Genomic DNA, 57,671 nt, shown 5'->3' on the forward strand with positions numbered 1-57,671 from the left:
CTGCATGAAGATTTTTCTTAATCTCAGAAGAAACATATCCTTGAAATAATTTTCTATCACTAAAAGCAGATAATGCAGCATTCAGTACATCTACTCCTACTGTAAAATTAGGTTTATATTGATATTTGGTTTTTACTGAATCTTTCTCTTGAGAAAAACCCAAACAAAAACTAAAAAACAAGATAAAGGTGAGTTTTGTTTTCATTGATAATTTGATTTTGATTGAGTTCTACTTTAGTCACTGGATTTGCTGTTTCAAGAGTTCCAGAAAGGTTTTGGTAAAGCCTTTTGAAACCACAAGCTGGCGAAACATACTCAGAAGTGGTATTGTAATTCAGTTTTATTTTAGAAACGCTGCCTTTTTTAGTTTTTCTCACGTATAATTCTGTAAAACCTGCATCATCTACTCGAATTGGAATCAATGCAGAATCTACTTTAGCAGCTCTTACAACTGTTAAAATATTATTATTACCATAATCTACATCTAAATAAAGCGAGTCTAAAGTCAATACTTTATTATCTGCACTTTTAAATTTAATTTTTAGTCGAGGTGTAGCTTCTCCGCTTACGCAAACATCGTCATCGTTTTCGCAAGAAGTGAGCAAAAACCCTAAAATCAAAAAGGGAAAGATTAATTTTTTCATTTTTTTACGAGGAAATAATATTCTGAAAACTTCCTATTAATATGAAAGTCGGTTTCAGATATTTAACTTACTATTTTGACTTTTCTTATTTCAAATTTCTAGAAAAATCTCTTTTATAAAACAAAGTTCACCATTTTCTGGAAATGATGAACTTTATTTTTCAATTATTTTACTTCTAAAGCTTTATCTATCCTATAAACCAAATCTTCTAAATGATATTTGGTCACCGCATCTTGTGCATTTTGTGCATTTTTAGAAGCATCTGCTTTTATTTCTCTTAAAACTCCTCTGGTTAATGATTTCACATCAGAATTATCAGAAACATTTTCAGCATTTCTACCAGTGCTAGGTTTACTTGCTTGAGTTCTCGCTATTAAAGTTTCTACAAAATTTTTCTGTAAATTTCTTCTGTAAATATCAATTTTAGAAGAAGATTTCAACTCAGAAAACACACTGTTTTTAATATCTTGAAGATAATCATACACAGCGTAAGCATTAGCATCTAAAGATTCTCCTTCATATAATTTATTCAAAACACCTTCGCTTAAAACTCTATTGAACACTGTTTTTTGAAGATTTTCTACCACTTCTACAGGCGATTTATCTATTTTGTTTAAAACAGAAGTTTTCAACAACCAATTTGGAGTGGTAAATACATTTTCTGATAAAAATTTCAAAGCTTCTTTTTGCTCTGATTTAGAAACCAATTCGTAAATAGCTCCTTTTTGCTCTACCATTTTCGGTGTTTCTTTTACGCCACCGATGTATTTAGAAACGTGACCTAAATATCTAGCAAACTGACCAGAAACTTGAGTAAATCTATTATTAAGACTGCTGTAATCTTCATTTGGTTTTGTACTCCACGTTTCTATGTTTTCCATGATTCTCTGAAGGTTTTTCACTCCGTATTTTCCAGCAATCATAGGATTATCTCCTACTTGTTCGCTTTGTGAACGCGGATCATAAGGATTGGTTTCAGTACCAAACCAAAGTCTAGGATTTTGTAATTTTTCCATCACCCATTTATTAAGATGAGCTTTTTCTTTTTCAGGAGAATTATAGTTATAAAATCTTCTGTAACCCCATTCTATTGCCCAGTCATCATAATCACCAATTCTTGGCATTAATCCAGCTTCGCCTACATTATCTTCTGGTTGCGCTACATAGTTAAATCTCGCATAATCCATAATTGAAGGAGTGTGTCCATTGGCTTTTAACCAAGCTTTATTTCTAAGATTTTCTACAGGAACCGTAGAACTAGACCCAAAATTATGTCTCAAACCAAGGGTATGTCCCACTTCGTGTGAAGAAACAAATCTGATTAATTGTCCCATTAATTCATCATCAAAATCTACTTTTCTAGCTCTTGGATCATTCGGTGAAGCTTGCACGAAATACCAATCGTTCAACAATTTCATCACATTGTGATACCAATTGATGTGACTTTCCAAAATTTCGCCAGTTCTTGGGTCTGCAATTGAAGGACCAGAAGCATTAGGAACATCTGAAGGTTTATAAACGATAGCCGAGAATCTTGCATCTTCTAAACTCCATTCTGGATCTTCTTTAGCATTCGGAACTTTTGCATAAATCGCATTTTTGAAACCTGCTTTTTCAAAAGCTTTTTGCCAATCATTTACTCCTTGAATTAAATATGGAATCCATTTTTTCGGAGTTAATGGGTCTATGTAAAAAACTATTGGTTTTTCTGGCTCTACCAATTCGCCTCTTTTATATTTTTCTAAATCTTTCGCTTTGGGTTCAAGTCTCCATCTTTTTACTAGAGAAACTCTTTCTACGCCTTGAGGATTTTCATCAAAATCTGTATAACCTACTGTAAAATAACCTACCCTAGGATCAAAATACCTTGCCTGCATTTTATTTTCTGGCAAAAGAATAATAGAAGAATTCACTTCTACAGTATAATTTCCGCTCACTTCAGGTTTTGGAGCACCTGGAATTGGCAAAGCTTCTCCTGCACTTCTGTTGTAGGTTTTAGTCGTGTTAATTTCAATATTGGTAGGGAAAGATTTCACGAAATTGACAAAAGATTTATCTTTTTGAAAAGCGCCCACTCTAAATCCTTTCTTGAAACGAGTATCAAAAGAAACCACATCATTATCTGCATTGATAAAATCTGTAACATCTATCACCGTAGAGTTTTTTTCTTTACCGAAAGCTTTAATGTCAAAAGCTTGTTCTATAGAATTTACGTTGTTTCTCATCACTGTTTTATACATTGCAGAGGTAGAATCTTTAGCATAATCTAAATAAGAAATAGAGCGTAAAAACACCTTATCATTTGGTCCTTTCTCGAAACTGATAACGTTTTGACTGATTTGGTCTCCTGCATAACCTACTGTTCCCATTCTCATTTCGGCACCGGCTTTGGTCAATCTGGTGACTACCAAAAATTCTTTTTTCAGTGTTTTATCAGGAATTTCGAAATAGTATTTGTCTTCTACCTTGTGAACGGTAATAATTCCTTCATCGCTAACTGCTTTGTTGGTAATTACTTTCTCGAAAGGTTGAATTTTTTCTGGTTTTTTGTCTTTTGGTTTTGCAGTGTTTACGGTGTCTTTTTTAGCTTTTACATCTACTTTTACACTGTCTTTCTGTTGAGAAAATGCGCTCGCTGACATCATTAATGACAATGCGCAAAACAAATTCAGTACATTTTTCATTCGATATTTTAATTTTTTATTTGGTTAAAATACCTCAACTATAAGATAAAAAAATTGAGGATTCTGTTTCGAACCCCCAATTTAGTTATTTTTTTATTAATAGCGCTATATTTTCTACGTGATGTGTCTGCGGAAACATATCTACTGGCAGAATCTTCACCACATCATAATGTTCCTTCATCAGTGCTAAATCTCTAGCTTGAGTAGCAGAATTACAGCTAACATAGACAATTTTTGGCGGTGCTAATTTCAGAATTTGTTCTACCACTTTTTGGTGCATTCCGTCTCTAGGTGGATCGGTAATCAAAACATTTGGTTTTGGATGATTGGCTAAAAACTCTTCTGTGAAAACGTCTTTCATATCGCCACAATAAAACTCGCAATTCTCTAAACCATTGAGTTTAGCATGTTCTTTTGCAGCATCAATCGCTTCTTGCACCGATTCTATTCCGATTACGTATTTTGCTTTTTTGGCAATATATTGCGCAATCGTTCCTGTTCCTGTATATAAATCATAAACCACATCATTTTCAGAAATTTCTGCAAATTCTAGTGTTTTTCTATACAAATTCAGCGCTTGTTTATAATTGGTTTGGAAGAAAGATTTCGGTCCGATTTTAAATTTCAGCCCATCCATTTCTTCATAAATAAAACCTTCGCCGAAATACGTCTGTACATCTAAATCATAAATAGAATCATTCTGTTTCGGATTGATGGCATAAACCAATGTTTTGATTTGCGGAAATTTCTCTAAAATATAATCGAATAATTGTTCTCTGTTCTCCTTCTCTTCTCTGTACAATTGGAATAAAACCATCCATTCTCCTTGAGAGTTTTGACGAAGCATTAAAGTTCTCAAAAAGCCTTCTTGATTTCTTACATCAAAAAAATCTAACCCTTTATTGATGGCATAATTTCTTACGGCTAATCTTAAATCATTAGATGGCGCTTCTTGAAGGAAGCATTCTTGTAAATCTAAAATTTTGCTCCACATTCCTGGAATATGGAATCCTAAAGCATCTTTATTCCCGAAATTTTCTTCGGAACTGATTTCGTATTGAGTAAGCCAACGAGCGTTAGAAAAAGAAAACTCCATTTTATTTCTGTAGAAATATTCTTGCTCTGAACCGAGAATAGGTAAGGTTTCAAAATTTTCGATTCCACCGATTCGTTTGATATTGTTATAAACTTCTTCTTGCTTGAAATCGAGTTGTTTTTGGTAAGAAAGGTTCTGCCATTTGCAACCACCGCAAACTCCGAAATGAATACATTTCGGCTCTACTCTGTAAGGTGATTTTTCTAAAATTTCTACTGCTTCTGCTTCGAAGTATTTAGATTTAGATTTTTTCACTCTGGCATTAACTACATCACCCGGAACCGCACCAGAAACTAAAACTGTTTTCCCTTCCTCAGTTTTTCCTACGGCTACACCTTTTGCACCAGCAGTAATTAATTTAATATTTTCTAAAATAATGTTTTTCTTTTTCTTACTCATAACGATGCAAAATTAATGTTTTAAAACTAATTTTTAGAGTGATTGTTGATTTGATGTCTATTGAAAAATAAAAAGCGGACTAAAGTCCGCTTTTTGATATGATATTTTATCTTTTTTAGTGACCGTGACCATCATTTGCAGAATGCTCAGTTGGTGGAGCCATCATTTCTGGAGTTTGAGGAATTCCAGTTGGAGCTTGTAAACCAGAAGCTTTGTTCAATCCATCTACTAGAGCTGGGTCTGCGATATTTAAGTAAGTTTTACTAGAAATTTTACCGTCTTTATCAATGATGATGAAACTTGGCATTTTAAATCCATACACTGCAAATTTCTTAGCAACTTCAGATTTCATACCACCCGTTGCATAATAATTATTCCCTTGAATTCCTGTAAACATCGCTTTAGAAGTTTTCACAAATTGGTCTTGAGTATCATCTAAATTAATGAAAGCAAAATTCATTTTTGAACCATAGAATTTCACCATTTCTTTAAGAACAGGCAATGTACTTTCTGTAATATAAGGATTCCAAGAAGCGTAGAACACTAATGCTGTAGGTTTTCCTTTAAGGTCTGCTAAAGTTGTTTTATTGCCATCTTGTTTTACTAAATTTAAACCAGAAACATCAGTTCCTTGCTCAATTCCGTAAATAGCTTCTTCTAAATTTTTCAACTCAGATTTGATTGCAGAATTTTTGATTTTAGTATCTAAAAATTTAAAAACTTCTTGTAATTTAGGATTAGCAGGCTCTCTTAAATCATATTGAGCAGCTACCGCAGCAAGAAGATATTCTTTAGTTTTATCTGAAACATCTTTTTGGGTGTCTAAGAATTTAGAGAACATTTGCACATTAGAAGTCGGAGCAGCATTCTTTTGTCCTTCGAAGAATTTTTGGAAACCTGCACTTAATTTACTGATAACGTAGTTTCTGTAATTAGGCATATCTTCTACATAGCTTTCGTTTTCTAGACTTTTTTGGAAATCTAACAATTTAGCTCCTGCTTTATATTTAGGATCATTGGTAGCTGGACCATGCATACTTTCGTACTGAGAAGAAATCATCAATAAAGTTACATCTAGTTCTCTTTTATTGAATTTTTCTACATCGCTGTCTGGTTTTTTTACCTTAGCGATTTCGTCCATTTTTTTGGTAATATCACCTTTATATTTTTCTAATTCTTTTAGGAAATCTTCTTCTTTTTTAGAAATAACAGATTGGTCTAATTTAGACATATATTGGTTAATGAATTGCTGAGATTCCATTAAATATTCTGTATTTCCTTTAGCATCACCAGTAATTTTCATTCCCTGAGGGAAAAGCATCGCTTCAAAATCAAGATTTACCTTATCACCACCTTTTAGATAAAGAAAACCTGTGTTTCCTGCGTAAGTAATTACATAAACTCCATCTCTAGGAATTTCTATGGTTTCTGAGAAATTTCCTTTGGCATCTACACCAAAATTAGCAAGCGGTAAAGTTGCAATTCCTGAAGCATCAATGATTTCTAATCTTTCTAATGGTGAGCCATTAGTCACTTTACCATTTATGGTTACTTTGCCACCTTTAGAACATGATAGCATTAAAATGGAGAATAAGAATAATAAAAAATATTTTTTCATTTCTTTAAAAAAGTTGTTTTTGTTTTTAATCACGCAAAAATATACTTTTAGTTTTATTTGCAGAAAAAAACTTTGTGTTTTGGGAAAGTTTTAACGAAAAATCACCTCAAAGAAAGAGGTGATTTTCAAATTATTTCATTGATAAGGTTAATCTACTGTAGTAAATTGAGCCGCAAGAAATTCTCTGTTCATTCTAGCGATGTTTTCTAGAGAAATTCCTTTAGGACATTCTACTTCGCAAGCACCTGTGTTAGAACAGTTACCGAAGCCTTCTTCGTCCATTTGTTTTACCATGTTTAGTACTCTTCTCTTCGCTTCTACTCTACCTTGTGGTAAAAGGGCAAACTGAGAAACTTTAGCACCTACAAATAGCATAGCAGAACCATTTTTACAAGTTGCTACACAAGCTCCACAACCAATACAAGCTGCAGCATCCATTGCTTTATCTGCATCTTCTTTAGGAACTGGGATAGCGTTTGCATCAAGTGTATTTCCTGAAGTATTTACAGAAACAAAACCACCTGCAGCCATAATTCTGTCAAATGCGCTTCTGTCTACTACCAAGTCTTTGATAACTGGGAAAGCAGCACTTCTCCAAGGTTCAATAGTGATGGTTTCTCCATCTTTGAACATTCTCATGTGCAATTGGCAAGTTGTAATTCCTGTATCTGGACCGTGAGCTCTACCATTAATGTACAATGAACACATTCCGCAGATTCCTTCTCTACAATCGTGGTCGAATGCTACTGGTTCGCTTCCGTTATTTACCAATTGTTCGTTTAGCATATCTAGCATTTCAAGGAAAGAAGAATCCGTAGAAACATCTGATATTTTATAGGTCTCGAACTGACCTTTTGATTTATTATTTTTCTGTCTCCAAATTTTTAGAGTCAGGTTTAATCCTTTTTTTGCACTCATTTTTTAAATTATTTTATGGAGATTATTTATAACTTCTCGTTTTCACTTCAATATTCTCGTACACCAATTCTTCTTTGTGCAATACTTCGGCGTTGATATCATCACCTTTGTATTCCCAAGCTGCTACATACTTGTAGTTCTCGTCATCTCTTTCTGCTTCACCTTCTGGAGTAGCGTGATCCCAACGGAAGTGTCCTCCACAAGATTCTTTTCTTTCAAGAGCATCTTTCGCCATTAATTGACCTAATTCTAAGAAATCTGCTACTCTGAATGCTTTTTCAAGCTCTGTATTCATTCCATCTGCTTCGCCAGGAACTTTTACATTTTTCCAGAAATCGTTTCTGATTTCTTCTATTTCTTTAATTGCTTCTGCTAAACCTTCTGGAGTTCTTCCCATACCTACTTTGTTCCACATTACATTTCCTAGTTTTTTGTGGAAGTAATCTACAGAGTGAGTTCCTTTATTGGTTAAGAAGAAGTTTACTTTGTCTTTAATTTCTTTTTCAGCAGCTTCAAATTCTGAAGAATTGGTAGGAATTTGTCCTGTTCTGATGTCTGCAGAAAGATAATCTGCAATCGTGTAAGGCAATACGAAATATCCGTCTGCTAAACCTTGCATTAAAGCAGATGCACCTAATCTGTTTGCGCCGTGGTCTGAGAAATTAGCCTCACCAATTACGAAACAACCAGGAATAGTACTCATTAAGTTATAATCTACCCAAACTCCTCCATGGTATAGTGAACTGCAGGATAAATTTTCATAGGAGTTACGTATGGATCGTCTGCTGTAATTTTCTCATACATTTGGAATAGGTTTCCGTATTTTTCTTCCACCCATTTTTTACCCAAATCGTAGATTTGTTTTTCAGAAGGATTGTGAATGTTTTTCTCAGTCGCAGCTTCTCTACCTTTTTTCATAATTTCTGTAGAGAAATCTAAGAATACTCCTTCTTTAGTATCATTATTTTCGATTCCGAAACCAGCATCACATCTTTCTTTAGCTGCTCTAGAAGCTACGTCTCTAGGTACTAAGTTACCGAATGCAGGATATCTTCTTTCTAAATAGTAATCTCTATCTTCTTCTTTTATGCTTTCTGGTCTAAGTTTTCCTTCTCTGATGGCTTGAGCATCTTCTAATTTTTTAGGAACCCAAATTCTTCCAGAGTTTCTAAGAGATTCAGACATCAAAGTCAGTTTAGACTGTTGTGTTCCGTGAACTGGAATACAAGTTGGGTGAATCTGTACGAAACAAGGATTTGCGAAATACGCTCCTTTTTTGTGAATTTTCCAAGCTGCAGAAACGTTAGAACCCATCGCATTAGTAGAAAGGAAATATACGTTTCCGTAACCACCAGAAGCAATCACTACAGCGTGAGCAGAATGTCTTTCGATTTCTCCTGTCACTAAGTTTCTTGCAATAATACCTCTAGCTTTGCCATCTACCATTACTAAGTCCATCATTTCATGACGGTTGTACATCTTAATTCTACCTTTACCGATTTGACGGCTCATTGCAGAATATGCACCTAATAATAATTGCTGACCTGTTTGACCTTTTGCATAGAAAGTTCTCTTCACCTGAGTTCCACCGAAAGAACGGTTATCTAACTGACCGCCGTATTCTCTACCGAAAGGAACACCTTGCGCTACACATTGGTCAATGATATTTGCTGAAACTTCTGCTAATCTGTGTACGTTAGCTTCTCTTGCTCTATAATCTCCACCTTTGATGGTATCATAGAATAATCTGTAAACTGAGTCACCATCATTTTGATAATTTTTAGCTGCATTAATACCACCTTGAGCTGCAATAGAGTGCGCTCTTCTTGGTGAATCTTGGTAGCAAAAAGCTTTTACATTATATCCTTGCTCTGCAAGAGTTGCCGCAGCAGAACCACCAGCTAAACCAGTTCCTACTACAATAATATCTATTTTATCACGGTTATTTGGTGCAACCAAATTCATGTGTGCTTTATGATTTTTCCATTTGTCTGCTAAAGGACCTGCTGGAATTTTTGAATCTAATTTGCTCATAATATTATGTAAATTATTGAGTTACGAAATGAAATACAGCTACTACGATAAATCCTAGCGGAATTAAAATAGAATACCAAGTTCCTAAAGTGTTTACACATTTTAAATATTTGGGATGTCTAGCTCCAATCGATTGGAATGATGATTGGAAACCGTGTGATAAGTGCAATCCTAATAAAACAAAAGAAACTGCGTAAAAAATCACTCTCCATAAATCTGCAAACTTAGCATGTAACTCTTCCCAATATCTTGTTTCATTGATTGATAGAGCTTCTACATACTTATAATTCATTTCATGCATCCAGAAATCATACATATGCAGTCCTAAGAAAGCTAAAATTACTGCTCCAGAAATAATCATATTTCTAGAAGACCAACTAGAATTTCCGCTGTTATTTGCTACAGCATATTTTACTGGTCTTGCGTTTTTGTTTTTCATTTCTAAAACGAAGCCCATTACAAAGTGAAAGATTACACCCGCTACTAAAACCGGCTGCATCACAAATTGTATTAAAGGATTGTATCCCATAAAATGAGACGCTGTGTTAAATGCATCTTCACTAAATATCGATAGTAAATTTACCGACAAGTGAATCAACAAAAAGACAAGCAAAAACATTGCTGAAAGCGCCATTAAAAACTTTCTACCAATTGTAGATTGAGTTAATCCTGCCATTGTTTATTTATTTTTTTTAATTTTCACAAAATTAAGAATTTGTTAACGTTTGAAATCATGACAAATGTCATATTTGTCAGTTTATAACTATTCTAAATAAATTATTCAACACTATATTTTTTTTCATTAATAACTAAAAATTTTACGTTTTGAGGAACAAAGATAATTTTAAAATCATTCACTCTTCTAGCAACCAAATAAGGCTCTATGATGTACTTTTTCTGCTTTTCTATATTTTTAGAATTTTTCACAAAAAAGACTACTTTATCTTTTTCTTTAACAGAAATTATTTTTTCTTTAAAAAATTCGTGCACTAAGATTTCGGATTTAGAATTTTCAGAGTAGTTAAATCCTATTCTAAGCATTAAAAATAAAATGACCAAAAATCCTACTTTGATGAGTGATTTTAAATGATGACGTGTTAAAAATCTCCTCAAAAAATAAATCATACTAAAAAGAACGATGACTTCTGACCAATGCATTGGTATGTTTTTAAAGAAGAAAACATCAAGGCTTGCGAAAAAATGAATCACTTTCAAAACCAGTTGAACTCCAGAATCGTAAAGAGCATTTAACCAAGAAATATCGAGGCCAAAACCCAACAAAATGGTCATCAATAAAGCAAAAATGATAATTACTTCAGAAAAAGGAATCACCACCAGATTCGCAATAACCGAAATCAGAGAATATTGATGAAAATAATAAATAACCAATGGTAAAGTCGCCACTTGCGCAGCAATACTAATCGAAATTACATTCACAAAAAAATTCTGAATATTATTTTTAGGCTTTGGCAAATATTTTAAAATCGGTTCATTGAGCCAAAAAATTCCGAAAACAGCAATAAAACTCAATTGAAATCCTACATCAAAAAGTTGATTTGTGTCAAAAATCAAAATCGCTAAACCAGAAATCGCAATTGCATGTAACAAATCTGGTTTTCGTTGCAATAAAACATAGAAATAATATGCTGTAATCATAATACACGAACGAATCACAGAACTTCCAAAATCTATAAAAATTGCAAATAACCAAATGAACATCATAGAAATGACAATCGGAACATTTCTTAATCTTGCAGGAAAAATTGGTTTCAAAAGCAGTAAAATCAACCAAAAAATAATTGCCATGTGCGAACCCGAAATCGCCAAAATATGCACCAATCCAGATTTACTAAAATCCTCTACCGTTTCTCGGTCCATTTCTGTGCGGTCTGCCAGAATAATTCCTTTGGTAAATTCTTTAGATTTTTCAGAAAGTTTTGCTTGGTCGATATTTTGCAAAATTTCTAAGCGTTTTTGTTTAATTTTTTCGGACAAAGTAAGGTTTTCTTTCTCCGCAACTTGAAAAGAATTAGGAGCATATCCTTGAAAATAAATCTGCTTTCTGGCCAAATATTTTTGATAATCAAATCCAAAATCCTGCGCATTCGCTTTTACTTTGTTGAGATAAATTTCGGCTTTATAAAAATGTTTGAAATCCAGTTCATTTTCTTCTTTTGGAACCGACAAAACCAAACCTAAATCAACCGATTTCTCATTAACTTTCAAAATTTTGACTTCGTAGCGTTTATTTTTCTCGTTGGAATTCAGCTTTTTATCCAAAGTAAAAACCACTTCCGAAGAATTAGGAAAATTGGGGAAAATTTGTTTTTTATTATGGAGTTCATGTGCGAAAACACCTAATCCCAAAAAGAAAATTGCCAATACATACTCTTTGATTTTGAAGAAAAAATGAATTTTTAAAAAGCTAAAAACTAAAAACAAGAAGCTAAAGCTCAGAAATACATGGACTAAAACCGTTGACAAGCTCAATTTTTCGGAAATAAGAATCCCGAAAATAAAACAAATCCACAAAATCAAAAGTGGTTGCTTGTTCATGCAATTTGGTTATTAGTTTAACCAAATATAAAAATTTATTGAACTCACGAGTTCTTTTTCTCCATTTTTAAACAAAAAAATTCCTTAAACGTTACATTTAAGGAATTTTATACTCTTATCCAGTGTTTTTCAAGCCACTTGAAATGGCATTGATTAAACTTAATAATTTATTGAGAATTTTATCTTTTTCTAGTTTATTTTCGTCATCTAAATTTCTCCATCGTTGTAGATAATGAAGGTGTAAATGGTGTAAAACATCTAATTTTTGGTTTCTCCATTTCAAGTTATCATATTGTCCGCTTCTTCTTTCCAGAGCAGCTTCACCGAACAATTCTTCTATCAGCTGAACTCCATTTTGATGGTCGGCAAGAAATTTATCCATCAATAGGTTTCTCTCTTCTTCATTTTGGTCTAATTCTGCATATTTTTTCATAATTTCTAGATTAGACAAAATAAGATTGGTCTCGGTCTGAATCATTAAAAATTTGAAGAAATTCCAATTTTGAGCTGCTTCTTTTAACTGCTGATATTCTTGTGGTTTTTCTGATTTCAAAATTTTGAGCGCTTCACCTAAACCGTACCAACCTGTGAGAGCAATACGAGAAAGATTCCAGCTGAAAACCCAAGGAATCGCACGTAAATCCTGCAATGTTCTGGTTCCTGTTCTTCTGGCTGGTCTAGAACCTATTTTACTTTTTTCTAAAACATCTATGCACGTTGCTTTTCCATAAAAATTGATAAATCCTGGAGTTTCTATTAAATTTCTATAATGTTCAAAGGATTTTTGAGCCAGAAATTCCATAGAATCAAATGGATATTGTGGTTTTTCGGTTTTGTATTTATTTTGAATAATATGTCTTGCAGTTCCAGACGAAAGTGCATTGAGATTATATTTCGCTGTCATAGGATTTCCGAAAAGTTGCGCTACAGATTCGCCTTGAACTGTAATTTTCACCGTTCCAAAAACGGTTTGTTCTGGCATACTTTCTAGGAAACGATGATATTTACCACCACCTCTACTGATGGTTCCTCCAGTTCCGTGGAAGAAATAAATTTCGGTATTATGTTTCTTGCCGATTTCTGATAAGGCAATTTCTGCTTTATGAAGATTCCACTTACTTGCAATGGTTCCGCCATCTTTATTGCTGTCACTATAACCCAACATCACTTCTTGTTTTCCATCTAAATTTTTAGCTCTGCTAATTGTAATAGGATGTTGCAAGAATTTTTCTAAAATTTCTGAACCATTTTGTAAATCTTCGATAGTTTCTAAAAGTGGAACTACTCTTATTTTGGTATTAAGGAGTTGAGTTTCTCTCATCAAAAGATAAACCACCAATAAATCACTTAAATTTCTGGTCATACTTACAATAAAAGAACCTATTCCTTCTGCTCCGTACTGACTGATATGCTGACGAATGACTCTATAACAATCTAAAACATTATCTGCTTCTGGACCGTAAGAAATGGTAACATCTGTAATAAAAGCATTGTTGCTCAAGACTTGGTTCAGGTAATTTACTCTTTTTTCTTCTTCCCAATTTTCGAAATCATAATCTGTTTCACCGCTGGCTTTAAGAATCTGCGAAATAGCTTTATCATGGAAAGCGCTATTTTGTCTAATATCTAATTTAGCCAAATGAAAACCGAAACATTGAACCGTTCTTTCTACCGAGAATAATAAATCCTCGGCAATGCTTTGGAAACCATTTTGTACCAAAACTTCTCTCAATTTTTTTAAATCTTCTTGAAGCGCTTTGCTAGATTTATAATAAGTTTTAGAATCTTCAAAATTTTCTGTTATGGTATTTTCTAATTGACAAATTATAAGATTTACGAATTGTCTCCACGGTTCATAATGATTTCTTTCTACTGCTTTTTTGCCCATTTCACCTAATGCAGAAACTTTCTCCTGAATCATTTCAGAAAGCTGAAAAGGAACAGGATTAGACACCGCCGAAATAGAAATTTTCTTAGCCAAATGAATTAAATCTTCTTTAATCAATGTTAATGCGGCTTTTCGATGAAGCAAAAGCGTTTCCTTAGTCACTGCAGGTGTTACAAAAGGATGACCATCTCTGTCACCACCAACCCAACTTCCAAAATTAATTTTCGGAAAATAATCTGGATTTTTAATTTTCTGAGGATTAAGCCCTAACTCAATCCAAGAATTGATGATTTCTTGGTCACTTTTCACCAAAACATTCGGGAAAATCTTGGTAAGATAATATAAAACATTTGCTCTTTCGTCTTTAATGTCTGGCTTTTCCAGGTAAATTTCGCCTGTTCTCCACCATCTTTCTAGAAGCTGAATAATTTTTTCTTTAATTTCATTTTGCTCTAATTTACTGAGAGAAGTATTCTCCTTTTTCACCAAAAGCAAGTACAATTCTCTATGCAATTCTATAACCGTAACTCTTTTTGCTTCAGTAGGATGCGCAGTAAGCACAGGAATAACATGAGTAGCAGAAACCGCATTCAGCATATCTTCTTCTGTCACATTAGAATTTTTCCAAAAATGGAATGCTTCTCCCCACGAACCACGAATTGCGGTGATTTTTTCTTGGTCTTCTAATCTTCTTCTATATTGTGTAGCTCCGTTTTCTTCTACCAATGTCATCAATTGAAAATAGATACTTAATGATTGTATAATTTTCTCACTAGACAATTCATTTTCTTCGAACTTTTTCCCTTCTTCTGTATTGTTGATTAAATCTACTAGTTCCTTTTCATTAATTCTAGATAACATTTCTGTATAGCAATCAATAATGAATGTACGGTCCGTAGAAATTTTCTGATAATCCTTTTCGTTAAAAGCCATAATTCTTAATTTTCAACAAATTTAAGCAATGAAATTGATTAAAACATGAAGAAACTACTCTAACTTATCCTTTCAAAATAAAAAAAGAGCAACCTCTTGTTACTCTTTTATTTGTCATTTTTTCTTCATTAAAATTCTCTAATGAGATTTAGCCAATATGTCTCTTGCAATTTTAAGATGATGCTGAGTATGAATTTTTAAAAATTTTAAAGTTTGTTTTACATCTAAATGTCCGAAATAAGGATGTTCTATATAAGATTGAGAAGGAAGATTCTTAATCATTTGTAAATTTTCTCTAACGGAATTTAGATAATTATCTATATTTTCTAGAAAGTTTTCATTTGTAGGAATAGTGAATTTCGGAGCTTTTCCTTTTTTTCTAGGTATATATCCCGAAGTCATGACCATAAATTTAGCCCAAGAAAATTTAGGTTGATATTTTTCTGGATGAGAAAGTGGCAAACCTTCCAAAATTCTAGAAATCACCAAAAGCGAGTGTTCTAAATGCCAACCAATACTCGCTTCTGAAATCTCAGGTGCTTTTTTATGGGAAAATGGTTTTAAATTCTCTATTTCTGCGAGTTGTGCAAATATTTTTTTCATCATAGATTAACAATAATTTCTGCGGCGTGATTACTTGCTCCTTTTCCACCTAATTTTTCTCTGAGAAGTTCATAATCCTGAAGCATTTTGTCACGTTTTGGCCCTTCCAGAATTTTTTGAAGTTCACCAACTAAATTTTCTGTATTGAGTTGACTTTGAATCAATTCCTTTACCACTTCTTGATCCATAATCAAATTCACAAGAGATATAAATTTGATATTTTTCACCATACGTTTACCAATTTCGTAAGAAATTTTACTGGTTCGGTAACACACAATTTCTGGAACATTCAGCAACGCCGTTTCTAGAGTTGCCGTTCCCGAAGTCACCAAAGCTGCTCTAGAACATCTCAATAAATCATAGGTTTTATTGGAAACAAAATGCACATCTTCATCTACAAATTTCTGATAAAATTCTTTGGGTAAACTTGGTGCTCCTGCAATTACAAACTGATAATTTTTAAAAGAATCTCTAACCGAAAGCATCAAAGCGAGCATTTTTTCTACTTCCTGTTCGCGAGAACCAGGTAAAAGGGCAATAATTTTTTTTTCATTTAAACCATTTTCCTTTTTGAAATTTTCAACAGAAATTTCTGGCAAATCAGAAATCGCATCGAGTAAAGGATGACCTACGAAATGAGCATCTACTTGATGTTTTTTATAAAAATCTTTCTCGAAAGGAAGAATCACCAGCATTTCATCTACATATTTTTTGATGGTTTCTACTCTGCCTTCTTTCCAAGCCCATAATTGTGGAGAAATATAATAAACTACCTTTATTCCAAGATTTTTGGCAAACTCTGCAATCCTTAAATTAAAACCTGGATAATCTACCAAAACCAAAACATCTGGTAGATAATTTTTAACATCTTCCTTGCAAAGTTTTATATTTTTCAAAATCGTTCTAAGGTTCATCGCCACTTCCAAGAAACCCATAAAAGCCAATTCTTTATAGTGTTTTACAGGTTTTTCACCTGCAACTTTCGCCATTAAATCTCCTCCCCAAAATCTGAATTCTGCATTTTGGTCTTTCTGTAAAATGGCTTTCATTAAATTAGAAGCGTGTAAGTCTCCTGATGCTTCTCCTGCGATGATATAGTATTTCAAGATTTTAGATTTTTTAGATTTTAGATTTTAGATTTTCAGATGGACTAAAAATTTTTATTCTAAAAATTTGACTTAATTTTGCTCAAAGATAATAATAAAAAATGTCAGAAGATTTCGAAATAAAAAATAAAGTAGCAGAAAGCGGTTTGGTGAATTTTGATTTATCAGAACTTTCTCCTAAAGGCAAAAGAATTGGGATAGATTTGAAGGATTTTCTCTTCATGGAAATGATTTTGAAAGAAAAAGATTTCCGCGAAAAAGTTGCAGAAATAGACTCTGAAATCTATCGTGACGCTTATGTTTACGTTTATTGTTCAGTAGACGCTATTGTTCCGATTTGGGCTTATTTCCTCATCACTTCCAAGCTCACAGGAGTTGCTAAAAAAATAGTTTACGGAACCAAAAAAGATTTAGAAGTGGTTTTAATGCACGAAGCCATTTCTCATTATAATTTCGCCGATTTAGAAGCAAAACGCGTTCTCGTAAAAGGTTGCAGCGAAGAAGACATTCCCGAAAATGCTTACATAGAATTGGTAGAAAAACTGAAACCAATTGTAAAATCGCTCATGTTCGGCGAAGCTTGTTCTAATATCCCAATTTTTAAAAATTAATCTTGATTAACAGTGATTTAGATCTATTTTTCAAATTTTAAATTCTTTATAACGTATTAGGTATAAAATTTGCTAACTTTATACATCTTTATAAAAAATTTTAAACATTAAACACCAAAACTATGAGTTTATTAGACCTTATCACAGGAAACGTAGGAAATCAAGTTGCTACAGAAGCCGAAAACAAATTCGGGATTTCTAAATCTCAAATGATTGCTCTTGCTGCAGTAGCTGCTCCTCTTATTATTTCGTATCTTAGAAATAAATCTCAAGATGCCAACGAAGCAGAAGCACTTAATAACGCTTTAGACAGAGACCATGATGGTTCTATCCTAGACAATCCGTCATCTGCTCTAGAAAGAGAACAAGAAGGCGGTTCTATTTTAGACCACATTTTCGGCGGACAAAAAGCTACCGTAGAAAACCAACTTTCTCAAAATACAGGAATTTCTATGGATAAAATCGGGCCAATTCTTGCCATGTTAGCTCCTATTATTATGGGTTACATCGGTAAAGAAAAACAAGCAAACGGTGTAAATGCAGGTGGATTGGGTGATTTATTAGGCGGAATTTTGGGTGGAGCTCAACAACAAGCTCAAGCCGAACCCGCAAATCCTCTTAATGACATTTTAGGAAGTGTTTTAGGCGGTCAACAATCTGGTGGTGGACTAGGAGATATCCTAGGAAGCGTTCTTGGTGGCGGAAACCAAAAACAAAGCGGCGGATTAGGAGATCTTCTTGGAGGAATTCTTGGAGGAAAATAATTTTTAAAAAAATTTCACATAAAAAAAACCGAAGATTATTCTTCGGTTTTTTTCTTTCTAGCAGTTTTTGGCTTTTCTTCAGCCGTTTCTTCTTTAGGTTTTGCTGCTTTTTTAGGTTTTTCAACTTTTGCTTCCACTTTTGGAGCCGCTACTTTAGATGTTCCGGATTTTCTCGGTCTTGTTTTTCCGTAGCTTCCTGCGGTTACTTTTCCTCTTCTCGTTTTTTTATCGCCTTTTCCCATAAATATTAGTTTTAAATGATTGGTTCTTACAAAGTTAATAAAATTAAAATAGTACACAAATGCATTTTATCATCTTAAAAATGTATATTTTTTGGGCGTGCCTTTTTGTTTTTAGCCACTTCATTCCTTTCCAAAAAAAACAAAAAGTCGGTCTTCACCTACAATTCCTCGTGCCAAAGCTTTAGCCTGCGCCTACTGCGGGATTTTCGGTTACGCCCTCACGCAAAATGCAACGCAGAAAAATAAATTTTATCAAAATTTAAAATATTTTATTGTTTTACAATAATTATTTATACATTTGCGATATAACTTTAAAACAAAAATCATGAAACTAATCGGCAAAAACTCTGTCTCTAAGTATTTCAGTTACTTTTTTTTAGTCCTTTTCTTATTTATTGCTTTTCATTTTATTTATGAAATCATTGGTTTTTCTATCCTTTATTATAAGTATAAAACAGGAAGCAATATTTTATCAGAATTCTTTCTTCTAGGAAATGATGTAGGTTGGGCAAAAAATGAATATACCAATCCAATAAAAGATGTTCTGAAATTTAAAATTTATTATCCATTTACAGAACAAAATCTATTAACTGGAATTCACAATAAAAGCTTCATTATCAACAGCTTAATAAGTTCTAGCTATTTTACAGTTTTCAGTTTTGTATGCTATAAAATTACCGAGGCTTTAAGTAAAGATTATATTTTTAATTTAAAAACAATAGATTGGTTCAAAAAATTGGCTTGGTTGAGCATTCTATTTGTTCCTATTCAAATTATTAATTGGTTTTTTAATCTTAATTTAAAAATGAGTGCTAGTCTGCTTTATATTAGCTTTATATTTTTGTCATTAGGAATCATTTTATTCTTTATTATTGCTTTCTTCAAAAAAGGTTATGAATTACAATCCGAAAACGATTTAACAATTTAGAAATATGCCAATCATCATCAATCTAGACGTAATGCTTGCCAAACGCAAAATGCAATCGCAAGAACTCGCAGAAAAAATTGGCATTACACAAGCCAATCTTTCCATACTAAAAACAGGTAAAGCCAAAGCAATAAAACTTTCGACCTTAGAAGCTATTTGTAAAGCTTTGGATTGTCAACCGGCAGATTTATTAGAATATATTCCAGAAAAATAGTTTTTACCATCAAAAAAACTTCTATAATCTCACTTCCATCTTCCATCCTAAAATCTTATCTTTGCAACTTGAAATTCAGAAAAATCTGAAATCAAAAATCTTACATCTAAAATTTAAATTTTATGTTCAGAACGCACACTAACGGAGAACTTACACTCAAAAATCTTAATGAAAAAGTTACACTTTCTGGTTGGGTACAAACCATCAGAGACAAAGGTTTTATGGTTTGGATAGATTTGCGAGACCGTTACGGAATTACACAATTGGTTTTCGATGCAGACAGAACTTCGGCAGAAATTCTAGAAAATGCTAAAAAACTCGGTCGTGAATTTGTGATTCAGGCAGAAGGAACGGTAATTGAACGTGCTTCTAAAAACCCAAAAATTCCAACAGGAGAAATTGAAATTTTAGTAGAAAAATTAACGATTCTCAATAGCGCGGAATTGCCACCTTTCACCATCGAAGACGAAACAGATGGTGGTGAAGAATTGAGAATGAAATACAGATATTTAGACATCCGTAGAAATCCTGTGAAAGACAAACTGATTTTCCGTCACAAAATGGCGCAAAAAGTGAGAAACTATCTTTCAGACAAAGGTTTCATCGAGGTAGAAACGCCAGTTTTGATAAAGTCTACACCAGAAGGAGCGAGAGATTTCGTGGTTCCTAGCAGAATGAATCAAGGACAGTTTTATGCGCTTCCACAATCTCCACAAACTTTCAAACAATTATTGATGGTTGGTGGAATGGACAGATATTTCCAAATTGTGAAATGTTTCCGCGACGAAGATTTGCGTGCAGACCGTCAACCAGAATTTACCCAAATTGACTGCGAAATGGCATTCGTAGAACAAGAAGATGTTTTAGAAATTTTTGAGGGAATGACGGCGCATTTATTGAAAGATATTACAGGAAAAGAATTTGGTAAATTCCCAAGAATGACTTTCGATGAAGCGATGAAAACTTACGGAAACGACAAACCAGACATCCGATTCGGAATGAAATTCGTAGAAGTAAATGAATTGGTTCAAGGAAAAGATTTCAAAATATTTGATGAAGCAGAATTGGTAGTTGGGATTAATGTAGAAGGTTGTGCAGATTATACAAGAAAACAAATTGATGAACTCATCGATTGGGTAAAACGTCCACAAATTGGCGCAACAGGAATGGTTTGGATAAAATTCCAAAATGATGGAGTTGTTACTTCATCGGTAAATAAATTCTACTCTGAAGAAGACTTGAAGAAAATCTCAGAAAAATTCGGCGCAAAAGAAGGAGATTTAATGTTACTAATGAGCGGAAACGCCAATAAAGTGAGAACTCAACTTTCTGCTCTTAGAATGGAATTGGGGAACAGATTAGGCTTAAGAAAAGGTGATGAATTTGCTCCACTTTGGGTAATAGATTTTCCGCTTTTAGAATGGGACGAAGAAACAGGAAGATATCACGCAATGCACCATCCTTTTACTTCGCCAAAACCTGAAGATGTACATTTATTAGAAACCGAACCAGGAAAAGCTAGAGCAAACGCTTATGATATGGTATTGAACGGAAACGAAATTGGCGGTGGTTCCGTAAGGATTTTCAATAAAGAATTGCAGTCAAAAATGTTTGATTTGTTAGGTTTTTCTAAAGAAGAAGCAGAAGCGCAGTTTGGCTTCTTAATGAATGCTTTCAAATTCGGAGCGCCTCCTCACGCTGGATTGGCTTTTGGTTTTGATAGATTAGTTGCTATTTTGGACGGAAACGAAGTGATTAGAGATTACATTGCTTTCCCGAAAAATAATTCTGGACGTGACGTGATGATTGACGCACCTTCACCAATTCACGATGACCAACTTAATGAATTAGCATTGAAAGTGAATTTGTAAAAATATACAATCCTTAAAGGTTTTAGAAACCTTTAAGGATTTAAAAAAAATAATTTATAAATTAGAGCGAGGTTTTTCCCTCGCTTTTTTATTTTTCAATATTATTAACATCGGATAAAACTAAAATTAAACACATCCGATATTAAGAAAATTTTCTTACCTTTGTTAAATGAATTGGCAAAATTATCCTTATCACTTTGAAGGTTTAGAAAAACACCTCGAAAGAATTCTGCAAAAAAAAGCAGAATTAGATCAATTACGCCCAATTCCGAGTTATGCTGTGAAAAGCATTAAAGAGAGTTTAATGCTAGAATGGACTTACAATTCTAACAGCATCGAAGGAAATACTCTTACACTTCACGAAACAAAAATGGTGATTGAAGAAGGTTTCACCATCAAAGGAAAATCTTTGAGAGAACATTTCGAAGCTATAAATCATCAAGAAGCCATCGAATTCGTAGTGTCTTTAATATCGGATAAACAAAATTTAAACAAAACCGATATTATGAGAGTTCATTATTTGGTTTTACAGAAAATTGAAAAAGATTTTGCTGGAATGTTCAGAACTTCTGGAGTTAGAATTTCTGGGGCTAATTTCACTCCACCTAATGCTTTTAAAGTAGATGAATTGGTAACAGAATTAATTGATTGGGTAAATTCATCAGATATGAATATTATTATAAAAGCGGCAATTTTTCACCACAGATTTGTTTGGATTCATCCGTTTTTTGATGGAAATGGTAGAACGGTGCGTTTGATTTTCAATCTTTTATTAATGAGAGAAGGATTTCCTCCTGCAATTATCCTCAAAAATGACAGAAAAAAATATTATGACGCTTTAAACTTGGCAAATAATGGAGATTATTCTAAAATTTTATTATTAGTTCTTCAAGCTTTAGAGAGAAGTTTAGACATTTATTTAGGTTCTCTCAATAATACGTATGATAATTATCGCCCAATTTCTAATATTGTAGAAGAAGAAAGGCTTCCTTATGGACAGGAATACGTAAGTTTATTGGCTAGAAAGGGAAAAATAGACGCTTTCAAGGAAGGTAGAAATTGGCTTACAACCAAAGAAGCCGTACTAGATTACATAGAAAAGCGAGAAAGAAAAAGAAAATTAAATTGATTTTTATAAATTAAGCGAGGTTTTTCCCTCGCTTTTTTTGGAAATTAAACGATTATTTGATTTCTGATATATTTCAGTTTAAAAATATTATTTACGCAATAGCAATAGCGTAACTTTGCACTACTAAAAAACTATTATTATGTTCGAGTGGCTTAAAACCTTACTTTTCCCAACTGAAGACCCAAGTGTAATTCAATCATTAGTTACCATAATGCTTGCAATAGGTACTGGAGTTTTCTTTGGAAGATTGAAAATGGGCAAAATTACCTTCGGTGTTTCTGCAGTAATGTTTACTGGATTAATCTTGGGGCATTTTGGCTATAGAATGAATGAAGAAATATTCGATTTCATTAGAGATTTTGGTTTGATATTGTTTGTTTATGGTATCGGATTACAAGTAGGACCATCATTCTTCTCTTCTTTTAGAAATGAAGGTTTAAAGTTTAATATCCTTGCTGTTTCTACAGTTTTATTCGGCGGATTCATAACTTTTCTACTCTTTAAATTCACAGGAGTTAGCATAGAAAACTTGGTGGGAATTATGAGTGGTGCTGTAACCAATACACCAGGTTTAGGAGCTGCTAAAAATACCATTGTAGAATTAAAAAATCAGTTTCCAGATAAAACATTTGATGACCCAACAATTGGTTACGCCATCACTTATCCTTTAGGTGTTTTTGGAATCATTGGTGTCATTATTTTATCTAAAGTTCTTCTAAAAATTCATCCTGATGTAGAAATGAGAAAATTCAGAATGAACAAAATTAATCGCGAAGAACCATTAATTCACAAAAAACTAAGAGTTACGAATCCTCAATATTTTGGAATTCCCTTAGGTGAAGTAATTAACAGTATAGGTCATGAAATTGTAGTTTCTAGATTGAAACACAGTGGCGAGGTTTCTGTTTTTTCGCCAAAATTAGACACAGAACTTCAAGACAGAGATGTACTGATGATTGTAGGAAAAGAAGCTGATTTACAAGACTTCATCAAAAAAGTAGGAAGACCTTCTACTGACTCTTTCATAGAATCTGATTCTGATATTAACAAGAAAAATATTTTCGTGACCAAACCTTCTGCAGTTCACAAAACACTCTCAGATTTAGATTTGTACAATGCGTATGATGTAAAAGTAACTAGAGTTTTCAGAGCGGGTAAAGAAATGATTCCTAGACCAAGTTTAGAACTTTTCTACGGAGATATTTTGAGAGTTATTGGTACTGACCAAGGTATTAAAGAAGCAGAAAAAATCATTGGTAATCAAGAGAAAAAATTAATAGAACCAGATTTCTTATCACTTTTCGGAGGTTTATTAATAGGGATTATCGTAGGTTCTATTCCATTAGTGATTCCTGGTTTACCAATTCCTTTAAAATTAGGATTTGCAGCAGGACCACTGATTGTAGCATTGCTTATTTCTAGATATGGTGGTATTTCTTTCATTCACTCTTATATCAATAACGGAGCGACTTATTTCATGAAAGATTTAGGAATTTGTTTATTCTTTGCAGCAGTAGGTATCCATGCAGGAGAAGGATTCTATGAAAACTTCATCAAATATAACGGTTGGCTATGGATTTTATATGGTTCTGCAGTAACTTTCATTCCATTAATCTTAATGGTGATTGTAGGAAGATTTTTCTTAAAAATCAATTATTTACAATTGGTAGGAATTATGAGCGGAAGTTATACAGACCCAGCTGCATTATCATTTAGTACCAATTATTTAGATTCTGACATTCCAATCCAAAGCTATGCGCAAGTTTATCCTTTGGTTACCATTGCCAGAATTTTTACCGCAAGTTTATTAATCTTGCTACTGACTTAAAAATTAATCTTTGACCCAATAAAAAAAATTCCATCAAATTATTGATGGAATTTTTATTTTATAGAATTTCTAAATTTTTTAAAATTATTTTCCTACTGTTTCAGGGAATCTAGCTTCTGTAAATTCTCTAGAAATAGCAGCTTTTTCGAATTTTAATTTACCACTCATGGTTTCTAAAATTACACCATCTTCTACTACTTGTACAATTTTAGCATGCATACCAGAAGTGGTTACTACTCTAGCGCCTGGTTTTAGAGAATCTTGAAATTGTCTTTCTTTCTTTTGCTTGGTAGTCTGTGGTCTCAAGATTAAGAAGTAGAAAATTACAATCATTAAGACAAATGGTAAAATCATTGAGAAGAAATCACCTCCACCTTGTGCTTGTAGAAATATTGTTGTAAACATTTTTTTATTTTTTAGGGTTGAATATCTGCTGAGAATCTAATTTCGATAGGAACTTGTGCTACGTTTGCATACACTTCTGCTGATTTATACACTATACCATCAAAATTAGTAGAATCAAATTTTAGCGTAATTTGACCTTTTTGACCAGGCATAATTGGATCTTTAGTATAATCTGGAGCTGTACATCCGCAACCTGGTTTTACCGCAGAAATAATCAAAGGATTTTTACCTGTGTTGGTTACCTCGTAAACGTGTTCTACCACATCTCCTTTTTTGATTTTTCCGAAATTAAAATCTGGTTCAGAAAGTGCTAATGTAGTTTCTGCATGATTTTTTGCTTCGCTTACTAAATCACTTTGTTTCACCACTCTGTCATCTGCAAAAGGATCTTTTTGCTCTGTTGTAGTAGTAGCAGTTGATGTTTCTGCTGCTTCATTTTTTTTACAAGAAGCTAAAGTCAAAACAGCTAATAAGCTTAAACCTAAAATTCTTTTCATTGATTCTGATTTTTAAAATTTCCTCAAATTTAATCAAAATTTATGCTCTAGAAATATCTTTCGTGTATTTATCTAAGATTCCATTCACAAAAATCTGACTTCTATCGGTAGCAAACACTTTAGAAACCTCTATATATTCGTTTATAATCACTTTTGCTGGAGTGAGAGGGAAATTATCTATCTCTGTAATAGCTGTAATTAAAATCAATCTATCCATTAAAGAAATTCTTTCTAAATCCCAATTTTCTAGTCTTTCTTCGATTTTTTTCTCAGAATTTTCCCAGTGAGAAATGCTTTGTAATAATAATTTTTTAGCAAAATGTCTGTCTTCTTCATCTTTAAGCATTTTGATTAAAGTATGACTCGGCTGATTTTGTTTCATAAAACCAATGGTCTTCTGAATCATAGAATTCGAGATATGAAAATCATCTGCCCAAGACAATTCTAATTCTTCTAAACGCTCATGAAAATCTTCATTTTCGGCAACATATTTTAGAAATAATTTCCCAACAAACTTTTGGTCTTCTTCAAAACTTAGGCTTTCTTCGGCCATATATTCTTGGTAACGCTTACTCGCAACGATTCTCTGAAATGTTTTCACCAACAATTCATCGTGTAAGTCCCACTGATATTTTTTGTGTTTTGAGTTAAAGGAAAGTCTTTCTTCGTTTTGATCAAGCTGTAAAAAAACTTGATTATTCACGAATTTCATGTTAGGATTAAGGTCTTCTTCAGTCTTAATAAATTTATTTTTACCGATTTCAATTTGTCTTTCGGCAAGATCTTTTAATGCAACCAAGAAATTGAGTTGATAAATATAGAGATAATAGATTTTTTCAATCTCTGTAAACATATTTTTCTCTAAAACATCAGTTTTTATAGGATTCTGATGATAAGAATATAGTGTCTGCACTACTTTTTCGCGGATTTGTCTTCTTCCTAACATTTTCAAAGAGCTTTTAATAAGATGCTGCAAAGATAGAAAAAAATGCTGGAAGTAAGAAACATGAAGTCAGAAGTTATTTTTGCTTCTTTTTCAAACTTATATTTTCTGTATTTTTGCAACTATGAATTCACTTAAAACGCTTAATCCTTACTTTTGGAAACACAGAGTTCTGCTATTTTGGGGCTTGCTATTTATCATAGCATCTAACTTTTTTGCTATTTATCAAGTTCAGTTTGTAGGCCAGAGTGTAGATGTTATCAAAAGTGTTTTAGATAAAAAAAGTGTAGATAAAGAATTATTATTCAATACTTTACTGATTAATGGCGCCATTATCGTAGGAACTTCAGTATTGTCTGGCGTTTTCAGATTTATGATGAGACAAACCATTATTGTAGCTTCTAGAAGAATAGAATACGAACTCAAAAATAAAATTTACAGACATTACCAAGAGCTTTCGCTTACTACTTATAAAAAAACCACAATTGGTGATTTACTGAACAGACTTTCTGAAGATGTAGTGGCAATTAGAATGTACCTTGGTCCTGGTGTAATGTATGTGGTGAACTTGGTGATTTTATTAGTCATCACGAGTATTTACATGCTCATGACTAATGTGCAAATGACACTTTGGACACTTATTCCACTTCCTATTTTGTCTTTTTTGATTTATAAAGTAAGTTCTATTATCAACCGAAAATCTAAAATTATGCAGAAAAGCCAAAGTGCGATTTCTACATTTGTACAAGATAGTTTTTCGGGAATTAGAGTGGTAAAATTTTTCAACAAAGAAAAATACATCGAAAAAAATTACGGCGAAAAGGTAAAAGATTATCAAGACAAAGCATTAGATTTAGCCAAAACAGAAGCGTATTTCTTCACCATTATTTTATTTGTTATCGGTTTATTAAATGTTGCCATTTTATATATCGGTGGTAAAAATTATTTCGAAGGAAAACTTACGGTAGGAACCATCGCAGATTTCTTCATGTATATTAACATTCTGATTTGGCCATTTTCTATGGTAGGTTGGGTTTCATCTGTTAATCAAAGAGCTGCTGCTTCTATGACCAGAGTGAATGAATTTTTGGACATAAAATCTGAAATTGTAAATAAAAATTTCGACCAATACGAAATTAAAGGTGATATAGAATTCAGAAATGTTTCTTACACCTATCCTAATACAGGAATTAAAGCTTTAGAAAATCTAAGTTTCAAACTAGAAGCTGGGAAATCTATGGCAATTATGGGAAAAACGGGCAGCGGAAAATCTACTATCGCATTGTTACTATGCAGGTTAATTGATCCCGATGAAGGAGAAATTTTAATTGATGGGAAAAATCTGAAAGACCATAATCTAGAATTATACAGAAAACACATTGGCTATATTCCTCAGGAAAGTTACCTATTCTCGGATACGATTGAGAATAACATTGGCTTTGCAATAGACCATCCTACGCATGATTTGGTAGAAGAATTTGCAAAAAAAGCAGATGTGCATAAGAATATTGTAGAATTCAAAGACCAATATAAAACCATGGTTGGCGAACGTGGTGTAATGCTTTCTGGAGGGCAAAAACAGCGTATTTGTATCGCAAGAGCACTCATCAAAAAACCAGAAATCCTCATCTTTGATGATTCGCTTTCTGCACTCGATACAGAGACCGAAGAAAACATCCTTCAAAACATAGAAAAAGATATTAAATCTTGCACTTCTATCATCATAACTCACAGAGAATCAAGCGCAAAAAGAGCCGACTTTATTCTAAACCTTAGTGATTTAGATGCTACAGAAAACTCGTAAAAACTTAAAAATTACGCTAAAATCTCAATTTCTTTAAAATTTATTTTGAGATTAAAAGAAATCTTTTATATTTGTTCAATAGGATTTCTAAAATAAGTAACAATGAGTGATTACAAGGAGAGAAACGAAAATGAAATTTTCACAAAGGTGTTGAAGGCAGGTAGAAGAACTTATTTCTTTGATGTGCGCGAAACAAAAGCAGGAGACTATTATCTTACCATTACAGAAAGTAAAAAGAATTTTGGTGAGAATGGAGAAGCAACTTTCGAGAAGCATAAAATCTATTTATACAAAGAAGATTTTGCAAGTTTCAGAGAAATGTTTAATGAATCTACAGATTTTATCATCGCTCAAAAAGGTGAGGACGTAATTTCTGAAAAACATGACAAAGACTTTAAGTCTAGATCTTTCACAATCGAATCTGACGACGAAGTATAAAATTAAAAAAGCATCCTTTTTTAGGATGCTTTTATATTTTTAAATGATTCTTTTGATCCAAATTCTTGGATTATTTTTCTATTGATTTGGCGCAGGAATACTTGAAAATCTCATACTAATAGTGAGATTAGTATCATTAGTTGCCGTATTTTTCAATACATAAGCTACTCTAGCTTTCACAGAACCGCTTTTTACAATTTGGTCTAAAATTTTAGAAGTATCTGGATCTAAATTGAGCGTATTCCCAATATTAGAGCCAATATCTGTTCTTTGAGCCACTAAAATTTCACCAGTGTTGTTTCCAGAAAGATAAACTTTGATGGATTTAAAAATTCCCAATTCGCCATTCGTACTCAAGTTGGTAGCAGTTGCTTTAGCACTAGAAATTCTAATATCTTGAACCATGCTGGTTCCTGCTCCTACATATTGAGCGAAACTTGTAGCAGAAGACGTTACAGAAATTTCTTGATTTCCTGGCACTCCAGAAGAAACCAAAACATTAGTGGTATAAGGAACGGTATTCTGCACGATGCTTTGCACTGTACCACAACTCACTGTGGTAGCTGCAATTACAAAAGCTGATAAAATTAAATTTTTCATATTTACATTTTTTTATTTTATTCTACTGTCACGGAGATATTTCCCTTCAATTTTCCTTCTGCCATGAGATTTTTGCCAAAAACAATCTTATAGGTTCCGCTTTGTTTTTTAGCATATTTCATTTCTCTCGAAAAAGGACCATCCGCAGAACCATCTGGTAAAATAATTTGATTGATTCTGAGATTTCTACCTTTTTCTACAGTATTGATTTTAGCAGAAAGAGTGGGCTTATTAAAATTTTTAATCACCAGAATAAACTGTTGGTTCTCATCTGTAAACTCTTCACCAATGGTAAATGGAAGTTGAGAAGCATCTACAGTTCTGATGATTTTATTACCTTCTACCTTTCTCATTGCACCTCGTCTTCCTTGTGATGGTTGAGAAGAATTATTTTCCATGATTTCTGTTTTAGTGGTAGTTGTATTTGCATTTTGAGAAATTCCGTTGTTTGTACAACAACTCACTCCCAAAATAGAACTCCACAAAACATTAATTAAAATTTTCATATCATCTGGTTTATCATTAGCGAGCTAATATTATACCAAAGTTACTTAATAAATTGTAGAATATTCAGCTTGATGTAAATGTTGTAACAATTCGTTAGAATTCTAAAAATCTAATGTTTCGTAGTACAGAATTTTTGATAAAAACGGCTTTTTATCATTCAACTCTTTTTCATAATTCGATCTTTCACTCATTTCTTTCGGGAATTTTTCTTGAAGAATTTTATCATTGTAATTCAAAGAATACAGAAATTTAAAATCTGCTTTTTCGTTATTAATATTGTAAACTGTGGCAAGATTTCCCCAATTGATAAAACTACACACTAAAATCGTTCCGTAGAAATACCAAACCATTTGGTTAAAAAGATAAGCATTGGTTTTTTGCTGATGATTTTTAATGAAAGTGAAAATCAATCCAATAATGGCTAAAATTAAAAACGCATAAACACCTAATCTTTTGTAGGTTAAACCTAAATTGAATACGTATTCAGAATTTTTCGCAAAAGCTGAAATCACTAAAACGGTATTCAGAAATACCCAAATTTTAGCTAAAATTTTCAAAGATTTCGCTTGATTATCAAAATTGAAACTGCCTTTAAAATAGAACATAATCACACCGATTGCCATCACAATACTCGCAATTACCGCTCCTACTCTTTCGTGCGTTTCTTCGGCAAGTTGATTAGCCGTAGCTTTTGGTAATTCTACAAACTGCTCATAATTAAACGTAATGATGAAGAATAATAATAAAATATTCAATGCTACAAAGGAAACTACACCGCTTAATCTTTCAAAAGGAAGGTCTAGAAAATCGTAAGTAGGTTTCAATTTCTTGTCTTCATTCAAAAAATCGTTTTTCAAATAATGATTGTTCTTGATAAAAAATTCATAAATCGAAAAGTTGAAATAATTAAAAGCCAAGAAAAACCCTAAAATACTTAATGCAATCACTTGCCAAAGATAAATATCTAATTCATAATCAGAAAAAAGCGAAGCAAAATGTGAACTTCCGTGTGTATAAATCGCAAAGAAAATCAACAGAAGAAAAGCTGGGATTAAGACCACCGCTAAAATTTTTTGCCAAAAACTTTCGGTTTTTCTCTGTGGCAACCATTGTTCGAACTGAAAAACACGGTAAATAAAAGTCACAAAATTAATTGCAAAAACTGGAATCACAAGAATGGATTTAAGTTCTTTGTTTTTGGAAGTGAAACCCAATAAAAAAAGCGAAGTGAAAATGGCAAAAAAAGAGGCAAAATCACCATACCAAGCAAAAGCAATACTGCTTAAAATGCTGGTCGCCAAAACTGAATAAAAAGTTCGGGTTTTGAATCTTTTTTCGGTATTAAAATAAGTAAGAACCGCAACCAAAATTCCTAAAATACCGATATTTAATCCAGGTTCTTGGTCATAAAACAATACAACAAACATTGCTGTAAGTAAAAAGATTAAGTGATGTGTTTTCATAATTTTTTTTATAAAATTAACTTCCCGCAACTGGACTTCCGAAAATTCCTACCGCTAATTCTGCCCAAATAAGAAATAATGCTAACAGAATTAAGACGATGTAAAACATTCTTCTCGCATTCTTTTTCTCCATTTTCAAAACCATATCTACGCAAAATGCGGTTCCAAAAAGAAAAATTCCAGCGATTAAAAAGTCAAAACCAGACCAATTAATTTCTTTGGTAAACTGCATTCCAATAAACGGAATAACTAATAGTAAAGCTGCCAATCCATAGATGACGAAGCTTCTTTGTTTGTTTGTTATCATAATTTTTAATTTAAATTTCATTTAAAGTACTTTGAATTACAAAGTTAATTCTTAAAAAATTAAAGGATTGCTCCTTTTTGATTTTTGACTAATTGTTGTCAGTTGATTGTTTTAAATTTTCAATTCTCCACTTTTAATTTTCAATTTAAAAAATTACTTTCCTAATAATTTTTCTAAAGCTGACAGATGTTCTTCGAAAGCTTTTCTTCCTGCTTGTGTAACTCGATAAGATGTTTTTGGTTTTTTGCCTACAAATTCCTTCTTGATTTCTATGTAATTAGATTTTTCTAATGCAGAACTGTGACTTGCTAAATTTCCGTCAGTTACTTCTAAAAGTTGCTTCATTTCATTAAAATCAACCCAATCGTTAACCATCAGAACGGACATAATACCCAATCTGACACGGCTTTCAAATTCTTTGTTGAGTTGAGAAATCTTTAACATTTAATCAATTCTTTTACTAATTTATTTTTGATTTTACTTATACTTCGTATGCATTATCAAACCATAAACAATATGCAAAACTCCAAAACCAATAGCCCAGAAAAATAAACCATACCCTAAAAAGAACAGTGATACAATTCCTAATGCCATTTCGCACAATCCTAAATATTTAATGTCAGAAAAAGTGTAATTTCCTGCATTAAACAGTGCTAATCCATAGAAAATTAAAGTGGCTGGAGAAAGTAAACCATGTAAACCGTGATACAATAATCCTGCGCAAAATAAACCTCCAATTCCTAATGGAATGGCAAAGTTATACAACAATTTTTTGGTGGTAACATCCCAAATTTGGAGATGATGGGCTTTGCTTTTTTTAATGGTAAAATAAGCTCCCGAAGAAATCGCTAAAACCATAATAATAATCGCTACGATAACCAAATGAGTAATGATATCTTTTTCATAGTATTTTACAGTTCCCTCGAAATAATCTACACCATTTTTTTTGAAAAAGAAATAAACATAAATAGCACCAGCTAAAGCAAATAATCCTGCAAAAACGCCAGAAATTCCGCTCAAAGAAATAAATCGAGAGCTTTTTTCCATCATTTTTCTGATGTGCTGCAAGTCTTCTTGGTAGTTTTGATTTTCCATAAATAAAGCACTTTGAAATACAAAGTTATAAATTTTATTCAACCAACCAAACATTTTTAAAAAAATTATCAAAAAAACATTCATAGAATTAAAACTCACAAAAACCTCCACAAAATCATTAAAAATTACCATCAAAAACATTATTTTCACTTACTTTGTATTGAAATTGATTAAAAATTCAATTTTTCTAATAAAATTTTAAAATGAAAATCGAAACACTTCTTGCCAATCTTGCCCTCAATTCAGATTTCAAAGATCCTTATGGAGCTTCGCACTTCCCTATTTACAACACGGCAACTTTTGATCTTAAAAAACAGGAAGGAAATGAAAGAATCTATGATTATTCTAGATCTGATAATCCTACCAGAAATGCGCTAGAAAATATTTTTGCAAAAGCAGAAAATGGTTTTGGTTGTGTTTGTACCAATACAGGAATTGCAGCAATTTCGGTACTTTTTGAAACAGTTCTCAAAAACGGAGACACTGTTTTGGTAGAAAACGACAGTTATGGCGGAACGTACAGATTGCTAAAAGTGCTTACCGAAAAAAACAATATTAAAACCATTTATACTGATTTTACCAATCTCAATTTGGTAGAAGAAGAACTCAAAAACAACGAAATCTCTTTAATCTTATGCGAATCACCTACCAATCCAAGTCTTAAAATTATAGATTTAGAAGAAATTGGTAAACTCAGCAAAAAATACAACACGCTTTTTGCGGTAGACAATAGTATGGCGACTTTCGTTTCTCAGAAACCTCTAGATTTGGGCGCAGATTTTTCGGTGTTTTCTACCACCAAATTCATTTCTGGTCACGGCAGTGTAACCGCAGGAGCGGTGGTTTCTAAAACCAAAGAACTTCACCAAAAAGTAAGATTTTACGCCAATGCTTATGGAAATGCTCAAAGTCCTATGGATGTTTATTTAACTTCTCTTGGTCTGCCAACTTTGGTTTACCGAATGAAGGCACAAGAAGAAAGCGCTCTAATAATTGCCAAATTTTTGAAAAATTTCCCTCAAATTAAATCGGTAAAATTCCCTGCTTTAGAAGATTTTGAACAATATGGCTTGGCAAAAAAACAGATGAGCATTATTCCGGCAGTACTTACTATTCAATTTCAAGACGAAGAAACTGCCAACCAACTCATAAATAACACAAAACTTTTCGAGAAAAAAGTGTCTTACGGAACTTCAGATTCTAGGTTAGAAATTCCCGCAAAAATGAGTCACGCTACCAATTCAAAAGACAGTTTAGCGTCTAAAGGAATAGACAATGCTACCGTCAGAATTTCCGTCGGTTTAGAAAATACTGAAGATTTAATCGAAGATTTATCACAAGCTTTACAATAAAATGACATACAAAATTCAACATATTCCACTAGGAAACTCACTTCCAATCAATAATCCGCATTCTGTTTCGGTAAGTTTACCTTCATTACAAAATGTAATTGATTATGAAGAAAATAAACCAGAATTACTAAACCAACTCACCAGCGGTTATCCCAGATTTTTTAAAAATAAACTGGTTCAGAAATTAGAAGAATATGTAAAAAACCTTCATCAAATCGATGATGAAAAGGTTCTATTTCCTATTACTTCACCACAAGCAAAAACCATAATAGAATATATCTTTAACGAACAATTTGAATGCGTAACATTAGAAAATGTTTGCTTTTTAGTTTTACCAAAAAACCACGAAAAACTAATTCCTATCAAGAAAATTATTCAAAACATCGGGGCAATCATCAGCTCTAGAAATGCCGAAAAAATTCTTTTTGACAAAGGTATTATTCATCATCTCTTCCAAGAAGAAAGATTAGAAATAGAAAATCCACAATCAGAAATCATCCAAATTCTTTCCGAAGCTTATTCTGCAAAAAAAGAAAATATATTTTTGACCAATTCTGGTACCAATGCTGTTTTTTCTGCCATAGAAACTTTGACTAAAATCAAGAAAAATGAAGGAAAAACCCTGAATGTGCAACTCGGTTGGTTGTACTTAGATTCAATCGACATCATCAAAAAAAGAAGTGACGAAAGTTTTCTTTACATCAATATTCATCAAAAAGAACAATTTGAAAATTGGTTGGTAGAAAACCATCAAAAAGTCGCCAACATCATTTCTGAAACCGTAAGCAATCCTATTTTACAATGTTTAGATTTGCCTTGGCTGTCTTCACTTTGTAAAAAATACGAAATTGGTTTGATTTTAGACCACACTATGGCAAGTCCGTTTTGTGCAGAAGCTTTGCCTTATTGCGATATTGCGGTAGAAAGTCTTACAAAATTTGCCTGTGGAAACGCAAATATTTTAATGGGAGCTATTATGGTGAACGAAAATTCGCCTTATCAAGACCTGATAAAATCAGAAATTGAAAAATATACCCTGATACCATATCTGTTAGATTGTCAAAGATTGGCTTTTGAAATGCAGGAATATGAAGTGAGAATGCAGAAAATTTCTAAAAATGTTTCTCAAGTTTATGACTATCTAAAAACGCAAGATTTTGTAGAAAAAATCTACTCTATTTATGAAGAAAATTCTTGGCAAAATTTCCAAAAAATTAGAAAAAACAACAATCATATTGGTCTCATTACGGTAATTTTCAAAAAACCATTGGCACAATGTTATGACGCACTCAATTTCTCGAAAGGTCCAAGTTTAGGAACAGAATTTACCTTAGCAATGCCATATACTTACTTGGCTCATTATGATTTATTACAAACCGAAGAAGGCAAAAAATTCTTAGAAGAAGCCAGATTAGATGCTAAAATTATCAGAATTTCTGTAGGCATAGAACCTATAGAAGATATTATTAATGAATTTGAAAAAATAAAACGATTGTAGATTTTAGATTTACGATTTGGGATTTTTGCAAAAATTTCAAATTAATTTGTCTTCCTTAAATTCTGTTTTATTTTTTCAATATTGGCTTTGGTAGAATCTTCTAAAAGCAAGGAAGCGCTCATTAGAATTCTTTCTGGCATTAGCTTTTCGAAATGTTCTGTTCCTTCCCAAGAAACTTTTTTGATTAAAGCTAAGGCATCTGAACTTCTACTTGCTAATTTTTCTAAAAATTGTGTAATCTCAGTATCCATTTCTGCAATCGTTGGAGAAACCGAATGGTAAATATTATGCTGTACTGCCCAATTTGCGCTTCGGAAATCTGCATCTATTGCCATAGCAGTAAATTGTGATTTACCGATTTTTCTTTCTACGTAAGGTCCAATCACAAATGGACCGATTCCTAAATTAATTTCGGTAAGTGCCAAGCTTGCATTCTCTGTCGCAAAACAATAATCTGCAGCACAAGCAATTCCTACTCCACCTCCAGTCGTTTTTCCCTGAACTCTTACCACTACAATTTTTCGGCAAGTTCTCATGGCATTAAGCACTTTAGCAAAACCTCCAAAGAAAACTTTTGACGTTTCTAAATCGTTGATTGCTAACAATTCATCAAAACTTGCTCCTGCACAAAACGCTTTTTCGCCTTCAGATTTTAGTAAAATGGCTTTCACTTCTTCTTTAGCCGCTTCGTCTAATATAGTTTGTGCTAATTTTTCTAAAATTTCGCTGGGTAATGAGTTGCTTTTTGGCGTCCCGAAAGTGATTTCGGAGATATTATTTTTAATTTCTGATGTTACAAATTGTAGCATAACTAGTTTTTTAAATTAGATTAAATTGTTCAAAATGATGTGTAAAATGTTTTCTGTGCATTAATTCCATCATTTCTTTATTGAGTTTTCCAAAGACAAAATGCATATGCTCCACTTCTGGATTTTCTCTATAATAAATCTGATATTTCTGAAGATTTTCTAAAAATTTCTCTTTGGCTTGCTCCAGATTTTTATACTTCAGCTCTGGTAAAGTTCCATCTTCTGGAAGGAACGGCGCAGGAAAATCTTTTGGCATTTTTCGGTGATTGTATAGAGAATCTTGATACTTTTCTAAATGCTCTTCTGTTGTAAAGCATTTCTCGGCTTCTGGTTCACCTATGCTATATAGCAAAGTTGTCTCTAGATGTTCCAGCATTTGCTGAGCAGTCATTTTTCCCCAATTCGGCTTCGTATTTTCAGTTAAACCATTCAATAATTTTTGAATATTTCTTCTATTTAGTTCAATGAAAGGAGATTTTTTTGCCACCAAAGTCAAAATGGTAGCGACACAAACCACCTCTTCTCTTTGATTCACTACCTCAACCAACCATTTTACTACTCCACTTGGAATATTTCTACCTTTTACACCTCTGTTGATTTTCTCTTTCGCTGTCAAATAAACGGTAATGGTATCTCCAGCATAAACTGGCTTAAAGAAACTTGCATTTTCCAGTCCATAATTGGCAATAACTGGCCCTTTTTTCCCTGAAACGAATAAACCTGCCGCTGCAGAAAGAATGAAATATCCGTGTGCAACAGTTTTGTCAAAAATAGTTCCGTTTAAGCTGGTTGAGTCTGTATGTGCATAAAAATGATCCCAAGAAACATTAGAAAAATTCACAATATCTGCTTCTGTAACCGTTCTTCCTGCGGTTTCTAGAGAATCTCCAACTTCCACTTCTTCAAAATATTTTTGGAAAGGATGCTTATCACTGAATTTCTTTTCTGCTCCTTGCGTATAAACTTTTGTAATCGCCGTCAAAACATCTGGCGAACCCTGAATCGCAGTTTTTTGAAGGAAAAAGTGAAGTCCATTTAAACCTCCCATTTCTTCGCCACCTCCTGCTCTTCCAGGACCACCATGCATTAACGTTGGCAACGGAGAACCGTGACCTGTGCTTTCTTTGGCATTATCTCTATTCAAAACAAAGATTCTTCCATGAGAACTCGCCATTTTCCAAGAAGTTTCTGCAACAAATTTTTCATCGTGGGAAACTATAGAACCTACCAAACTTCCTTTTCCTCGTTTTGCTAAAGCAGCAGCTTCTTCCGCATCTTTGTAAGGCATAATGGTAGAAACTGGGCCAAAAGCTTCGAGTTCGTGAGATATATTTTTTTCAAAAGGTTTATCATTATAGAAAACTTTCGGAGTAAAGAAAGCTCCATTTTCGTAATTTGCTTCTACCAAATCATGCTTTCCATCGTAGATGAGTTCTGTTTCTGCTTTTAAAAGATTTACTTTTTCTTCTAAAATCTGCATTTGTTCTTTGCCGACGATGGAACCCATTTTGGTCTCTCTGCTTAATGGATTACCAATTTTAGTAGCATCTAAAGCTTTTGATAAAGCATTTTGAACATCACCAACTAAATTTTCAGGAACAATAATTCTACGAATTGCCGTACATTTTTGTCCAGCTTTTGTAGTCATTTCATTTTTAACTTCTTTGATAAACAAATCAAATTCAGGAGTTCCCGGTTTGGCATCTAACCCAAGAATGGAACAGTTCAAAGAATCGGCTTCCATATTGAAACGAACTGCATTTCCCGAAATTGATGGAAGCGCTTTCAGTTTTCTACCAGTATTTGCGGAACCTGTGAAAACTACAGAATCTCCATCTTTTACGAAATCCAAAATATTGCCAGGTTCGCCACAAATCAATTGAATTGCACCTTCTGGAAGATAACCGCTTTCTATCATATCTTTGAAAACTTCATTCGTAAGATAAGAACTATACGGCGATGGTTTCACAATTGCCGGAACTCCTGCTAAAAGCGATGTAGACAATTTTTCTAACATTCCCCAAACTGGAAAATTATACGCATTGATTTGTACAGAAACACCTTCACTTGGTGTCAAAATATGCGTTCCGAGATGCGTTCCGTTGGCAGAAATTTTCTGAGTTTCTCCATCTACCCAAAATGGTGTATTGGGAAGCATTCTTTTCGCCAAACCTGAATAGGTGAAAAAAGTACCAAAACCGCCTTCAATATCTACCCAAGAATCAATATGAGTGGCGCCTGTTTTGTAAGAAAGTTCGTAGTATTTTTTCTTTCTTTCTAAAAGGTACAATGCAATTTTTTTGAGCATTTCACCGCGGTCGTAAAAAGTCATAGAAGACAAGTTTTTATAACCTATGGTTCTTCCGAAATGCAATGCTTCTTCAAAATCTAGTCCCGAAGTATCTGAAATGGCAACCAATTCTCCGTTTACAGCATTGTAAAGCGGAATTTCGTGACCGTTTCCTTCAAGCCATTGTCCTGATATGTAGTTTTTTAGTTTCATTTTATTCGGGATTTGAAATTTGAGGTTTGAGTTTGAAATTAATTTTTACGATTCATAAATCTAAAATCATCAAACATTATTTGTAATTGTTGAGATTCTAAATAATTTTTCATTTCTTCATATGAAAGTGATTCCGTTAATGGATTAGCATTTTTATCGATAATTACAAATTTAAAATTTTGACTAACGATAGCCTTATCTTTATAAAAAGGATAACAAGCAGAATAAGAAACTGGAATAATTATTTTACCTTCTTTATTGATATAACCACATTGACTATTAATCCTTACATCTGAAATACCATCATAAAACAAATTAATTGAATTAAATTTTTCATTTGTTAACTTATTTCCTCTATTATCAAATAAAATTTCCATATTATTTTTTTGATCAGTCATAACAATTCTATCAAAATCTACTGATTTTGAGTAATCATAAACTACTGGAATTAATGTTTTTCCATTCATATCTAAAACTCCATATTTAGTTTCTTCTTCTTTCATTCCAGAAAGAGGACCATCTAAAATTTCTTTATCATTTTTGATTGTAACAAAATATTTATTATCTCGAAAATTGATATTGTAATATAAAGGAGGAGTAAGTTTATTTCCATTTAAATCAATTATTCCAATGCTAAATTCTCCGAAATATTTACTTTGGTATCCATATAAATAAGTTGTAGGATTTAAATATTGAAGCATGTTAAATTTAAATGGTAAAATAACTTTGTTCTCTTTATTTATAATACCTAAACTATCATTTTTTCCCACAATTGCATAATCATTAATAAATTTTTTTGCTAAATAATATTCTGGCTTAATTACAACCTTAGAATTTTCATTTTTATATCCCCATAATGAATTTTCTTTGAATGGAAATAAATTTTGTGAATAGATGCTAATTGATAACAATAAAAAAAATATTTTTTTCATATTTAAATTTTGGCTAAAGCCTATTGCTTTTTTTATTTTTTTTAAAACGGGCTAAAGCCCGTTTCTATTTAATCTATTTTTCGTGGTTAAGATACTCAAATTTTAAATTTTGGAAAAATGGTGAAATTGCAACGAAATTGCGCCCCAGATTGCAACGGAAATCCTTTTATTTTTCTTTGTCTTCGACTCCGCTCAGACTGACAGAAGTGGAAAAATAAAAGATTGTAGTGGAAAGCTGGAAATTTGGCGCCATTATTTCGTCCAAACGGAGTAATCTACAATTTTGGTGGGCGTTTGTTCTACAAATTCTGTGTATGGTTCGCACGGTTGAATGGCAATGTGACCTTCACGAGCCAATTCTTGATAAATAGCGGTTCCTTTGGTTTTCCATGCTATCATTTCGTCTGAAACTTCGCGAATAACTTTCGCAGGACTGCCCACAATCAATTTTCTATTTTCCGAAATAAAACCAGTAGGAACGAAACTCAAAGCCCCGATAATGCATTCGTCTCCAATTTTGGCATTGTCCATTACGACGGCATTCATCCCAACCAAACAATTTTTGCCAATGTGCGCCGAATGAATAATCGCTCCGTGACCAATATGCGCTGATTCTTCTAAAATAGTCGGAATTCCCGGAAAAACGTGAAGTGTACAGTTTTCTTGAACGTTTGCGCCGTCTTTGATAATGATTTTGCCCCAATCTCCGCGCAAAACAGCATTGGGACCGATGTATACTTCTTCGCCAATTTCTACATTCCCAATAATTACCGCTTGAGGATGAATGTATGCAGACTTTTTGATGATGGGTTTTATACCGTGGTATGAATAAATATTTGCCATATATTTTTATTTATGTTCTTTTGTCTTGAAACAAAAGAACCAAAAGTTCAAGACTGTGAATTCTCGGCTAAAATTTTTCATTAATTCTAAAATCCCTGAAACTCGCTTCGCTCAAACAGCAGGAATTTTTTAACGAATCAATTTCAAAATTTTTTAACGCCTCCAATTCAATGTCAAATAAAAGAAAAAAGCTTTTAAATTTTTTCAATGATCATTGCGTATCCTTGTCCTACTCCGATACAGAGGGTACAAAGTGCATATTTTTTATTTTTTTTCTGTAATTCTAATGCGGCAGTTCCTACAATTCTGGTTCCTGACATTCCGAGAGGATGACCTAAGGCAATCGCGCCACCATTAGGATTTAATCGTTCGTCGTTTGCATCGATTCCTAATTCCTGTAGAACTGATAATGCTTGAGCTGCAAAAGCTTCGTTGAGTTCAATAATATCCATATCTTCCAACGAAAGATTGGCTCTAGAAAGTGCTTTTTTGGTCGCTTCTACTGGTCCGATTCCCATAATTCTAGGTTCTACACCAACCACTGCGCTTGAAATAATTTTTGCCAATGGCTTCAAATTATATTTTTTCACTGCATCTTCACTTGCTAAAATCATGGCAGCAGCTCCGTCATTTAAGCCAGAAGAATTTCCTGCAGTTACACTTCCGCCTTCTTTTTTGAAAGCAGGTCTTAGCTTCGCTAATTTATCTAAAGTAGTATCTGGTTTTACAAATTCGTCTTGTGAAAAGATTTTTGGTTCTCCTTTTTTTTGTGGAATTTCTACGTTTACAATTTCTTGAGCTAATCTTCCTGAATTTTGAGCAGAAGTAGCTTTTTGTTGGGAATGTAAAGCGAATTCATCTTGCGCTTCTCTAGAAATTTTATAGATTTCAACTAGATTTTCAGCGGTTTCTCCCATTCCGTCAACTCCGTAGAGTTCTTTCATTTTAGGATTAATAAACCTCCACCCGAAACTGCTATCAAACAACTGTACATCTCTGCCAAAAGGTTGAGCTGATTTACTCAAAACATAAGGCGCTCTAGTCATCTGTTCAACTCCACCTACAATGTAAAAATCGCCTTCTCCAATTGCAATCGCTCTGTACGCATTGGCAATCGCTGCCATTCCAGAAGCGCATAATCTGTTCACGGTTTCTCCGCCAATTTTTATAGGAAGTTCTGCCAAAAGTGAAGCCATTCTTGCTACATTTCGATTGTCTTCGCCAGCTTGATTGGCACAACCTAAAATCACGTCTTCTATTTCTTCGGCGGGAATTAGTGGATTTCTCTTTACAATTTCCTTCAAAACGACGGCTGCTAAATCATCTGCTCTTACTTCTGACAAGCCTCCTTGAAATTTAGCAATTGGTGTTCTGATGTAATCTATGATGTATACTTGTTTCATATTTTTAATGAGATAATTAGATGATGTGGTAATGTGATAATTAAAAAATCAGCACATTTTCACACTAACACATCTATAAATCAATTACTTTTTTATCAATTTTATAAACAGTTCCTCTGAAACTTGCGACCACCACTTTATGCTGATTGGTAATCGTAATATCATAAACTGCCGTTTTTCTGGTATCTGCCATGAGAATACTCTCGGCAAAAAGGGTGTCTCCTAAACGCACTGCTTTGGTAAAATTGATCATGCAATTGAGCGCAACTGCTGCATCTCCCATATTGTTAGAAGAAAATGCCAATGCAGAATCCGCAAAAGCAAAAGTTACTCCGCCATGAACCGTTTTTAAGCCATTAATCATCTCTTTTTTGATGGGCATTTCAATCAAACAGTAGTGTTCACGAACCTCAACCAAAGAAATTCCCATCCATTGTGAGAAATAGTCTTGATTGAGCATATATTGTGCGGTTTCTAGAGGAGTCATTCTAATAAATTCAATGTTTAAAGTTCATTTTTTCTTTTAAAAATATCTTTCCATGTGATTTCTCCATTTTTTGAAATTTTATTTACAAAAAAGAATATTACAAACCATAATAAAAACGTTACAGTCATTTTTGTTTTTTGTGAAAACACATATTCGTAAAAAGACATTTGCATTTTATTAAAAAAATATCCTAAAGTAGTGTTAATTAATACAAATAAGATAGATTGAACTAACGTTGTGATTATTATTTTTTTCATAACTTTTATTTTTTCAATTCTGATTTATTCCAGAAAAAATTTGTGATTAAAAGTCCGATAAAAGCTGCAACTCCATAAAACCAATAGTTTAAAATGTATTCAGAAATCGTATAATTATTTTTTCTAACGAATACTTCTAATAAATAGTAACCAAGTGATAAAATTATTACTTGAGTTATTGTTTGTACTAATGCAATTTTGAAATTCATAATTTATAGTTTTTTTAAAAGTGGACTTTGTCTGTATCGCTCTTCCTGATATTCCTCGTATAAATTTTGTAAGGTTTCTGAAATCTTTTGATAGCCAATTTCTTTTCCCCAATTTAATAATCCTTTCGGATAATTTACGCCTTTTTGCATCGCTGTTTCTATGTCTTCATCATTGGCAATTCCTAATCTTTTTGCTTCTACCGCTTCATTAATCAACATAGAAATAATTCTCATAAAAATCATTTCATACAGACTTTCATCTTTTTGAGGAACTTGTTTTTCACTTCCTTCAGAATAATCATAGAAACCTTTTCCTGTTTTTCTTCCGAGTAATTTGGCTTCATTCATTCTTTGTTGAAGCAAGGAAGGTTTATATTTGGGATCGAAAAAATAATCCTGATAAACCGTTTTCGTTACCGAAAAATTAACATCAATTCCGATTAAATCCATCAATTCAAATGGTCCCATTTTGAAATTCCCAAGAGATTTCATCGCATCATCTACTTGTTCTGGTGTTGCCAAATTTTCTTCTACAATTCTCAAAGCTTCACCATAAAAAGGTCTTGCAATTCTGTTGACAATAAAACCGGGAACATCTTTAGCAATGATAGGAGATTTGCCCCAAGATTTCATTAAATTTACAATTTCTTGAGCCAAATTATTTTCAGTCAACAACCCTGGAATTACCTCAACCAAAGGCATTAATGGCGCTGGATTGAAAAAATGAATTCCGATAAAACGTTCAGGATTTTTAAGCTCTGACTGAAGCGAAGTAATGGAAATAGACGAAGTATTAGAACCCAAAACACATTTTTCTGAAATATAGGTTTCTAACTCGGCGAAAACTTTTTGCTTGATTTCTTTATTTTCGATAATGGCTTCTATGACCAAATCACAATCTTTCAATTCCTTGATTTCTTGACAAGGCTTAATTTGATTGAAAATTTCTAAGGATTTTTCAGTAGAAATTTTTCCTTTTTCCGCTAATTTATCTAATGTGGTTTTTAAATTTTTTAGAGATTTTTCGGTTTGTGAGAAGTTGGCATCGTATAAAAAAACCTCGCAATGTGCAGTAGCTGCTACTTGCGCAATGCCAATTCCCATAGTTCCTGAGCCGATGATTCCTACTTTCTTCATAATATGATGATGTGATGATGTGACGATGTGATAATCTGCAAATCAACACATCATCACATCATTATTATTTTCCTGTATAATTGGGTTTTCTTTTTTCTAAAAATGCAGCAACTCCTTCTTTGAAGTCTTCTGTTTCTGCTGCGTCTTGTTGATAAATTCCTTCTACATCTAGCTGCTCTTTTAAATCGTTTTCATAAGAATGATTGAATGCTTTTTTGGTTAACGCAATCGCTTTTGTAGGTAAATTAGAAAGCGTTTCCAGCACTTCCATTGATTTTGCAGAAAATTCTGCATCAGCGAAAACATCTGCAATTAATCCCAGCTTCAAAGCATCATTTGCCGAGAGTTTTTTTCCTGTAAAAGCAAGATAATTCGCCTGTTGACGTCCTACTAACTTTGGCAACCAGTACGTTCCGCCAGTATCTGGAATTAAACCAATATTTACAAAAGCTTGAGAAAAATAGGAATTTTCTGTAGCCAAACAAATATCACAAATCAGCGCCAACATTGCTCCAGCTCCAACTGCAGGACCATTCACCAAAGAAACGACTGGCTTTCTGCAATGTGCTATTTCTTCTACTAAAGGATTGTAATAGTCTACCACCATTTTCTGAATCACTCTTTCTTCTTCTACATTTCCGAGTGAAAGTGCTTCTTTCAAATTTTGCCCCGAACAAAAAGCTTTTCCTCTGCCAGAAAGTGCTACACAACGCACGTTTTCATCTTCATTGCATGCTACAATGAAATTTTTCAACTCTTGGAGTAAAACTTTATTGAGTGAATTGTAGGTTTCGGGCTGATTGAGATAAGCGATTTTCAACTTACCCTCGAAATGGTTTTCTATTTCTATCTGAGTGTACATTTTTTTAATGTGATAATTTGTTAATATGGTAATGTGATAATGATTTTAACAAAGATACATTTTCTGAAAATTATCTAATTATCTCATTCTCAAATTACCGAATTTAATGACATTTAAAATAATCAAAAGGTTCTAAACAATCTTGGCACTGATAACTGGCTTTGCAAAGTGTGGAACCAAATCTGCTGATTTGCGTAGTGTTTTCACTGCCACATCTCGGACATTTTTTGGGAATGTGAAGATGATTTTCATCTGCGCCTTTTTCTGGTGGAACAATTCCGTAAGCTCTCAGTTTTTCTCTGGCTTCATCAGTCATCCAATCGGTAGTCCAAATTGGAAACATTTTGGTAACTACTTTTGCAGAAATTCCTTTCTCTTTAAATAGTTTGATAATATCTTCTTCGATATTAAACATGGCAGGACACGCAGAATAAGTAGGCGTAATGATGATTTCTACTTCTGTTTCAGAAATCATTTTTGCATCACGAACAATCCCGAGTTCCACGATGTTAATTACTGGAATTTCGGGGTCTGGAATCTGAGTGAGTATTTTTAAAAGATTATTCAACTTTTTTATAAAAATAAATTGTGTTATTAGCTAAATAAACTGAGTCCTCTTTTTTGACGCTTTTGCTGATATATTCAGAAAAATATCCAATAATTTCATCACCTTTTTTATATTCCAAAGGAATTTTTATTTCATATTTCCCGTTATTATTTTCCATCAAAGACTTCTTAATTTTCTTACCATTATTGGAAATGAAGTAATTTAAATCAGCTCTCATAAATTTTTCTTCTTTGTTTCTTGGAGAATAAAAATTCAATTTCATAATTTTAACTCCATTTTCTACTTTCCATTCTATATGATAAAATTTACTTTTGAGTGTATCAATTATCCCTTTATCTGAAAAGATTACTTGATTTCTGTGAACATTATTTTTCTCAAAAACTAAATAATCAATTTCAATTTTTTTCGAGTCATTCTTATTGGTTAAAGTCCAAAAACCTGTTTTTTCAGAAAGTTTAGTATTAAAATTACCTTCTAGAAAAAAAGCTCCATTTGTTCCTGAAATATGTAAAATAGAATCGTTAATTTTTTGTTTTCTCTGTGTCTTATAATTTTTTAAACTAAAAAGTTCTTCAAGACTTATATTATCTGGAATTTCATAAACATTATTTAATTCTTTCTTTTGGCAAGAAAAAATTGACAATAAGGCAATCAAAAATAAAAATAGATTCTTCATTTCACTTCATTTCATTCAGAATGACAGTATGTTAAAAAACTTCCAACTTCTGACTTCAGACTTCCAACTTTCTACCAAACACAATTAGGATACGTTCTTTGCATATACTGTAATTCACACAAAATATATCCAAAATATTCGGTGTGAATTCCTTTTCTGCTGCCTTTTTGCATAAATTCTGAAGTTGGAACTTCTAAACCAAATTTAGCAAAATCTTCTGCGATTTTAGCTTTCCATTCTTCATAAAGTTGCTTGGAAGCAGGAATTAAATTCAGTACCACCAAATTTTCCTCTTCTACTACTTCATCAAAAAGTCCACCTGTGTATTCCCAAAGATTTTCGAGAGCCGCTTCTATTCTTTTTTGGCTTTCTTCAGTTCCTTGAGCAAAAATACGCATCCAAGTTTCGGTATGAGTATAGTGATATTTTACTTCTTTCAGAGATTTTTGAGCAATGGCTCTCAGTTCTTCATCTGCAGAATTGCTTAAATTTTCGTACAATAATTTTTGATAAACGGCAAAGAAATAGGCCTTCATAATGGTATTGGCATAATCGCCATTGGGTAATTCTAGCAATTGTGCATTGAGATATTCTTTTTCTACACGAAGCATGGCAAAATCATCTGCAGTTCTGCTATCATTGAATAAATTTGCCGCTAAATTGTAGAAATTATTGGCTTGACCTAATTGATCAAGAGCGATGTTAATGACCGCAATATCTTCTTCCAAGTACGGACCTTTTCCGCACCATTCTGCCAATCTTTGCCCCATAATCAGGGAATCATCTGCGAGTTTTAGGATATAATTCTTCATAACTTTTGGTAGTTGGTATTTTGGTAGTTGGTAATTAGTACCAAATACTAATTACCAAAAGTCTAATTACCAATTTTTACATGTTTTTCACATCATTAGGAATTTGGTAAAAAGTAGGATGACGATAGAGTTTATCATCTGCAGGATCAAAGAATGCTTCTTTGTCTATTCCTTCACTTGTTACCACATATTTGCTGGGAACTACCCAAATAGAAGTTCCTTCTCCGCGTCTTGTATAAACGTCTCTAGCGTTTTGAAGTGCCAGTTCTGCAGTTGGCGCTTGAACCGTTCCTGCGTGTTTGTGAGAAAGCCCTGGTTTGGTTTGGATAAAAACTTCCCACATATCTAAATTGCTCATATATTTTGTTTGTCTGTTGTTAGTTGATGTTTGTCAGAATTTTTAAAATAAAAAAATCCTAAAATTAATATTGCAGAATATGAAATTGAAAAAACAATAGAATAATCATCAGTTCTGCCAAAAAAAATAATATATGTTAATGACGTTGTTAATAACGAAATTAGAATTGTATAATAAAAAACATTATTATCATTTAAATCTTTTTTAGAAATTGTTTTATAAAAAATTTCGGAAATTACCAATGATGGTAAACATAAAAAAATTCCAAATACAATTTGTATAAATATAAATACAAATAATTCTTCATTTAATTTCTCTCCTTTATTAAAAAAAAAAGAGAGAAAAGTTGATAAAATTGGCCCTACAAAAACTGTCAAAGCCCAAACTTTTAGCAAATAAAAATCTCCAAATCTTCCTTTAAACATTTTATAAATTATCTAATTAACTCATTTGCAAATTTTCCTGTTTTGCAGCATACGCAATCGCAGCTTCTTTTACCCAAGCGTTTTCTGCTTGTGCTTTTCTTTTGGTTTCGAGGCGTTTTTTATTGCACGGTCCGTTTCCTTTTAAGATTTCCATAAATTCATCCCAAGGTAAATCACCAAAATCATAATGTCCCGTTTCTTCATTCCATTTTAAATTTTTATCTGGAACTTTCAGTCCTAAAAATTCTGCTTGAGGAACGGTAACATCTACAAATCTTTGGCGAAGAGAATCATTACTTTCTCTTTTCACTCGGTAATTCATTGATTTTTGAGAATTCGGAGAAGCGTCATCATTCGGACCAAACATCATCAAAGCTGACCACCAAAATCTATCTAATGCATCTTGAGCCAATTGTTTCTGTTCTTTGGTTCCACGGCAAAGCGTCATCAGGATTTCGTAGCCTTGTCTTTGGTGAAAAGATTCTTCTTTACAAATTCTGAGCATAGCTCTAGAATAAGGGCCATAAGAATTTCCCATTAACATTACTTGGTTCATAATGGCAGCTCCGTCTACCAACCAGCCAATCGCTCCAATATCTGCCCAACTTAACGCGGGATAATTAAAAATACTAGAATATTTAGCTTTTCCAGAAAGCATGTCATTATAGGTAGAATCTCTGTCTGCTGCTATTTCTCCGTTGTTCAGCGTTTCTGTAGCGGCATATAAATACAAACCATGACCTGCCTCGTCCTGAATTTTTGCCAAAAGTGCCATTTTTCTTCTTAAACTTGGCGCTCTGGTAATCCAATTGGCTTCTGGCAACATTCCCACTACTTCAGAATGGGCATGTTGAGAAATCTGTCTTACCAGAAGTTTTCTGTAATCTTCTGGCATCATATCTTTGGGTTCTACCTTATTTTCGGCTTGAACGTATTGTAAAAATTTTTCTGTATCCATATTTTTGCTTTCAGCTTTCGGCAATCTGCTTTCAGCATTTTTTAAATTTTTTAATACAATATTTTTTGATTATGAGCTCTTTTCAGCTCATTGCAGAAAGCAGACAGCGATAAGCCAAATCATAATTTTCCGTCGCTTAAATCGTCTTTTATATAAATCCCTACTTTAGAATTTACAAATTCTCCTGCCACGAAGTTTATTTTTTGGTCTCCGTTAGTAATTTCATACTCTTTGAAAAAGTAAACTTGCCCTTCATAAGGTCCTTTTACTTCTACTTTTTTGTTGACACAATGCCAATAATGGTTCCAAATGTTTGTGCCATTTATTTTAAACTCTTCGTTTTCATCGATGGCTTTTGCGAATTTCCAATTGACCATTTTTTTAAATTTTTTAGAATGAATTATACATCATAATTCAGCATCACAATATTGGTAGTAGGGTGACACTGACAAGTTAATACAAAACCTCTTGCGACTTCGTCTTCGGTAAGCGCAAAGTTTTTTTCCATAAAAACCTCACCTTCCATCACTTGAGCCTTGCAGGTGCAACAAACACCGCCTTTACAAGCAAACGGAACTGGTAAGTTTTCTTTCAATGCTTTATCTAAAATGCTTTCTTTTTTAGAATTGAGATGAATAGAATACTCATCATCATCTATAATTAACGTTACAAAACTTTCTAAATTAGGGATTTTCTTGAATTCCTCGCTCATTTCTGCATTATCTTCATCATCTGGAGCAGAGAAATATTCATATAAAACCTGCAATGCAGGAACTTTTCTTTCTTTTTTCAAAAAATCCGAAGTGGACTTAATCATTTCGGTTGGTCCACAAATAAAAAACGTAGAATCTTCTGGTTTTATTTCGGAATTTTTATCTAAAAGTTGGCCTAACTTTTCAGTCGTGATTCTTCCTTCAAAAAGAGTATCTTCTTGTGGCTCTCTACTCAAAACATGCGTAACTTGAAATCTCTCTGGAAATTGCTCTTTCAAAGCATCTAATTCTTCTTTGAGCAAAATATTTTGAGAGTTTTTATTGCCAAAAAACAATAAAACTTTAGCATTTGGTTCTTGAAACAATGCTTCTTTGAGATTAGACAAAACCGGAGAAATACCGCTTCCTGCTGCTATTCCTATATAATTTTTTTGATTAGAAGCGTGGTAATTGGTACAGAAATTTCCCATAGGTTGTTGCACTTCTACCTCGTCATTTTCTTTAAGATTTTGATTAAGATAGGTAGAAATAGTACCATTTTCCATCTGTTTAACTAAAATGGAAAGCGTTTGAGAATTTTCGGAAGGTGCATCTATGATAGAATACGAACGGCGAAACTCTTCTTCACCGAAATTAAACTTGAGGTTAAGATATTGCCCTTGTTTAAATTTAAATTTATCTTGTATAGAAGAAGGTATTTCGAAGGTAACTCTCACTGCTCCATCTGTAACCTTCTGAATTTTAGCTACTTTTAATGTATAAAAATGGTTCATATCAATTCATTTCTTCGGGAGTAACCCGATGTCAACAAATATAATATTTTATGCGAAAAATAAAAGATAAATTTATTTTTTACCAATCACGCCATAGAGTAAAACATTTTGAAGAAAACGAATATGCTTTTCTAAATCAAAATTTTCTTCGGGAATGTATCGGTAAACGTTATTCAGGACATTGAGGGAAAACTTGGTGGTCAACATTAAATTTTCGTCATCTGCTAAACCCAAAGTAAGCAAATATTCTCTAATCACTTTTTCTGCAAGATCTTTGTAAGCATTAATTCTTTCTAAATATTTATGTTGTTCTTTAAAATCTACTTTTAATCTATAAATATTGGTAAAAAAAACATCGAACATCTTTACATTATTATACATTTCGGTAAGATGATTGATGACTAAGATTCTAACTTTTTCAAAAGCAGATAGGCTAGGATTTTTAAGGTCGTTATATCTCTTCAGAAATCTGTTAGAAACATCCTCGCTAATCCATTCCATAATTTCTTCTTTAGATTTAATGTGTGCATAAAGTGAGGCAGCTTTTACATTCATCACTTCTGCTATGTCTCTCATAGAGGTATCTGCAAAACCTCTTTTATAGAACAATTCAAGAGCTACATTAAGTATTTCTTGTTGTCTCGGAGTGAGATTTTTCATTAGTATTTGTGTTTTTAACAAATATACAATATAAATTTTATAAAAAAATTAACATTATATAATAAAACAAATAAAAATTATGACTTATATTTATCAAACACCTAACCAGAAACCAGAAACAATGTCAACATCCAAACTCAATAATATATAAAATTCAGAAATTTTGTCATTAAAATTTTAAGAAATTACAGAAATCAGGAAATTTTGACCTAAAAATAACTTTAGAATACATTTTGATGCATACCAATCAAAACCATTAATATGAACTTAAACCAATATACCACAAAATCACAAGAAGCCATTCAAAAAGCACAACAAATTGCGCTTGATTTTGGCCATCAAAGCATTGAACCTCAACATTTATTAGAAGGAATTCTTCAAGTAGATGAAAACATCTCTGCATTCTTAATGAAAAAATCAGAAGCAGACCTTAATCTTATTAGAGAAAAAAACCGTGAAGCCTTAGAAAAACTACCTAGAGTAGAAGGTGGAAACATTTACCTTTCTCAAAACGCCAATAAAATTCTTTTAGACGCACCGAATGTTGCCAAAAAAATGGGCGATGAATATGTAACCATTGAGCATCTTTGGCTTTCACTTTTAGAGGTAAATTCTGAAGTTTCTAAAATTTTAAAAGATTTTGGAGTGACTAAAAATTCATTAGAAGCCGCTATCAAAGAATTGAGAAAAGGAAGCAAAGCAACTTCGGCAAGTTCAGAAGAAACTTATCAAAGTTTAAATAAATATGCTAAAAACTTCAACGAACTCGCAGCAGAAGGAAAACTAGACCCTGTAATTGGTAGAGACGAAGAAATAAGAAGAGTTTTACAAATTTTATCAAGAAGAACCAAAAACAACCCGATTCTTATCGGTGAACCTGGTGTTGGTAAAACCGCAATTGCAGAAGGAATTGCCCATAGAATTATTTCAGGTGACGTTCCAGAAAATTTAATGGACAAAACCATTTATTCTCTAGATATGGGTGCATTAATTGCTGGCGCAAAATACAAAGGTGAATTCGAGGAGCGTTTGAAATCTGTAGTGAATGAAGTCATTAAAAGCGATGGACAAATCATTCTCTTCATCGATGAAATTCACACTTTAGTAGGAGCTGGTGGTGGAGAAGGCGCAATGGACGCCGCTAATATTTTGAAACCTGCATTAGCAAGAGGGGAACTTAGAGCAGTTGGAGCAACTACGTTGAACGAATATCAAAAATATTTTGAAAAAGATAAAGCTTTAGAAAGACGTTTCCAAAAAGTAATGGTAGAAGAACCAGACACAGAATCTGCGATTTCTATCTTGAGAGGAATTAAAGACAAGTACGAAGCACACCACAAAGTAAGAATAAAAGACGAAGCCATTATTGCTGCCGTAGAAATGTCTCAAAGATATATTTCAGACAGATTTTTACCAGATAAAGCCATCGACTTGATTGATGAAGCTTCAGCAAAACTAAGAATGGAAATCAATTCTAAGCCTGAAGAACTCGATATTCTTGACAGAAAACTAATGCAGTTAGAAATAGAACTTGCAGCAATTTCTAGAGAGAAAAATGAATTGAAAATCAATCACTTAAAAGAAGACATTGCGAAAATTCAGGAACAAAGAAACGAAATTCATGCAAAATGGCTTGGCGAAAAACAAAAATCTGAAGATTTAACTGCCATTAAAAAAGAAATAGAATCTCTGAAATTAGAAGCAGAAAGAGCGTCTAGAGTTGGTGATTACGCAAAAGTTGCCGAAATACAATACGGTAAACTTAGAGAAAAAGAGGAAGATTTGAAAAAATTAGAACTCGAAATGCAAAATCATCAAAACGAGCTCATCAAAGAAGAAGTAACCGCTGAAAACATTTCAGAAGTGATTGCAAAATGGACTGGAATCCCAGTTACCAAACTCCTTCAATCTGAAAGAGAAAAATTATTAAATCTAGAAACCGAACTCCACCATAGAGTGGTAGGTCAGGAAGAAGCGATTTCCGCAGTTGCAAACGCCATTAGAAGAAATAGAGCTGGATTAAATGACGAGAAAAAACCTATCGGAAGCTTCCTTTTCTTAGGAACCACTGGTGTTGGAAAAACAGAATTGGCAAAAGCTTTGGCAGAATTCTTATTTGACGATGAGAACAACATGACCAGAATTGACATGAGTGAATATCAAGAAAGACACTCTGTTTCTAGATTAGTTGGTGCGCCTCCAGGTTACGTAGGTTATGATGAAGGCGGACAATTAACCGAAGCCGTAAGAAGAAGACCTTATTCTGTAGTGCTTTTGGACGAGATAGAAAAGGCGCATCCAGATGTTTTCAACACGCTTTTACAAGTTTTAGACGATGGAAGATTAACCGATAACAAAGGAAGAGTAGTGAATTTTAAAAATTCTATCATTATTATGACTTCCAACCTTGGTTCGCATATTATTCAGGAACGTTTTGACGCTGCACAGCGTGACAAAGATGACAATATCGATTCTGAAACTTTAGAAGCAACCAAAGAAGAAGTTTTCGGATTATTGAAACAATCTCTTCGTCCGGAATTTTTAAACAGAATAGATGAAGTGGTACTTTTCCAACCATTAAGCAAATCAGAAATTGGTAAAATCGTTAATTTCCAATTAAGAGGCTTTAATCAAATGCTAGAAAAGAGAAACATCATCTTAACTGCGACTGAAGACGCTTTAAAATATCTAACCAACAAAGGTTACGACCCAATTTTTGGAGCAAGACCATTAAAAAGAGTTCTTCAACAAGAAGTTCTGAACAGATTATCTAAAGAAATTCTCGCAGGAAAGATAAATGATGGAGACAGAATCACTTTAGATTATTTCGAAGAAAGCGGACTGGTTTTTCGACCAGTTGAAAAATAACATTCATATTTTTCATATATAACTTACCATTTAAGTTTTTCATAGGAGGTCCGTCTGGAATTTTTTCAGGCGGATTTTTCTATTTTGAGAACTTTTCAAAGAAATTATCTGAAAAATAAAAAATTTCTCTCATTTCACACCAAAATTACAAAATCAGCAATAAAAAAAAACCTAATAAAATTAATAAATTCATAAAGAATTAAGTTAATTTAATACTCAATCATCAAAGAAAAAACCTATCTATCAAATAAAAATCAACACTTTTTTAAAAAAATTTAAAAAAAAATATTGCACACTAAATTTCAACTCTATATATTCGCAGCTGTGAATTAAAAAAACAATTTTATTAAAAATTAATTTGATATGAAGAAATTACTATTCGGAGTTATAGCGCTAGGTATGTTAGCAGCATGTAACACAACAGAGGAAACTGCAAACTTAACAGAAGACACAAACGCTAGAACAGCAACTGCATCTAGAAAATCTTGTCCATCTGAAGAAATCAGAGCAGAATTACTTAAAAATGACGCAAAAGCAAGAGCAAGATATGCTGCAATTGAAGCGGGAACTGAAAAATTCATTCAAGCTAAAAAATTAGGAAGAGTATTAGCTGATGGAACAGTTGAAATCCCTGTAGTTGTAAATTTATTATACAGAACTACAGCAGAAAATCTTTCTGATGCTAGAATCGCAGAACAAATCAACGTTCTTAACAAAGACTTCGGAGCAACTAACTCTGATGTTAATAAAATCCCTGCTGAATTTGCTTCAGTAGCTGCTGGTGATACTAAAGTAAGATTTAGATTGGTAAAAACAGTAAGAAAATCTACTAAAACAAGATCTTGGAGAACTAATGACGCTATGAAAAAAGCTTCATCAGGAGGAATTGACGCTACAGACCCAACACAATACTTCAACATTTGGGTAGTAGGAGATATGTCTTCAATATTAGGATATGCTACATTCCCAGAATCTGCTGGTCAATGGAATGATGGTGTAGTATTAGCTGCTCCATTCGTAGGTGTAACTGGCGCTTCTGCTCCTTATAACTTAGGTAGAACTGCAACTCACGAAGTAGGTCACTACTTAAATCTTCGTCACATTTGGGGAGATGCTACTTGTGGAAACGATTTCGTAGCTGACACTCCTACTCAAACTGGTTCTAACGGCGGTTCACCAACTTATCCACTATACAACACTTGTGGTGGTGTACAAAGATCTGTAATGTTCATGAACTACATGGATTATGTATATGATTCTGCAATGTATATGTTCTCTGCTGGTCAAAGAGACAGAATGCAAGCTGTAGTAGCTGCAGGTGGAGCAAGAGCAGGTTTAAGAAACTTATAAAATCCTATACATTAATGAGAAAAGCCGAATCGTTGATTCGGCTTTCTTATTTTATCTATTTTTAAGAAGAATCCACCCCGTTCTGGTATAATGTCCATCAATTTCCATAACATACCAATAAGTTCCCGAAGGCAATAATCTACCATTATATAATCCATTCCAATTGAATTTTAAAACATCTTCCGCCATAAAAACTTGATTGCCGAATTTATCAAATATTTTAAGTTTCACTTTAGAGAAAAACTCAATATTAGAAACGCGCCATACATCATTATAACCATCATGATTAGGTGTAAAAGCATTTGGAATAAAAAGTACCGCCGAAGTAGCAACCGCTGTACAACTATTGCTTTGAGATTTTACATAAATCTGATAAATCCCAGCATCCAAATTTTTAAAAATATTAGAAGTTTGCCAATTTACATTATCTAAAGAATATAAATATGGTGGATTACCATTTTCTGCTAAAATTTCTAGAAAATCCTCGCCACTTTTCACTTGAGTAATTATCGGAGTAATTCCAGGAGTTATATCAACTGTTTGAATAGCTACACAACCTTTACTATCAGTAAGTTTTACCGAATATTTTCCTGGACTTGAAACCTGTAGCGTCTGACTCACAACTGGTGGAATTGTTTGCCATTCTGCAATAAAACCAGTTCCGACATCTAAAACAATATTTTCTCCATCACAAATAGAAGTATCTTTTAAAACAGTGGAAAATGGAGCTTGTAGAATTTTAACTTTTACTTCTGCCCTTTCACTTTCACAACCATTTACCGTCTGTGTAACCCAAAAAGAAAAATCTCCAGCAATTGAAGTATTAGGAATTGGAGCGATTGTATTTCCAATACCTCCTGTTGAACTAGTATACCATTTCAAATCAGTTCCGACTGCTGACAAAGATGAGGCAGTGGAATTTTGACAAAATTCATAACTTGAAACGACAGGAGCCGAAGGATTATCAAGAATATTAACTGTAATTTTCGCTCTTGCGCTTTCACATCCATTAACCGTTTGAGTAATCCAAAAATCTTTAATTCCAACCACAGAAGTATCAATAATAGGAGTATTTATACTTCCGATTCCACCAGTTGCAGAAGTATACCAAAGTATATTATTTTCTGGAATCGTGAGAGTTGCGGTAGAATTTTTACAAAAACTAAAACTTCTATTGCTTGGTGCGTTAGGATATCCATTGATTTTAACCGTAGAAACACCAGACATTACCCTACAAGAAGTCAGGTTTATATTAGTAGATTCACCTACAATAAATCTAAATTGGTCATTATTCTGATAACTCCCTGCCGGAATGGTAATATTTGGATTACTTGTTGCACCAGTTAAATTTACCCAAGTGTTCCCTCCATCTGTACTTTTTTGCCAAATGAAATTTACATTTTGAAAAGTATTAGAACTCATTTGCGCAGTTAGAATAAAACTCTGTGAATTATCACAAACTCCAGTAGTGAAAAGATTTCCTAAAGTAGCAGTGATAAATGTAGATGGACCACAGGGTGAAAAACTAATATCATCTATCGCCAAGTCATTTCCTATTCCACCCGCTGCATTATTAATTAAAACCACATCTACTTCGGAAGAAGCAGGATCTGATCTAAAATCTAAATAAAAATTTTTCCAAACTTCTCCATTTTCTTCAGCTAAGATACCTGTAGAAATAGAACCTAAAATAGCTCCAGTAGTACTTCTGATTTGAAAAGTAACATTAGGCTTTATCATATTACTCCCCGCTCTATGGATGTTTAAAATCCATGCAGAAAATCTATAAATTTGATTGGAGCACAAATTAGAAACTCGTCTTCTGTAAAATTCTCCCGGCGTATAATCTGCATTTACTACCAACATATTTCCGTAAGTTCCAGACGGATCATTGGTATGATCTAATGATTTTTGCCAACCCCAAGGTAAATATTCCGTAGTATTTGAAATCGTATAATAACCATCACTTGGTGGCATTACTGATGAATAAATATAATTGGTAAATGCTGGAGAAACCAACGCTGGAGAAACCGTCTGATAAGAATTATTTACCCTCCCAAAATCTTCTACGAAAATTGGAGCTCCGAAAGAACCTCCGCATGTTTGAGAAATTACCCTTACTGAAAAACAAAGAATTAGAAATAAAAGGAATTTAAAGTATTTTTTTTTCACAAAACCTCAATTTTTTGGAAGGATAAAATTAGGGATTTAAAATTAAAAATCCCGAAATTATTTCGGGATTAAAAAGTATGATTTTTATGATTTCTTTTTTGCTTTTATCATCATTTCCAGCATATCCCACATTTCTTGCGGAATTTGTTCTAGCATATTAAATTCTCCAGCACCTTGCAACCATTCTCCACCATCGATGGTTACTACTTCTCCGTTAATGTACGCAGAATAATCAGAAACCAAATACGCCGCTAAGTTTGCCAATTCTTGATGTTCTCCTACTCTTCTCAATGGTACTTTTTTTCTCATGTCAAATTTTTCGGCTAAATCTCCCGGCAATAATCTTTCCCAAGCTCCTTTTGTAGGGAATGGACCCGGTGCAATTGCATTAAAACGGATATTATATTTCGCCCACTCTACAGCCAAACTTCTGGTCATCGCTAAAACTCCTGCTTTTGCACAAGCTGAAGGAACTACATAAGCAGAACCCGTCCATGAATAAGTGGTGACAATATTAAGTACAGTTCCCGGAATTTTATTATCAATCCAATATTTTCCTACAGAAAGTGTACAGTTTTTGGTTCCTTTCAAAACGATATCTAAAATAGAATCAAAAGCAGAATGCGTCAATCTTTCGGTGGGTGAAATAAAATTTCCAGCAGCATTATTGAGCAAAATATCTATTCTACCAAATTCTTTTATCGCAGCTTCTTTCATAACTTCTACTTCGTCCCAATTTCTTACATCGCAAGAAACACAAAGTACTTTTCCGCCAGTTTCTGCTTCTAATTCTGCGGCAGTTCCTTGTAATTTTTCTAAATTTCTAGAAGTAATCACTACTTTGGCTCCTAGTTGTAGAAAATATTTAGTCATGGCTTTTCCCAAACCACTTCCACCACCAGTAACGATGGCTACTTTATC

General features: G+C 33.1%; 55 protein-coding genes and 1 pseudogene (2 of these 56 cut by a window edge). 13 read left to right on the plus strand and 43 right to left on the minus strand.

Features of this window, described 5'->3' with window-relative positions; all coding sequences use genetic code 11:
* From EB819_RS09210 to lpxB, 12 genes and pseudogenes are all read right to left on the minus strand, one after another.
* On the minus strand, positions 1-205 hold the 5' end (the start) of the coding sequence (locus EB819_RS09210; protein ID WP_069800746.1) for a DUF6048 family protein. Its footprint begins 446 nt before the window's first position; only the first 205 of its 651 coding nucleotides appear in the window; its start codon is at positions 203-205; its stop codon lies beyond the left edge, outside the window.
* Entirely contained in the window at positions 171-644 is a 474-nt protein-coding gene (locus EB819_RS09215; RefSeq protein ID WP_069800744.1) for a DUF6452 family protein, read from the minus strand. Before EB819_RS09215 ends, EB819_RS09210 begins: the two co-directional genes overlap by 35 nt.
* A gap of 164 nt (positions 645-808) precedes the next feature.
* Positions 809-3,289, minus strand: coding sequence for a zinc-dependent metalloprotease (locus EB819_RS09220; RefSeq protein ID WP_221403297.1), 2,481 nt, complete (start codon positions 3,287-3,289; stop codon positions 809-811).
* Between the two features lie 124 nt (positions 3,290-3,413).
* Positions 3,414-4,823: a 23S rRNA (uracil(1939)-C(5))-methyltransferase RlmD gene (gene rlmD, locus EB819_RS09225; RefSeq protein ID WP_069800740.1), complete on the minus strand. Its 1,410-nt coding sequence runs from the start codon at positions 4,821-4,823 to the stop codon at positions 3,414-3,416.
* Positions 4,824-4,938: 115 nt separating this feature from the next.
* Positions 4,939-6,441, minus strand: coding sequence for a TlpA family protein disulfide reductase (locus EB819_RS09230; protein ID WP_069800738.1), 1,503 nt, complete (start codon positions 6,439-6,441; stop codon positions 4,939-4,941).
* 147 nt (positions 6,442-6,588) lie between these two features.
* Positions 6,589-7,359, minus strand: coding sequence for a succinate dehydrogenase/fumarate reductase iron-sulfur subunit (locus tag EB819_RS09235; protein ID WP_069800736.1), 771 nt, complete (start codon positions 7,357-7,359; stop codon positions 6,589-6,591).
* Positions 7,360-7,381: 22 nt separating this feature from the next.
* Positions 7,382-9,393, minus strand: a pseudogene (locus EB819_RS09240) (fumarate reductase/succinate dehydrogenase flavoprotein subunit).
* Positions 9,394-9,406: 13 nt separating this feature from the next.
* Positions 9,407-10,069, minus strand: a complete 663-nt coding sequence (locus EB819_RS09245; RefSeq protein WP_069800732.1) for a succinate dehydrogenase cytochrome b subunit — start codon at positions 10,067-10,069, stop codon at positions 9,407-9,409.
* Positions 10,070-10,170: 101 nt separating this feature from the next.
* Positions 10,171-11,949, minus strand: a complete 1,779-nt coding sequence (locus EB819_RS09250; RefSeq protein ID WP_124878745.1) for a ComEC/Rec2 family competence protein — start codon at positions 11,947-11,949, stop codon at positions 10,171-10,173.
* Between the two features lie 115 nt (positions 11,950-12,064).
* Positions 12,065-14,770, minus strand: a complete 2,706-nt coding sequence (locus EB819_RS09255; protein WP_069800728.1) for a phosphoenolpyruvate carboxylase — start codon at positions 14,768-14,770, stop codon at positions 12,065-12,067.
* A 138-nt stretch (positions 14,771-14,908) separates the two neighbouring features.
* Positions 14,909-15,376 (minus strand): DUF1569 domain-containing protein, encoded by a 468-nt coding sequence (locus EB819_RS09260; protein WP_069800726.1) that lies wholly within the window; start codon positions 15,374-15,376, stop codon positions 14,909-14,911.
* Positions 15,373-16,479 (minus strand): lipid-A-disaccharide synthase, encoded by a 1,107-nt coding sequence (gene lpxB, locus EB819_RS09265; RefSeq protein ID WP_069800724.1) that lies wholly within the window; start codon positions 16,477-16,479, stop codon positions 15,373-15,375. The genes EB819_RS09260 and lpxB overlap by 4 nt, the downstream gene beginning before the upstream one ends.
* Positions 16,480-16,580: 101 nt before the next feature.
* Between lpxB and EB819_RS09270 the strand changes: the two genes are divergently transcribed.
* Positions 16,581-17,090, plus strand: coding sequence for a DUF2480 family protein (locus EB819_RS09270; RefSeq protein WP_069800722.1), 510 nt, complete (start codon positions 16,581-16,583; stop codon positions 17,088-17,090).
* A 122-nt stretch (positions 17,091-17,212) separates the two neighbouring features.
* Positions 17,213-17,854, plus strand: coding sequence for a DUF937 domain-containing protein (locus EB819_RS09275; RefSeq protein ID WP_069800720.1), 642 nt, complete (start codon positions 17,213-17,215; stop codon positions 17,852-17,854).
* Positions 17,855-17,889: 35 nt separating this feature from the next.
* Here EB819_RS09275 and EB819_RS13040 read toward each other — a convergent pair whose 3' ends face one another.
* Positions 17,890-18,096, minus strand: a complete 207-nt coding sequence (locus tag EB819_RS13040) for a 30S ribosomal protein THX (RefSeq protein WP_069800718.1) — start codon at positions 18,094-18,096, stop codon at positions 17,890-17,892.
* 325 nt (positions 18,097-18,421) lie between these two features.
* Between EB819_RS13040 and EB819_RS09285 the strand changes: the two genes are divergently transcribed.
* The 5 genes from EB819_RS09285 to EB819_RS09305 all read left to right on the plus strand — a co-directional run bounded on the left by EB819_RS09285 (position 18,422) and on the right by EB819_RS09305 (position 24,066).
* Positions 18,422-19,024, plus strand: coding sequence for a DUF2975 domain-containing protein (locus EB819_RS09285; RefSeq protein WP_069800716.1), 603 nt, complete (start codon positions 18,422-18,424; stop codon positions 19,022-19,024).
* Between the two features lie 4 nt (positions 19,025-19,028).
* Complete coding sequence (locus tag EB819_RS09290) at positions 19,029-19,238, plus strand: helix-turn-helix domain-containing protein (RefSeq protein ID WP_069800714.1); 210 nt, start codon at positions 19,029-19,031, stop codon at positions 19,236-19,238.
* 122 nt (positions 19,239-19,360) lie between these two features.
* A complete protein-coding gene (gene aspS, locus EB819_RS09295) occupies positions 19,361-21,109 on the plus strand; it encodes an aspartate--tRNA ligase (protein WP_069800712.1) in 1,749 nt (582 codons plus the stop codon).
* 169 nt (positions 21,110-21,278) lie between these two features.
* Positions 21,279-22,238: a Fic family protein gene (locus tag EB819_RS09300; RefSeq protein WP_069800710.1), complete on the plus strand. Its 960-nt coding sequence runs from the start codon at positions 21,279-21,281 to the stop codon at positions 22,236-22,238.
* A 139-nt stretch (positions 22,239-22,377) separates the two neighbouring features.
* Positions 22,378-24,066, plus strand: coding sequence for a putative transporter (locus tag EB819_RS09305; protein WP_069800708.1), 1,689 nt, complete (start codon positions 22,378-22,380; stop codon positions 24,064-24,066).
* Between the two features lie 84 nt (positions 24,067-24,150).
* Here EB819_RS09305 and yajC read toward each other — a convergent pair whose 3' ends face one another.
* From yajC to nusB, 3 genes are read right to left on the minus strand one after another with little or no spacing between them, the layout of a single operon-like run.
* Positions 24,151-24,471, minus strand: coding sequence for a preprotein translocase subunit YajC (gene yajC, locus EB819_RS09310; protein ID WP_069800706.1), 321 nt, complete (start codon positions 24,469-24,471; stop codon positions 24,151-24,153).
* Between the two features lie 11 nt (positions 24,472-24,482).
* Entirely contained in the window at positions 24,483-24,968 is a 486-nt protein-coding gene (locus EB819_RS09315) for a DUF1573 domain-containing protein (protein ID WP_069800704.1), read from the minus strand.
* A gap of 40 nt (positions 24,969-25,008) precedes the next feature.
* Positions 25,009-25,914, minus strand: coding sequence for a transcription antitermination factor NusB (gene nusB / locus EB819_RS09320; protein ID WP_069800703.1), 906 nt, complete (start codon positions 25,912-25,914; stop codon positions 25,009-25,011).
* A gap of 121 nt (positions 25,915-26,035) precedes the next feature.
* Here nusB and EB819_RS09325 point away from each other — a divergent pair, with 121 nt between their 5' ends.
* Together EB819_RS09325 and EB819_RS09330 are read left to right on the plus strand one after the other, a co-directional pair.
* Positions 26,036-27,715, plus strand: a complete 1,680-nt coding sequence (locus tag EB819_RS09325; protein WP_069800701.1) for an ABC transporter ATP-binding protein — start codon at positions 26,036-26,038, stop codon at positions 27,713-27,715.
* A gap of 102 nt (positions 27,716-27,817) precedes the next feature.
* Positions 27,818-28,153: a DUF3276 family protein gene (locus tag EB819_RS09330; protein WP_069800699.1), complete on the plus strand. Its 336-nt coding sequence runs from the start codon at positions 27,818-27,820 to the stop codon at positions 28,151-28,153.
* A 78-nt stretch (positions 28,154-28,231) separates the two neighbouring features.
* Here EB819_RS09330 and EB819_RS09335 read toward each other — a convergent pair whose 3' ends face one another.
* The 6 genes from EB819_RS09335 to EB819_RS09360 all read right to left on the minus strand — a co-directional run bounded on the left by EB819_RS09335 (position 28,232) and on the right by EB819_RS09360 (position 32,125).
* Positions 28,232-28,753, minus strand: coding sequence for a hypothetical protein (locus EB819_RS09335; protein ID WP_069800696.1), 522 nt, complete (start codon positions 28,751-28,753; stop codon positions 28,232-28,234).
* 17 nt (positions 28,754-28,770) lie between these two features.
* Positions 28,771-29,259, minus strand: a complete 489-nt coding sequence (locus EB819_RS09340; RefSeq protein ID WP_069800694.1) for a hypothetical protein — start codon at positions 29,257-29,259, stop codon at positions 28,771-28,773.
* Between the two features lie 102 nt (positions 29,260-29,361).
* Positions 29,362-30,723, minus strand: coding sequence for a DUF4153 domain-containing protein (locus EB819_RS09345; RefSeq protein WP_069800692.1), 1,362 nt, complete (start codon positions 30,721-30,723; stop codon positions 29,362-29,364).
* A gap of 16 nt (positions 30,724-30,739) precedes the next feature.
* Entirely contained in the window at positions 30,740-31,030 is a 291-nt protein-coding gene (locus EB819_RS09350) for a hypothetical protein (RefSeq protein WP_185097647.1), read from the minus strand.
* 153 nt (positions 31,031-31,183) lie between these two features.
* Complete coding sequence (locus EB819_RS09355; protein WP_069800690.1) at positions 31,184-31,474, minus strand: winged helix-turn-helix domain-containing protein; 291 nt, start codon at positions 31,472-31,474, stop codon at positions 31,184-31,186.
* A 33-nt stretch (positions 31,475-31,507) separates the two neighbouring features.
* Positions 31,508-32,125 (minus strand): hypothetical protein, encoded by a 618-nt coding sequence (locus tag EB819_RS09360; protein ID WP_245993131.1) that lies wholly within the window; start codon positions 32,123-32,125, stop codon positions 31,508-31,510.
* Between the two features lie 203 nt (positions 32,126-32,328).
* On the opposite strand from EB819_RS09360, the gene EB819_RS09365 reads away from it, so the two are divergent.
* Together EB819_RS09365 and EB819_RS09370 are read left to right on the plus strand one after the other, a co-directional pair.
* Positions 32,329-33,477, plus strand: coding sequence for a trans-sulfuration enzyme family protein (locus EB819_RS09365; RefSeq protein ID WP_069800688.1), 1,149 nt, complete (start codon positions 32,329-32,331; stop codon positions 33,475-33,477).
* A gap of 1 nt (position 33,478) precedes the next feature.
* On the plus strand, positions 33,479-34,975 hold the full coding sequence (locus EB819_RS09370) for a PLP-dependent transferase (protein WP_069800687.1): 1,497 nt from the start codon (positions 33,479-33,481) through the stop codon (positions 34,973-34,975).
* A 41-nt stretch (positions 34,976-35,016) separates the two neighbouring features.
* Here EB819_RS09370 and EB819_RS09375 read toward each other — a convergent pair whose 3' ends face one another.
* From EB819_RS09375 to EB819_RS09465, 19 genes are all read right to left on the minus strand, one after another.
* On the minus strand, positions 35,017-35,784 hold the full coding sequence (locus EB819_RS09375; protein ID WP_069800685.1) for an enoyl-CoA hydratase/isomerase family protein: 768 nt from the start codon (positions 35,782-35,784) through the stop codon (positions 35,017-35,019).
* A gap of 10 nt (positions 35,785-35,794) precedes the next feature.
* Entirely contained in the window at positions 35,795-38,287 is a 2,493-nt protein-coding gene (paaZ, locus tag EB819_RS09380; protein ID WP_069800683.1) for a phenylacetic acid degradation bifunctional protein PaaZ, read from the minus strand.
* Between the two features lie 38 nt (positions 38,288-38,325).
* Entirely contained in the window at positions 38,326-39,219 is an 894-nt protein-coding gene (locus tag EB819_RS09385; protein ID WP_069800681.1) for a WG repeat-containing protein, read from the minus strand.
* Positions 39,220-39,471: 252 nt separating this feature from the next.
* On the minus strand, positions 39,472-40,062 hold the full coding sequence (locus EB819_RS09390) for an acyltransferase (protein WP_069800679.1): 591 nt from the start codon (positions 40,060-40,062) through the stop codon (positions 39,472-39,474).
* 194 nt (positions 40,063-40,256) lie between these two features.
* A complete protein-coding gene (pcaF, locus tag EB819_RS09395) occupies positions 40,257-41,465 on the minus strand; it encodes a 3-oxoadipyl-CoA thiolase (RefSeq protein ID WP_069800677.1) in 1,209 nt (402 codons plus the stop codon).
* Positions 41,466-41,538: 73 nt separating this feature from the next.
* The gene (locus EB819_RS09400) at positions 41,539-41,952 is read right to left on the minus strand and encodes a PaaI family thioesterase (protein ID WP_069800675.1); all 414 of its coding nucleotides are present in this window, start codon (positions 41,950-41,952) and stop codon (positions 41,539-41,541) included.
* 17 nt (positions 41,953-41,969) lie between these two features.
* Complete coding sequence (locus EB819_RS09405) at positions 41,970-42,209, minus strand: hypothetical protein (RefSeq protein ID WP_069800673.1); 240 nt, start codon at positions 42,207-42,209, stop codon at positions 41,970-41,972.
* 5 nt (positions 42,210-42,214) lie between these two features.
* Positions 42,215-42,418, minus strand: a complete 204-nt coding sequence (locus tag EB819_RS09410; protein WP_069800671.1) for a hypothetical protein — start codon at positions 42,416-42,418, stop codon at positions 42,215-42,217.
* 3 nt (positions 42,419-42,421) lie between these two features.
* On the minus strand, positions 42,422-43,555 hold the full coding sequence (locus EB819_RS09415) for a 3-hydroxyacyl-CoA dehydrogenase NAD-binding domain-containing protein (protein ID WP_069800669.1): 1,134 nt from the start codon (positions 43,553-43,555) through the stop codon (positions 42,422-42,424).
* A 64-nt stretch (positions 43,556-43,619) separates the two neighbouring features.
* Positions 43,620-44,417 (minus strand): enoyl-CoA hydratase/isomerase family protein, encoded by a 798-nt coding sequence (locus EB819_RS09420; protein ID WP_069800667.1) that lies wholly within the window; start codon positions 44,415-44,417, stop codon positions 43,620-43,622.
* 103 nt (positions 44,418-44,520) lie between these two features.
* Positions 44,521-44,985, minus strand: a complete 465-nt coding sequence (paaD, locus tag EB819_RS09425; protein WP_069800665.1) for a 1,2-phenylacetyl-CoA epoxidase subunit PaaD — start codon at positions 44,983-44,985, stop codon at positions 44,521-44,523.
* Positions 44,978-45,661 (minus strand): hypothetical protein, encoded by a 684-nt coding sequence (locus EB819_RS09430; RefSeq protein WP_069800663.1) that lies wholly within the window; start codon positions 45,659-45,661, stop codon positions 44,978-44,980. Before EB819_RS09430 ends, paaD begins: the two co-directional genes overlap by 8 nt.
* A gap of 71 nt (positions 45,662-45,732) precedes the next feature.
* On the minus strand, positions 45,733-46,473 hold the full coding sequence (gene paaC / locus EB819_RS09435; RefSeq protein WP_069800661.1) for a 1,2-phenylacetyl-CoA epoxidase subunit PaaC: 741 nt from the start codon (positions 46,471-46,473) through the stop codon (positions 45,733-45,735).
* A gap of 76 nt (positions 46,474-46,549) precedes the next feature.
* Complete coding sequence (gene paaB / locus EB819_RS09440) at positions 46,550-46,831, minus strand: 1,2-phenylacetyl-CoA epoxidase subunit PaaB (protein WP_069800659.1); 282 nt, start codon at positions 46,829-46,831, stop codon at positions 46,550-46,552.
* The gene (locus tag EB819_RS09445; protein WP_069800657.1) at positions 46,828-47,256 is read right to left on the minus strand and encodes a hypothetical protein; all 429 of its coding nucleotides are present in this window, start codon (positions 47,254-47,256) and stop codon (positions 46,828-46,830) included. The genes paaB and EB819_RS09445 overlap by 4 nt, the downstream gene beginning before the upstream one ends.
* A 16-nt stretch (positions 47,257-47,272) precedes the next feature.
* Positions 47,273-48,214: a 1,2-phenylacetyl-CoA epoxidase subunit PaaA gene (gene paaA, locus EB819_RS09450; RefSeq protein WP_069800656.1), complete on the minus strand. Its 942-nt coding sequence runs from the start codon at positions 48,212-48,214 to the stop codon at positions 47,273-47,275.
* 119 nt (positions 48,215-48,333) lie between these two features.
* Positions 48,334-48,591, minus strand: a complete 258-nt coding sequence (locus EB819_RS09455; protein WP_069800653.1) for a hypothetical protein — start codon at positions 48,589-48,591, stop codon at positions 48,334-48,336.
* A 23-nt stretch (positions 48,592-48,614) separates the two neighbouring features.
* Positions 48,615-49,700, minus strand: coding sequence for a 2Fe-2S iron-sulfur cluster-binding protein (locus EB819_RS09460; RefSeq protein ID WP_069800651.1), 1,086 nt, complete (start codon positions 49,698-49,700; stop codon positions 48,615-48,617).
* 72 nt (positions 49,701-49,772) lie between these two features.
* The gene (locus EB819_RS09465) at positions 49,773-50,360 is read right to left on the minus strand and encodes a TetR/AcrR family transcriptional regulator (RefSeq protein ID WP_069800649.1); all 588 of its coding nucleotides are present in this window, start codon (positions 50,358-50,360) and stop codon (positions 49,773-49,775) included.
* A gap of 261 nt (positions 50,361-50,621) precedes the next feature.
* On the opposite strand from EB819_RS09465, the gene clpB reads away from it, so the two are divergent.
* On the plus strand, positions 50,622-53,228 hold the full coding sequence (clpB, locus tag EB819_RS09470; protein WP_069800647.1) for an ATP-dependent chaperone ClpB: 2,607 nt from the start codon (positions 50,622-50,624) through the stop codon (positions 53,226-53,228).
* Between the two features lie 363 nt (positions 53,229-53,591).
* On the plus strand, positions 53,592-54,578 hold the full coding sequence (locus EB819_RS09475; RefSeq protein ID WP_069800645.1) for a zinc metalloprotease: 987 nt from the start codon (positions 53,592-53,594) through the stop codon (positions 54,576-54,578).
* A 51-nt stretch (positions 54,579-54,629) separates the two neighbouring features.
* Here the strand turns inward: EB819_RS09475 and EB819_RS09480 are convergent, their stop codons facing one another.
* Together EB819_RS09480 and EB819_RS09485 are read right to left on the minus strand one after the other, a co-directional pair.
* Positions 54,630-56,750: a T9SS type B sorting domain-containing protein gene (locus EB819_RS09480; protein WP_069800643.1), complete on the minus strand. Its 2,121-nt coding sequence runs from the start codon at positions 56,748-56,750 to the stop codon at positions 54,630-54,632.
* Between the two features lie 84 nt (positions 56,751-56,834).
* A protein-coding gene (locus EB819_RS09485) for an SDR family oxidoreductase (protein ID WP_069800641.1) crosses the window boundary here: on the minus strand, positions 56,835-57,671 show its 3' portion. 45 nt of this gene lie beyond the right edge of the window; 837 of the gene's 882 nt are visible here — the last part of the coding sequence; its start codon lies beyond the right edge, outside the window; it ends in the stop codon at positions 56,835-56,837.

The organism is Cloacibacterium normanense (genome assembly GCF_003860565.1).
GTDB classification, from domain to species: domain Bacteria; phylum Bacteroidota; class Bacteroidia; order Flavobacteriales; family Weeksellaceae; genus Cloacibacterium; species Cloacibacterium normanense.

What these genes read in the sequence shown, in the direction of transcription:
- EB819_RS09215 (WP_069800744.1), bottom strand. Translation starts at nt 644, where the DNA reads ATGAAAAAATTAATCTTTCCCTTTTTGATTTTAGGGTTTTTGCTCACT.
- EB819_RS09220 (WP_221403297.1), bottom strand. Translation starts at nt 3,289, where the DNA reads ATGATGTCAGCGAGCGCATTTTCTCAACAGAAAGACAGTGTAAAAGTA.
- rlmD (WP_069800740.1), bottom strand. Translation starts at nt 4,823, where the DNA reads ATGAGTAAGAAAAAGAAAAACATTATTTTAGAAAATATTAAATTAATT.
- EB819_RS09230 (WP_069800738.1), bottom strand. Translation starts at nt 6,441, where the DNA reads ATGAAAAAATATTTTTTATTATTCTTATTCTCCATTTTAATGCTATCA.
- EB819_RS09235 (WP_069800736.1), bottom strand. Translation starts at nt 7,359, where the DNA reads ATGAGTGCAAAAAAAGGATTAAACCTGACTCTAAAAATTTGGAGACAG.
- EB819_RS09245 (WP_069800732.1), bottom strand. Translation starts at nt 10,069, where the DNA reads ATGGCAGGATTAACTCAATCTACAATTGGTAGAAAGTTTTTAATGGCG.
- EB819_RS09250 (WP_124878745.1), bottom strand. Translation starts at nt 11,949, where the DNA reads ATGAACAAGCAACCACTTTTGATTTTGTGGATTTGTTTTATTTTCGGG.
- EB819_RS09255 (WP_069800728.1), bottom strand. Translation starts at nt 14,770, where the DNA reads ATGGCTTTTAACGAAAAGGATTATCAGAAAATTTCTACGGACCGTACA.
- EB819_RS09260 (WP_069800726.1), bottom strand. Translation starts at nt 15,376, where the DNA reads ATGATGAAAAAAATATTTGCACAACTCGCAGAAATAGAGAATTTAAAA.
- EB819_RS09270 (WP_069800722.1), top strand. Translation starts at nt 16,581, where the DNA reads ATGTCAGAAGATTTCGAAATAAAAAATAAAGTAGCAGAAAGCGGTTTG.
- EB819_RS09275 (WP_069800720.1), top strand. Translation starts at nt 17,213, where the DNA reads ATGAGTTTATTAGACCTTATCACAGGAAACGTAGGAAATCAAGTTGCT.
- EB819_RS13040 (WP_069800718.1), bottom strand. Translation starts at nt 18,096, where the DNA reads ATGGGAAAAGGCGATAAAAAAACGAGAAGAGGAAAAGTAACCGCAGGA.
- EB819_RS09285 (WP_069800716.1), top strand. Translation starts at nt 18,422, where the DNA reads ATGAAACTAATCGGCAAAAACTCTGTCTCTAAGTATTTCAGTTACTTT.
- EB819_RS09290 (WP_069800714.1), top strand. Translation starts at nt 19,029, where the DNA reads ATGCCAATCATCATCAATCTAGACGTAATGCTTGCCAAACGCAAAATG.
- aspS (WP_069800712.1), top strand. Translation starts at nt 19,361, where the DNA reads ATGTTCAGAACGCACACTAACGGAGAACTTACACTCAAAAATCTTAAT.
- EB819_RS09300 (WP_069800710.1), top strand. Translation starts at nt 21,279, where the DNA reads ATGAATTGGCAAAATTATCCTTATCACTTTGAAGGTTTAGAAAAACAC.
- EB819_RS09305 (WP_069800708.1), top strand. Translation starts at nt 22,378, where the DNA reads ATGTTCGAGTGGCTTAAAACCTTACTTTTCCCAACTGAAGACCCAAGT.
- yajC (WP_069800706.1), bottom strand. Translation starts at nt 24,471, where the DNA reads ATGTTTACAACAATATTTCTACAAGCACAAGGTGGAGGTGATTTCTTC.
- EB819_RS09315 (WP_069800704.1), bottom strand. Translation starts at nt 24,968, where the DNA reads ATGAAAAGAATTTTAGGTTTAAGCTTATTAGCTGTTTTGACTTTAGCT.
- nusB (WP_069800703.1), bottom strand. Translation starts at nt 25,914, where the DNA reads ATGTTAGGAAGAAGACAAATCCGCGAAAAAGTAGTGCAGACACTATAT.
- EB819_RS09325 (WP_069800701.1), top strand. Translation starts at nt 26,036, where the DNA reads ATGAATTCACTTAAAACGCTTAATCCTTACTTTTGGAAACACAGAGTT.
- EB819_RS09330 (WP_069800699.1), top strand. Translation starts at nt 27,818, where the DNA reads ATGAGTGATTACAAGGAGAGAAACGAAAATGAAATTTTCACAAAGGTG.
- EB819_RS09335 (WP_069800696.1), bottom strand. Translation starts at nt 28,753, where the DNA reads ATGAAAAATTTAATTTTATCAGCTTTTGTAATTGCAGCTACCACAGTG.
- EB819_RS09340 (WP_069800694.1), bottom strand. Translation starts at nt 29,259, where the DNA reads ATGAAAATTTTAATTAATGTTTTGTGGAGTTCTATTTTGGGAGTGAGT.
- EB819_RS09345 (WP_069800692.1), bottom strand. Translation starts at nt 30,723, where the DNA reads ATGAAAACACATCACTTAATCTTTTTACTTACAGCAATGTTTGTTGTA.
- EB819_RS09350 (WP_185097647.1), bottom strand. Translation starts at nt 31,030, where the DNA reads ATGATAACAAACAAACAAAGAAGCTTCGTCATCTATGGATTGGCAGCT.
- EB819_RS09355 (WP_069800690.1), bottom strand. Translation starts at nt 31,474, where the DNA reads ATGTTAAAGATTTCTCAACTCAACAAAGAATTTGAAAGCCGTGTCAGA.
- EB819_RS09360 (WP_245993131.1), bottom strand. Translation starts at nt 32,125, where the DNA reads ATGGAAAATCAAAACTACCAAGAAGACTTGCAGCACATCAGAAAAATG.
- EB819_RS09365 (WP_069800688.1), top strand. Translation starts at nt 32,329, where the DNA reads ATGAAAATCGAAACACTTCTTGCCAATCTTGCCCTCAATTCAGATTTC.
- EB819_RS09370 (WP_069800687.1), top strand. Translation starts at nt 33,479, where the DNA reads ATGACATACAAAATTCAACATATTCCACTAGGAAACTCACTTCCAATC.
- EB819_RS09375 (WP_069800685.1), bottom strand. Translation starts at nt 35,784, where the DNA reads ATGCTACAATTTGTAACATCAGAAATTAAAAATAATATCTCCGAAATC.
- paaZ (WP_069800683.1), bottom strand. Translation starts at nt 38,287, where the DNA reads ATGAAACTAAAAAACTACATATCAGGACAATGGCTTGAAGGAAACGGT.
- EB819_RS09385 (WP_069800681.1), bottom strand. Translation starts at nt 39,219, where the DNA reads ATGAAAAAAATATTTTTTTTATTGTTATCAATTAGCATCTATTCACAA.
- EB819_RS09390 (WP_069800679.1), bottom strand. Translation starts at nt 40,062, where the DNA reads ATGGCAAATATTTATTCATACCACGGTATAAAACCCATCATCAAAAAG.
- pcaF (WP_069800677.1), bottom strand. Translation starts at nt 41,465, where the DNA reads ATGAAACAAGTATACATCATAGATTACATCAGAACACCAATTGCTAAA.
- EB819_RS09400 (WP_069800675.1), bottom strand. Translation starts at nt 41,952, where the DNA reads ATGACTCCTCTAGAAACCGCACAATATATGCTCAATCAAGACTATTTC.
- EB819_RS09405 (WP_069800673.1), bottom strand. Translation starts at nt 42,209, where the DNA reads ATGAAAAAAATAATAATCACAACGTTAGTTCAATCTATCTTATTTGTA.
- EB819_RS09410 (WP_069800671.1), bottom strand. Translation starts at nt 42,418, where the DNA reads ATGAATTTCAAAATTGCATTAGTACAAACAATAACTCAAGTAATAATT.
- EB819_RS09415 (WP_069800669.1), bottom strand. Translation starts at nt 43,555, where the DNA reads ATGAAGAAAGTAGGAATCATCGGCTCAGGAACTATGGGAATTGGCATT.
- EB819_RS09420 (WP_069800667.1), bottom strand. Translation starts at nt 44,417, where the DNA reads ATGTACACTCAGATAGAAATAGAAAACCATTTCGAGGGTAAGTTGAAA.
- EB819_RS09430 (WP_069800663.1), bottom strand. Translation starts at nt 45,661, where the DNA reads ATGAAGAATCTATTTTTATTTTTGATTGCCTTATTGTCAATTTTTTCT.
- paaC (WP_069800661.1), bottom strand. Translation starts at nt 46,473, where the DNA reads ATGAAGAATTATATCCTAAAACTCGCAGATGATTCCCTGATTATGGGG.
- paaB (WP_069800659.1), bottom strand. Translation starts at nt 46,831, where the DNA reads ATGAGCAATTTAGATATGTGGGAAGTTTTTATCCAAACCAAACCAGGG.
- EB819_RS09445 (WP_069800657.1), bottom strand. Translation starts at nt 47,256, where the DNA reads ATGTTTAAAGGAAGATTTGGAGATTTTTATTTGCTAAAAGTTTGGGCT.
- paaA (WP_069800656.1), bottom strand. Translation starts at nt 48,214, where the DNA reads ATGGATACAGAAAAATTTTTACAATACGTTCAAGCCGAAAATAAGGTA.
- EB819_RS09455 (WP_069800653.1), bottom strand. Translation starts at nt 48,591, where the DNA reads ATGGTCAATTGGAAATTCGCAAAAGCCATCGATGAAAACGAAGAGTTT.
- EB819_RS09460 (WP_069800651.1), bottom strand. Translation starts at nt 49,700, where the DNA reads ATGAACCATTTTTATACATTAAAAGTAGCTAAAATTCAGAAGGTTACA.
- EB819_RS09465 (WP_069800649.1), bottom strand. Translation starts at nt 50,360, where the DNA reads ATGAAAAATCTCACTCCGAGACAACAAGAAATACTTAATGTAGCTCTT.
- clpB (WP_069800647.1), top strand. Translation starts at nt 50,622, where the DNA reads ATGAACTTAAACCAATATACCACAAAATCACAAGAAGCCATTCAAAAA.
- EB819_RS09475 (WP_069800645.1), top strand. Translation starts at nt 53,592, where the DNA reads ATGAAGAAATTACTATTCGGAGTTATAGCGCTAGGTATGTTAGCAGCA.